Annotated in this window: 57 protein-coding genes (2 of these 57 running past the window's edge); 30 read left to right on the top strand and 27 right to left on the bottom strand. The window is 59.5% G+C overall.

Annotated features, from left to right (window positions below; genetic code table 11):
• The 15 genes from KFS80_RS24040 to KFS80_RS23970 all read left to right on the top strand — a co-directional run.
• Positions 1-165, top strand: part of the annotated coding region (locus tag KFS80_RS24040; protein WP_212546192.1) for a coat protein (this coding region is incomplete at its 5' end). The annotated region extends 652 nt beyond the left edge of the window; 165 of its 817 annotated nt are in view.
• 55 nt (positions 166-220) lie between these two features.
• Positions 221-766 (top strand): hypothetical protein, encoded by a 546-nt coding sequence (locus KFS80_RS24035; protein WP_212546191.1) that lies wholly within the window; start codon positions 221-223, stop codon positions 764-766.
• Between the two features lie 40 nt (positions 767-806).
• Positions 807-1196 (top strand): DnaT-like ssDNA-binding protein, encoded by a 390-nt coding sequence (locus tag KFS80_RS24030; protein WP_212546190.1) that lies wholly within the window; start codon positions 807-809, stop codon positions 1194-1196.
• A gap of 3 nt (positions 1197-1199) precedes the next feature.
• Positions 1200-1559, top strand: coding sequence for a hypothetical protein (locus tag KFS80_RS24025; protein ID WP_212546189.1), 360 nt, complete (start codon positions 1200-1202; stop codon positions 1557-1559).
• Positions 1559-2134: an HK97 gp10 family phage protein gene (locus KFS80_RS24020; protein WP_212546188.1), complete on the top strand. Its 576-nt coding sequence runs from the start codon at positions 1559-1561 to the stop codon at positions 2132-2134. Before KFS80_RS24025 ends, KFS80_RS24020 begins: the two co-directional genes overlap by 1 nt.
• Entirely contained in the window at positions 2131-2523 is a 393-nt protein-coding gene (locus KFS80_RS24015) for a phage tail terminator-like protein (RefSeq protein ID WP_212546187.1), read from the top strand. The genes KFS80_RS24020 and KFS80_RS24015 overlap by 4 nt, the downstream gene beginning before the upstream one ends.
• Before the next feature lie 70 nt (positions 2524-2593).
• Positions 2594-3754 (top strand): phage tail tube protein, encoded by a 1161-nt coding sequence (locus tag KFS80_RS24010; protein WP_212546186.1) that lies wholly within the window; start codon positions 2594-2596, stop codon positions 3752-3754.
• A gap of 79 nt (positions 3755-3833) precedes the next feature.
• Complete coding sequence (locus KFS80_RS24005; protein WP_212546185.1) at positions 3834-4304, top strand: hypothetical protein; 471 nt, start codon at positions 3834-3836, stop codon at positions 4302-4304.
• 17 nt (positions 4305-4321) lie between these two features.
• The gene (locus tag KFS80_RS24000) at positions 4322-4570 is read left to right on the top strand and encodes a hypothetical protein (protein ID WP_212546184.1); all 249 of its coding nucleotides are present in this window, start codon (positions 4322-4324) and stop codon (positions 4568-4570) included.
• A 59-nt stretch (positions 4571-4629) separates the two neighbouring features.
• Positions 4630-7575: a phage tail length tape measure family protein gene (locus KFS80_RS23995; protein ID WP_212546183.1), complete on the top strand. Its 2946-nt coding sequence runs from the start codon at positions 4630-4632 to the stop codon at positions 7573-7575.
• The gene (locus tag KFS80_RS23990) at positions 7572-8024 is read left to right on the top strand and encodes a hypothetical protein (protein ID WP_212546182.1); all 453 of its coding nucleotides are present in this window, start codon (positions 7572-7574) and stop codon (positions 8022-8024) included. The genes KFS80_RS23995 and KFS80_RS23990 overlap by 4 nt, the downstream gene beginning before the upstream one ends.
• Positions 8021-8503: a DUF1833 family protein gene (locus KFS80_RS23985; RefSeq protein WP_212546181.1), complete on the top strand. Its 483-nt coding sequence runs from the start codon at positions 8021-8023 to the stop codon at positions 8501-8503. The genes KFS80_RS23990 and KFS80_RS23985 overlap by 4 nt, the downstream gene beginning before the upstream one ends.
• Positions 8500-8880: a nitrite transporter gene (locus KFS80_RS23980; protein ID WP_212546180.1), complete on the top strand. Its 381-nt coding sequence runs from the start codon at positions 8500-8502 to the stop codon at positions 8878-8880. The genes KFS80_RS23985 and KFS80_RS23980 overlap by 4 nt, the downstream gene beginning before the upstream one ends.
• Positions 8877-11876, top strand: a complete 3000-nt coding sequence (locus KFS80_RS23975; RefSeq protein ID WP_212546179.1) for a host specificity factor TipJ family phage tail protein — start codon at positions 8877-8879, stop codon at positions 11874-11876. The genes KFS80_RS23980 and KFS80_RS23975 overlap by 4 nt, the downstream gene beginning before the upstream one ends.
• A gap of 61 nt (positions 11877-11937) precedes the next feature.
• Positions 11938-13797: a hypothetical protein gene (locus KFS80_RS23970; RefSeq protein ID WP_212546178.1), complete on the top strand. Its 1860-nt coding sequence runs from the start codon at positions 11938-11940 to the stop codon at positions 13795-13797.
• A 62-nt stretch (positions 13798-13859) separates the two neighbouring features.
• Here KFS80_RS23970 and KFS80_RS23965 read toward each other — a convergent pair whose 3' ends face one another.
• Both KFS80_RS23965 and KFS80_RS23960 read right to left on the bottom strand, forming a co-directional pair.
• Positions 13860-14042: a hypothetical protein gene (locus KFS80_RS23965; RefSeq protein WP_212546177.1), complete on the bottom strand. Its 183-nt coding sequence runs from the start codon at positions 14040-14042 to the stop codon at positions 13860-13862.
• A gap of 56 nt (positions 14043-14098) precedes the next feature.
• Positions 14099-15199: an acyltransferase family protein gene (locus KFS80_RS23960; protein WP_212546176.1), complete on the bottom strand. Its 1101-nt coding sequence runs from the start codon at positions 15197-15199 to the stop codon at positions 14099-14101.
• Between the two features lie 166 nt (positions 15200-15365).
• Between KFS80_RS23960 and KFS80_RS23955 the strand changes: the two genes are divergently transcribed.
• Both KFS80_RS23955 and KFS80_RS23950 read left to right on the top strand, forming a co-directional pair.
• Positions 15366-15899 carry a glycoside hydrolase family 19 protein gene (locus KFS80_RS23955; RefSeq protein ID WP_212546175.1) on the top strand — a complete coding sequence of 178 codons (534 nt, stop codon included), beginning with the start codon at positions 15366-15368 and terminating at the stop codon, positions 15897-15899.
• Positions 15896-16402 (top strand): lysis system i-spanin subunit Rz, encoded by a 507-nt coding sequence (locus tag KFS80_RS23950; protein WP_212546174.1) that lies wholly within the window; start codon positions 15896-15898, stop codon positions 16400-16402. The genes KFS80_RS23955 and KFS80_RS23950 overlap by 4 nt, the downstream gene beginning before the upstream one ends.
• Here KFS80_RS23950 and KFS80_RS23945 read toward each other — a convergent pair.
• Both KFS80_RS23945 and KFS80_RS23940 read right to left on the bottom strand, forming a co-directional pair.
• Positions 16384-16797, bottom strand: a complete 414-nt coding sequence (locus tag KFS80_RS23945) for a hypothetical protein (RefSeq protein WP_212546173.1) — start codon at positions 16795-16797, stop codon at positions 16384-16386. The genes KFS80_RS23950 and KFS80_RS23945 overlap by 19 nt on opposite strands.
• Before the next feature lie 316 nt (positions 16798-17113).
• Positions 17114-17392 (bottom strand): hypothetical protein, encoded by a 279-nt coding sequence (locus KFS80_RS23940; protein ID WP_159815543.1) that lies wholly within the window; start codon positions 17390-17392, stop codon positions 17114-17116.
• Positions 17393-17590: 198 nt separating this feature from the next.
• Between KFS80_RS23940 and KFS80_RS23935 the strand changes: the two genes are divergently transcribed.
• Positions 17591-17920, top strand: a complete 330-nt coding sequence (locus tag KFS80_RS23935) for a hypothetical protein (protein ID WP_053119016.1) — start codon at positions 17591-17593, stop codon at positions 17918-17920.
• A 57-nt stretch (positions 17921-17977) separates the two neighbouring features.
• Here KFS80_RS23935 and KFS80_RS23930 read toward each other — a convergent pair whose 3' ends face one another.
• The 4 genes from KFS80_RS23930 to KFS80_RS23915 form a co-directional block, all read right to left on the bottom strand.
• Positions 17978-18391: a VOC family protein gene (locus KFS80_RS23930; protein ID WP_053119018.1), complete on the bottom strand. Its 414-nt coding sequence runs from the start codon at positions 18389-18391 to the stop codon at positions 17978-17980.
• Positions 18392-18549: 158 nt separating this feature from the next.
• Entirely contained in the window at positions 18550-19494 is a 945-nt protein-coding gene (locus KFS80_RS23925; RefSeq protein WP_159815541.1) for an alpha/beta hydrolase, read from the bottom strand.
• Positions 19495-19603: 109 nt separating this feature from the next.
• A complete protein-coding gene (locus tag KFS80_RS23920) occupies positions 19604-20602 on the bottom strand; it encodes an NAD(P)H-quinone oxidoreductase (RefSeq protein ID WP_212546172.1) in 999 nt (332 codons plus the stop codon).
• 62 nt (positions 20603-20664) lie between these two features.
• Positions 20665-21948, bottom strand: a complete 1284-nt coding sequence (locus tag KFS80_RS23915) for a YbfB/YjiJ family MFS transporter (protein ID WP_212546171.1) — start codon at positions 21946-21948, stop codon at positions 20665-20667.
• Between the two features lie 111 nt (positions 21949-22059).
• Here KFS80_RS23915 and KFS80_RS23910 point away from each other — a divergent pair, with 111 nt between their 5' ends.
• Positions 22060-22935: a LysR family transcriptional regulator gene (locus tag KFS80_RS23910; RefSeq protein WP_212546170.1), complete on the top strand. Its 876-nt coding sequence runs from the start codon at positions 22060-22062 to the stop codon at positions 22933-22935.
• A 238-nt stretch (positions 22936-23173) separates the two neighbouring features.
• Positions 23174-23611: a hypothetical protein gene (locus KFS80_RS23905; RefSeq protein WP_159815537.1), complete on the top strand. Its 438-nt coding sequence runs from the start codon at positions 23174-23176 to the stop codon at positions 23609-23611.
• 48 nt (positions 23612-23659) lie between these two features.
• On the opposite strand, the gene KFS80_RS23900 is transcribed toward KFS80_RS23905, so the two are convergent.
• Entirely contained in the window at positions 23660-24382 is a 723-nt protein-coding gene (locus KFS80_RS23900; protein WP_212546169.1) for a pirin family protein, read from the bottom strand.
• A gap of 220 nt (positions 24383-24602) precedes the next feature.
• Between KFS80_RS23900 and KFS80_RS23895 the strand changes: the two genes are divergently transcribed.
• Both KFS80_RS23895 and KFS80_RS23890 read left to right on the top strand, forming a co-directional pair.
• Positions 24603-25553 (top strand): GlxA family transcriptional regulator, encoded by a 951-nt coding sequence (locus KFS80_RS23895; RefSeq protein WP_159815535.1) that lies wholly within the window; start codon positions 24603-24605, stop codon positions 25551-25553.
• A gap of 89 nt (positions 25554-25642) precedes the next feature.
• A complete protein-coding gene (locus tag KFS80_RS23890) occupies positions 25643-27079 on the top strand; it encodes an ATP-binding protein (RefSeq protein WP_212546168.1) in 1437 nt (478 codons plus the stop codon).
• Here the strand turns inward: KFS80_RS23890 and KFS80_RS23885 are convergent.
• A complete protein-coding gene (locus KFS80_RS23885; RefSeq protein ID WP_212546167.1) occupies positions 27044-29938 on the bottom strand; it encodes an ATP-binding protein in 2895 nt (964 codons plus the stop codon). The genes KFS80_RS23890 and KFS80_RS23885 overlap by 36 nt on opposite strands.
• Positions 29939-30157: 219 nt before the next feature.
• Positions 30158-30619, bottom strand: a complete 462-nt coding sequence (locus KFS80_RS23880; protein ID WP_159815532.1) for a helix-turn-helix domain-containing protein — start codon at positions 30617-30619, stop codon at positions 30158-30160.
• A 212-nt stretch (positions 30620-30831) separates the two neighbouring features.
• Between KFS80_RS23880 and KFS80_RS23875 the strand changes: the two genes are divergently transcribed.
• The 6 genes from KFS80_RS23875 to ycaC all read left to right on the top strand — a co-directional run bounded on the left by KFS80_RS23875 (position 30832) and on the right by ycaC (position 36516).
• Positions 30832-31755 carry a LysR family transcriptional regulator gene (locus KFS80_RS23875; RefSeq protein ID WP_212546166.1) on the top strand — a complete coding sequence of 308 codons (924 nt, stop codon included), beginning with the start codon at positions 30832-30834 and terminating at the stop codon, positions 31753-31755.
• Positions 31756-32271: 516 nt separating this feature from the next.
• Positions 32272-32631 (top strand): DUF6124 family protein, encoded by a 360-nt coding sequence (locus KFS80_RS23870; protein ID WP_212546165.1) that lies wholly within the window; start codon positions 32272-32274, stop codon positions 32629-32631.
• A 273-nt stretch (positions 32632-32904) separates the two neighbouring features.
• Entirely contained in the window at positions 32905-33321 is a 417-nt protein-coding gene (locus tag KFS80_RS23865; RefSeq protein WP_212546164.1) for a DoxX family protein, read from the top strand.
• Complete coding sequence (locus tag KFS80_RS23860) at positions 33314-33940, top strand: antibiotic biosynthesis monooxygenase (protein ID WP_212546163.1); 627 nt, start codon at positions 33314-33316, stop codon at positions 33938-33940. The genes KFS80_RS23865 and KFS80_RS23860 overlap by 8 nt, the downstream gene beginning before the upstream one ends.
• A 43-nt stretch (positions 33941-33983) precedes the next feature.
• Positions 33984-35822 (top strand): amidohydrolase, encoded by a 1839-nt coding sequence (locus tag KFS80_RS23855; RefSeq protein ID WP_212546162.1) that lies wholly within the window; start codon positions 33984-33986, stop codon positions 35820-35822.
• A gap of 70 nt (positions 35823-35892) precedes the next feature.
• Complete coding sequence (gene ycaC / locus KFS80_RS23850) at positions 35893-36516, top strand: isochorismate family cysteine hydrolase YcaC (protein ID WP_007913541.1); 624 nt, start codon at positions 35893-35895, stop codon at positions 36514-36516.
• 430 nt (positions 36517-36946) lie between these two features.
• On the opposite strand, the gene KFS80_RS23845 is transcribed toward ycaC, so the two are convergent.
• Positions 36947-38374 (bottom strand): mechanosensitive ion channel family protein, encoded by a 1428-nt coding sequence (locus tag KFS80_RS23845; RefSeq protein ID WP_212546161.1) that lies wholly within the window; start codon positions 38372-38374, stop codon positions 36947-36949.
• A 108-nt stretch (positions 38375-38482) separates the two neighbouring features.
• The gene (locus tag KFS80_RS23840) at positions 38483-39502 is read right to left on the bottom strand and encodes an alpha/beta hydrolase (RefSeq protein ID WP_159815778.1); all 1020 of its coding nucleotides are present in this window, start codon (positions 39500-39502) and stop codon (positions 38483-38485) included.
• A gap of 228 nt (positions 39503-39730) precedes the next feature.
• Here KFS80_RS23840 and KFS80_RS23835 point away from each other — a divergent pair, with 228 nt between their 5' ends.
• Positions 39731-40630, top strand: a complete 900-nt coding sequence (locus KFS80_RS23835; protein WP_212546160.1) for a LysR family transcriptional regulator — start codon at positions 39731-39733, stop codon at positions 40628-40630.
• Positions 40631-40793: 163 nt separating this feature from the next.
• Here the strand turns inward: KFS80_RS23835 and KFS80_RS23830 are convergent, their stop codons facing one another.
• Together KFS80_RS23830 and KFS80_RS23825 are read right to left on the bottom strand one after the other, a co-directional pair.
• The gene (locus KFS80_RS23830) at positions 40794-41141 is read right to left on the bottom strand and encodes a hypothetical protein (protein ID WP_212546159.1); all 348 of its coding nucleotides are present in this window, start codon (positions 41139-41141) and stop codon (positions 40794-40796) included.
• A 56-nt stretch (positions 41142-41197) separates the two neighbouring features.
• Positions 41198-41506, bottom strand: coding sequence for an addiction module antidote protein (locus KFS80_RS23825; protein ID WP_201202416.1), 309 nt, complete (start codon positions 41504-41506; stop codon positions 41198-41200).
• Positions 41507-41833: 327 nt separating this feature from the next.
• Here KFS80_RS23825 and KFS80_RS23820 point away from each other — a divergent pair, with 327 nt between their 5' ends.
• Complete coding sequence (locus KFS80_RS23820; protein ID WP_212546158.1) at positions 41834-42631, top strand: class I SAM-dependent methyltransferase; 798 nt, start codon at positions 41834-41836, stop codon at positions 42629-42631.
• Positions 42632-42758: 127 nt separating this feature from the next.
• Here KFS80_RS23820 and KFS80_RS23815 read toward each other — a convergent pair whose 3' ends face one another.
• From KFS80_RS23815 to KFS80_RS23760, 12 genes are all read right to left on the bottom strand, one after another.
• Positions 42759-43451, bottom strand: coding sequence for a GNAT family N-acetyltransferase (locus KFS80_RS23815; protein WP_212546157.1), 693 nt, complete (start codon positions 43449-43451; stop codon positions 42759-42761).
• Between the two features lie 113 nt (positions 43452-43564).
• Positions 43565-44356 (bottom strand): ChbG/HpnK family deacetylase, encoded by a 792-nt coding sequence (locus tag KFS80_RS23810; protein ID WP_212546156.1) that lies wholly within the window; start codon positions 44354-44356, stop codon positions 43565-43567.
• Positions 44328-45512, bottom strand: a complete 1185-nt coding sequence (locus KFS80_RS23805; RefSeq protein WP_212546155.1) for a GNAT family N-acetyltransferase — start codon at positions 45510-45512, stop codon at positions 44328-44330. Before KFS80_RS23805 ends, KFS80_RS23810 begins: the two co-directional genes overlap by 29 nt.
• 4 nt (positions 45513-45516) lie before the next feature.
• On the bottom strand, positions 45517-46206 hold the full coding sequence (locus KFS80_RS23800) for a GNAT family N-acetyltransferase (protein WP_212546154.1): 690 nt from the start codon (positions 46204-46206) through the stop codon (positions 45517-45519).
• A gap of 316 nt (positions 46207-46522) precedes the next feature.
• Complete coding sequence (locus KFS80_RS23795) at positions 46523-48445, bottom strand: hypothetical protein (RefSeq protein WP_212546153.1); 1923 nt, start codon at positions 48443-48445, stop codon at positions 46523-46525.
• A complete protein-coding gene (locus KFS80_RS23790) occupies positions 48442-49749 on the bottom strand; it encodes a lipopolysaccharide biosynthesis protein (RefSeq protein ID WP_053119195.1) in 1308 nt (435 codons plus the stop codon). Before KFS80_RS23790 ends, KFS80_RS23795 begins: the two co-directional genes overlap by 4 nt.
• On the bottom strand, positions 49746-50753 hold the full coding sequence (locus KFS80_RS23785) for a polysaccharide deacetylase family protein (RefSeq protein WP_212546152.1): 1008 nt from the start codon (positions 50751-50753) through the stop codon (positions 49746-49748). The genes KFS80_RS23790 and KFS80_RS23785 overlap by 4 nt, the downstream gene beginning before the upstream one ends.
• A gap of 13 nt (positions 50754-50766) precedes the next feature.
• Entirely contained in the window at positions 50767-51903 is a 1137-nt protein-coding gene (locus KFS80_RS23780; RefSeq protein ID WP_053119128.1) for a glycosyltransferase, read from the bottom strand.
• The gene (locus KFS80_RS23775; RefSeq protein WP_212546151.1) at positions 51896-52864 is read right to left on the bottom strand and encodes a glycosyltransferase; all 969 of its coding nucleotides are present in this window, start codon (positions 52862-52864) and stop codon (positions 51896-51898) included. The genes KFS80_RS23780 and KFS80_RS23775 overlap by 8 nt, the downstream gene beginning before the upstream one ends.
• On the bottom strand, positions 52861-54231 hold the full coding sequence (locus tag KFS80_RS23770; protein ID WP_212546150.1) for an O-antigen ligase family protein: 1371 nt from the start codon (positions 54229-54231) through the stop codon (positions 52861-52863). Before KFS80_RS23770 ends, KFS80_RS23775 begins: the two co-directional genes overlap by 4 nt.
• Entirely contained in the window at positions 54228-55319 is a 1092-nt protein-coding gene (locus tag KFS80_RS23765; RefSeq protein WP_212546149.1) for a glycosyltransferase family 4 protein, read from the bottom strand. Before KFS80_RS23765 ends, KFS80_RS23770 begins: the two co-directional genes overlap by 4 nt.
• Positions 55316-56400, bottom strand: the 3' portion of a protein-coding gene (locus KFS80_RS23760; protein WP_053119136.1) for a GumC family protein. It continues 508 nt past the right edge of the window; only the last 1085 of its 1593 coding nucleotides appear in the window; the start codon falls outside the window, past its right edge; its stop codon occupies positions 55316-55318. The genes KFS80_RS23765 and KFS80_RS23760 overlap by 4 nt, the downstream gene beginning before the upstream one ends.

Here is a 56400-nt window from a genome sequence, read left to right as displayed (position 1 = left end):
TTCTCTTTCACCAGCACCACCATCACCGGCACCCCGACCACCACTCGCCCGATCTCGGCGAACTGGGCGGACCTGGCGCTGGCCACCAACTGGGAGCGCAAGTTCGCTCGCAAGCAGGTGCCTATGGCGTTCATCACCTCCCTCGTTACTGCGCCAACGCCGTAACCAAGCGCGCGGCGGGTGAGTTGCCCGCCGCGCAGCACTGATCCAGGAGAAACCCATGACCGTAAAAAAAGACAACCACATCGACCCGAACATTAAAGCCCGCTGGGGCTTTTCGGGTAATGAAGGCGAGATCACTGTCGGCCCGCAGACAGTCGGCGAAACCGGTGGCGTAGACCATGCTCGATCGCGCACCGCAGAAGGTGGCGGCCGTAACAGTGGCGGTGGTGCTGAACCGTCCCGCGAGGCCCTGCAGCTCGACGCCGTAAACGCGCTGGCTGCTGGCCTTGAAGCTGGCGTGCTGAACCCTGTTGAAGGCGACGGCCCCGCGATGCGCCTGTATCAGACCCTGTCCGGCATTCAGTCGGGCATGCAGCGCTTGGTAAGCGATCGCGATGCAGCCGTGAGCAAGTCCGAAGAGCTGCAGAAGCAGGTCGATGACTTGCTGGCGCAGGCAGAGAAAAATCGCTTGGCCAATGCGACCGACCCGCTCGACGAGCTGACTGTCGTGCAGATCAAGGAGCAACTCGATGCCAAGGGCGTGACCTACAAGGTCAACGACTCTAAGCCTGAGCTGCTCGCGCTGCTGAAGGCCAACCAGTAACACCCGGGGCTTCGGCCCCACTCATTCAAGCGGAGGCCTGATGGCTACCTACATCACCGTGGCGGACGTTGACGCCATCCTCGGGGCTTCGTGGGCTCCAGATGACAAGAAAGCCCGGGCGGTGTTGCAGGCGAATGCCTATCTGACCTCGCTCAGCCTCGTCGGTGTCGACATGGACGCCATTCCCGAAGAGGTGAAGCAGGCCGGCGCCGAGCTGGCGGTTGTCGCCTCTGAGGGGAAGCTGTACCAGCAACAAACCGAGGGATCGCTTGAGGCCAAGATGGTGAAGGCGGGATCGGTGACCACCAGCAAGACGTTCGCCTCGATCGACACCAGCAAATCCACCGCGCTGCCCGATGGCGTCCAGTTCGCGCTGGGGCTGCTCGCGCCGTGGCGTGTCAACGGCTTCAGCTTCAACGTATACAGGTGACCCATGGGCCTACGTGAAGAGATCCAGGCGGATCTGGCTGAGGCCTTCGACACCGATCTGTCGGACGCCGTGAAGCCATTCAGCGGCGGCGTGACGCTGCCGGGAACGTGGGATCCGGTCAACGAAGTGGCGGGCGACCCTGTTGTCATCGCCTACATCGGCCGGGGCGTGTTCGACGCCTTCAAGATTGCACAGGTCGACGGCGTGAATATCCGCGCCACCGACCAACTGCTGATCGCGCTGACCAACGAAACAATCGGCGGGGTGCCGGACATCGGCCACAAGATCAACGATTTCGACATAATCAACGTCCAGACCGACCCGGCCGGCGCCCATTACGAAATCCAGCTGAGGAAAGTCTGATGACGAACAAGGCGGGGTGGAGCCATAGCCTCACTGACTTCGCCGACCAGATCGACGAAGACGTGACCACGCATGTTCGCGCGATCGCCATGGCCATGCTGACCGAAGTCGTTAATCGCTCACCCGTGGGCAATCCGGATCTGTGGAAGGCCAACATCGAGCTGCGATCGCAGAATACGGCACTGGCCAATGCCTACGACGCCAACGTCGACGCCCGCAACGCCACCAACACCGGCAAGAAGCAATTCAAGAAGCTGACCCAGCGCGAGAGGAAGGAAAACTTCTTTGTCGATGCCAAGGCTGCCGGCAAGGGCTACGTCGGCGGGACATTCCGCGGCAGTCACCTTGTGTCAATTGGCGCTCCAGACTTCACAGTCGTCGAGAACGTCGATCCATCCGGCCGCGAGACCATCAACAAGGGGGCGCTGACGATCAACTCGTCAGGCAATTACCCCGTGATCTATATCCAGACGAACAGCCCCTACGGCGAAATGCTCGAACTCGGGCATTCGACCCAGGCACCGGGCGGCGTCTACGACCTCGCATGGATCGGCGTATCTGAGGCCTACCGATGACCTATGAAGAAATCCGCAAGCTGATCACTGCCAGGATGGTCGCCTTCACCGGCCTTCCGCAGTCGAGCATCGATTACCCAAACACGCAGACCTTCACGCCGCCGGCGACTGGCCTCTGGTGCCGCCTGAACATCCAGCACGCATCGGCCTTCATGGCCGGCATGGCTGACAAGCCGTACACGCGCAAGCCTGGGCAGATCAGCATTCAGTGCTTCGCTCGGCTCGGAAGTGGTATGAAGGGCATCAACATTCTGTCGGATCAGCTCGAAGAGCACTTCGCCTACTGGCAATCGGGAGACCTTGAGTGCATGGAGGCGAGCCAGATCCCGGCCGGCGAGTTCGAAGGCTTCTATCAGATAAACGTAAACATCCGGTTCCGCGCCGGCTAAGTCAGTACCCGCACCAACTACAGCCCGCCATGTCGCGGGCTTTTTCATGTCCGCAATCTGGAGACTCACTATGTCGAGCGGCGCCAAAGTTACGAGCTACATCATTGCTGAGTCTACGCCTGGCGTTACTCCCAGCACCGGCACCTGGGACACGCTCCGGCTGACCGGCAACGCCATGACCCCGACCGTCAACACTGCCACCAGCGACGAGATCACCGACTCGCGCATCAGTCAGGGCTCGGTCGTGACCAGTACCGACATCGGCGGCGACCTGACGGCCGAGCTGTCCTACGGCAGCTTCGACAAACTGCTGGAAGCCGCATTTTACGGAAACTGGGCAAGCAACGTGCTGACCGTGGGCGATGTTCGCCACACCTTCAGTATCGCCAAGAACTACATGGACGTGGGCGTCTACTCGCTGTTCAAGGGCGTTCATATCCCGACCTTTGCTCTGGACATCCCGAGCGACGGCAAGGTGACTGTCACCTTCGGCACCGCCTGCCTGGACTACACGGACAGCAATGCGCCGATTGTTCTGGCTCCGGGCGCCCCGACGACCACTCCGTTTATGGCAAATGGCAACGTCGGCACGCTGCTGATCGATGGCGCCTCGATGGAGGGTCAGGCGTGCGTCTCTGGCATGACCGCATCGCTCGACAACGGCCTTCAGGCTCAGCGCTGCATCGGTACTGAAAAGCTCGGCCCGGGCGCGCAGATCGCCACCGAGGCGGCCATCACCGGCACTATCACGATGGCATGGTCGGCCACGGCCTGGGGCATCTGGAAGAACACTTTCACCCGTAAGCCGGTGGCGGTCGAATTCCCTATCACCGACAGCGTGGGCAACAAGTACACCTTCAGCTTCCCGGCGGTTGAGGTCGACGGTGAGCTACCTAGTGGCGGCAAAACTGACCTGATCGAGCTGACACTGAATTACACCGTGGCCAAGATCGCGCCGACCATTACCCGTGCTCCGTATGTGGCCCCGACCAGCGTCACCGTGGCTCCAGGCACTGCAACTGTCGCCGTAGCGGCAACTCAGCAGCTGACCGCTTCGGTGTTGCCTTCTGGCGCACCGCAGAACGTGATCTGGTCGAGCAGCGCCCCGAGCAAGGCGACCGTCAGCTCTACCGGTCTCGTCACTGGCGTGGCATCTGGCACGGCGACCATCACCGCTACCAGCAAATACGACGGCACGAAGCTGAGCACGTCGGTGATCACCGTCTCGTAACACCGATTGACCCCTTTGACTGCCCCGGCACCAACGCCAGCCGGGGCGGTCCTTTTTCGGCGTGGCGTGAGGACTTCGCATGGCTTTGCAGATGAAAAAGACAGACCAGAACACCACGGAAACCAAGTGGGTCGCCTATGACGACGACACCAAAGTGTTGCTGGCACGAATTGATAACCCTGGTTACGTCGTCGCCCTTGAGCGCGAGCGCCGCAAGCTGCGCAGTGCAGATGCCCAGTTCGAACATGGTCAGGTCGGTGTAGTGGTTGGCGAGACGACCGAAAACCAGACCCAGTGCAAGCTGTTCAGTCAGTTCATTGTCAAGGACTGGACCGGCGTCAAGGATGCGGACGGAAACCCGCTCGACTTCAGCCCTGATATCTGCGAGCAGTTGCTGAACTCGAACCTTGAGTTCTTCCTTTTCGTCCTGGCTTCCGCCGGCAATGCCGCACTTGAAGCGCAGCAGGCCTTGGCGGAGACGGTGGGAAAGTCGTTGCCCGCTTCGAGTGGGAAAAAGAGTGGGGCGGGAACACAGAAAAGCGCCGACTGATCTACGAGCGGCTGCGAATGGCGGTCCCGGATGAGCCGGAAACGGACCCGATAACCGACTATCTGCTCAACACCTTCCGCAACATTGCCCGCGGGCGCCGGTTCATCAGCTCGATGGCTGGCGCATTCCCGCTCCCGCTGGCGGCACGTGAGATATCCGACTGGCTGGAGGCTCACCCGCCGGCCATGTCGCGCCGCGAGATCGATGAAGTCGTCTACACCCTCGACGCGCTTTGCCTTGAGGCTGATGAAGAATCCAAGTCATAGCCAAGGCCTGACACCCGAAACCCGCTCCGGCGGGATTTTTTATACCTGGAGAAAAGGCAATGGCCCAAACATCCCGCCTCGTCATTGAGCTGGACAGCCGCGACGCCGAAACAAAAGCGGCGGACACGCGCAAGGCGCTGGAGGCGCTGGAGGATGCGGGCCTTGCCATTCAGCCAGCACTGAACAAAGCCGGCGCCGGAATGGAGTCGATGGGCAAGAGCGCCGACAAGGCTTCCAAGTCGGTATCAGCTGAAGCGGATGAGCTTGAGCAGTTGCTCGGGCAGATCGATCCAGTGATCCGCCGTCTCGGAGACCTGGACAAGCAGGAGCAGGCGCTTGCCAAGCATCGAAATGCAGCCGGCAGCAAGCTCGACAAGGCTACATATGACGAGTATCAGGCCAAGATCAACCAAACCCGGGCCAAGCTGACCCAGTTCGACGACTCGCTGACTCGCACCGGCAACACAGCCAAGCAGACAGCTGCAGCCCTTCGCGGCGTGCCTGCTCAATTCACTGACATCGCCGTGTCGCTCCAAGGTGGCCAGAACCCGCTGACCGTATTCCTGCAGCAGGGCGGGCAGCTCAAAGACATGTTCGGCGGGGTCGGCCCGGCGGCCAAGGCCATGGGCGGATACATCCTCGGCCTGGTCAATCCATTCACTGTGGCCGCCGCCGCGGTCGGCACGCTGGGCCTGGCCTATTACCAAGGCTCCAAAGAGGCAGATGCTTATCGCCTCGGCATCGTAACCACTGGCAACGCGGCCGGCACGTCGGCGCTAGCTCTTGCCGGCATGGCGACCACGATCAGCGCGAGCGTGGGCACCACCGGGAAGGCGGCCGAGACGCTGGCTTTGCTGGCATCGAATGGCAAGATTGCCAGTACCAGCTTCGAGCAGATCGCCTCGGCGGCCATTGGCTTCGAGCAAGTCACCGGCAAAGCGGTAGCGGATACCGTCGCCGAGTTCGCCGCATTGGCTGAGGATCCAGTCAAGACGCTGGCCACGCTCAACGATAAATACAACTTCCTGACCGCATCGGTTTATGAGCAGGTGCGTGCAGCCGAGCAGATGGGCGAGAAGGAGCAGGCCGCGGCCATCGCTCAGGATGCCTACGCCAAAGCGCTGGAGGCTCGCACCAAGACCATCAAGGAAAGCTTGGGCACCATCGAGACCGCGTGGAATGCGATCACGGGCGCAGCCAAAAGCGGCTGGGATGCCATGCTCGGCGTTGGCCGTCAGCAGTCGCTCGACGAGCAGATCGCCAACACCAAGCAGCTGCTGGAAGATCGCAAGGATAGTTTCGCGGCCAAGATGTTCCCCGGCACGCTCGGCGCTGACAGCGACTCGACTCGATTCCTGCAGACCCGGCTCAGCCTCCTGGAGAAGCAAAAGCTGCTGCTCACTGATCAGGGCAAGGCTGAGGGCGATAACGCCCGCATTCAGCGCGACGGTCAGAAAGCCTACGAGGACTTTCAGAAGGGTATCGAGGCCGGCGGAACTCGCGAGCAGAAGCTGAACAAGGCTCTGCTCGAAGATCAGAAGCGCATCAACGCGGCTCGCGCTGCCGGTTACACGATCGCCCAAGCCGACGCCGATGCATCCGAAAAGGCCATTCGCGACAAGTACAAAGAGCCAAAGACGCCGAAGGGTCCTGCGGCAAAGGCCTACACCGAAGACGCTGGTATGAAAATGCTGGATTCGGCGCGGCAGACCAATGCCGTTCTGACCCAGCAGCTCGCCTCGATCAATGGCCAAGGCATCGCCACCGAGAAGGTGGGCGCCCAGGCTCAGGCGCTGATTAAGTGGGAGCAACAGCTTGCGGATATCAAAAGCAAGCAGACGCTCACCGCCGATCAGAAGTCGCTGCTGGCCAGTCAAGACCTGATAACCGCACAGCTGAAGAAGAACGCCGGCCTTGAGTGTGAGGCTGAAATTCAGAAGGGCATCAAGCAGGCGAACGATGATCAGGTGAAGCTGCTGACCCTCACCGGCCAGCTACGCGAAGCCAATCAGCTGAAGTCCGGCCTGGACGATGCCGCGCAGATGGCGGAATACGAGCGCCAAGGCAACACGGAAGCCGCCAAGCGCCTCGAGACGATGATCAAGATTCGCGACATCAACCTTCAGTCGGCGCAGAAGCCCGGTACGGTTGAGGGTGTGAGTCAGGCGCCCGCCGCCGCCGGCTTGGATGCCTCCGTGGGTGGAGCGTTCAGCGAGATAGATCGACTGGACGCCGATGCCGCCAAGATTGACCAGTGGCGCGCTACCGAGCTTCAGAAGCAGCAGGCCTATCTGGATCTGAAGGCAATCAACGAAGAGACCTATGCCGAGCGCATAGGGAACATCGAGCAGCAGGCCACGCAAAACCGACAAAAGATCGAGGAAGCCAAAAACCAAGCATTGCTGGTGGGCGCTTCTGACTTCTTCGGCAACATGGCCAGCCTCAGCCAGTCCGGCAACAAGAAGCTTGCAGCGATCGGCAAGGCGGCGGCAATCGTTCAGGCAACTATGGACGGCTATCTGGCCGTGCAGAAAGCCCTGGCCGCATTCCCGCCTCCGTTCAACTTCGCGGCAGCTGCAGCCGTGGGCGTGGCTACCGCGGCCAACGTGGCCAACATCGCCGGCATTGGCTTTTCGGATGGTGGCTACACCGGTTCGGGTGGCGTGAATGATCCAGCCGGCACCGTCCACAAGGGCGAAGTCGTTTGGAGTCAGAAGGACATCCGGAAATTTGGCGGCGTGGCGGCAGTTGAAGCGCTGCGAAAAGGGAACGTTTCCCCGATTCAGCCAGGCGCCAAGGGTAGTGGTCCCGATTCAACTCAGATGCTTCAGGGATCGGCCCCGGTCGTAAACATTCACGAAGACGCAAGCCGGGCCGGCCAAAGCAGGTCGAGCCAGATAGACGGGAAGTGGGTCACTGACTACTTCGTCGCGAACATCCGTGAAAACGGCAAAGAGGCGAAGGCCATTCAGCAGATGCTCGGAGTAGGGAGAGCCATCCGATGATTACTTACCCTAAGGAACTCCCCTACCCGCTGAGGGATGGCTACGGGTTTTCCCCGGTCAGCGCTGTAAAGCGAACCACTATGCAGACCGGTCGGGCCAGGGTTCGCCGCAACTATGCGTCGGTTCCGACCGAGGCAAAGGTTCAGTGGATGCTCGACTCGGTTCAGGCCGAGTATTTCGAGTCATGGGTCGAGGATGCGCTGCTTTCGGGTAGTCAGTGGTTCGAGTGCGAACTGAGGACGCCGCAAGGTCTTCTTCCGTACAAGGCGCAATTCAAGGATGGATACGAAGGCCCAGTGCTGTTTGGCGTCAATAACTGGACCATTTCAGCAACGCTTGTGCTGTGGGAGCGACCGATTCTCCGTGGTGGCTGGGCCATTTATGCGCCTCAGTTCCTCTTGAATGCGGGAATGCTCGACGTAGCCATCAATCGGAACTGGCCGGAATGAGCGCCGTACTCAACAGGATCTACTCAAGCAGCGGCCCTGAGATCCTTCGGGGAACGCTGGCGGTAACTGATGGCGTCGTGAGCCACTACCTAACAAACGGCTTCGAAGACTTCGAGGCAAGGCTTGAAACGGGTCAGTTGGTGCTGTTCACCGCGTGCGGCATCTCGGTCGCACTCCCAAAACGCGGCAGTGATGGAAAGCAGGATCTGAAATTCGCGCTGTGCAACATCGACGGAAGCGTCTCTGCGTTCATTCGCAAGGCGCTAAAGGAGAAGCGAGAAATCCAGCTGATCTATCGCGAGTACATCGACACCGATCTCGAAGCTCCGGCCAAGATCCTCGGCTACAAGGTGAAAACCGGGTCTATCACCGCCACCGAGGCGCAGATCATCGCCGGCTACTTCAACCTGCTGGAAACGGCGTGGCCGCGCCTCTTCTACACCGCCAGCTTCGCCCCAGGTATTCGGTACTACCAATGATCGATCACGAAAAATACCGCGCTGGCGTGTACAGCGAGGGCGGGAGAGTGTGGCCGCGAGTCGACTGCTACGGGATTGTTTTGGAGGTCAGGCGCGACATGGGCCTGGCCGACTGGCCGGAATGGGTCAGCGCTCGGCAGGGGGACGGATCAATGGTCGAGGTTGCTGGCCAGTGGTTCCCGACGCTTCAGCCCTGCGAGCCAGAACCTGGCGCGCTCATCGCCTGCTACCGCGGCAGCCTGCTCAAGCATGTGGCCGTCGTGGTCATGGATGGCAAAGAGCTGGAGGCGCTGGAAATCAACCCGAAACACGGCGTTACCCGCCTTCCGCTTTCCCGGCTGAAACGAAGATTTGTGCGAGTGGAGTATTTCAAGTGATAAAAATCTACCCGTCTCGCCTTGAAGGTGAGCCTCTGGAGGTTCACGACGTAGACAATCCCGTCCTGCTCACTACCTGGCTGGCGAGCGAGGCCAAAGGCTTCAGCATGGAAGGTCCTCAGCCGATCTGCATCGATGTCGACGGCAAGCCGCTGCCTCTTGAGTCGTGGACATCGTTCACGGTTCATCCTGATACGGATCTGCGCATTTACCCGGAGGCTCGGGCCAGTGCCGCGGTCATTGCGGCATGGGCAGCCGTGGCGCTGGCAGCTGTCTCGATTGTGATGATCCTGACCATGCCGAAGGCGGCGAAGGCCAAGAGCAACGCCCAAGGTGATGAGCTTGATTCCGCAACAGCTACAGCCAACCAAGCAAAGCTGAACTCACCGATCCGCGAAGTGCTGGGCCGTGCGAAGGTCTTCCCTGACTACCTGACCCAGCCCGTTTCCCGGTTCGTGAACAAACGGCAGATGCACACCACGCTCTGCCTGTGCGTCGGGGTTGGCCGGCTGTCCATGGCGCCGAGCCTGATGAAGATCGGCGAAACTCCATTTGCAGCGTTCGGCTCCGATCTTAATTACACGATCTATGGCCCAGGCGAAACCTTGCCTGCCGATGCACGGTCAGAAAACTGGTTCCGCGTGAACGAGGTCGGCGGCACCGGTGCAGGCACGGCAGGCCTCGATCTGGCCAGCACGGCGCCAAGTGACTCTGCGGTCGTTGCTGACAGCATGTTTATCAGTGGCGGCGCCTTGAGCCTGATCGGAAACAGCCCGGCCTTCCCTGATCAGTGGGGGCTCGGCACGTCGATCACGCTGTCCGCGCCTGATACCTACACCATCACGAATGCCGGCAACTACAGCCGGATCGCCGGGCAGATTGCAGACCTTGCGCCCTTTGTCGGGATGAAAGTCACGCTTCGCTACGACGACGACCTGAGCCTGACCGTGGCGAGCTTTTCGCCCTATGTCCCACCGGTTCCAGGCATTGGCGGCACGGCCTCGTCTGTCACCGCCAGCGCGGCGCCGACAACGCTGAACTTCAGCACAACCTCCGTCGCCTGGTCTGTGGTCTTTCAGGGTGCTACCCGGACTATCTCGCTAAATGCCAACTACGCATCGATGGCGGCGCTGGTATCGACGGTCACTGCACAGCTTTCCGGTATCGGCCTTGTAGCGCAAGACAGCGCCGGCAAGCTGAAAATCCTTGAGCCTTCGAGCCCTTACAAGGGTGGCGCGATCTCCCTGACAAGCGCACCGGTTTCGGTTTTTGGCTCGACCCCCGTATATGTGACCGGCGCGGCATCCACTGGAGGCAATGCTGAGCGCTCGGCGTTTATCACCCTTAATTACGACAGCGGCACGCCATTCGCCGGCCTTCCAGAAGGTCAGCAGCGCCTGGCGCTGGGCTATCGAGGCCTGCGCTACACAATCCAATCTGTAAGCGGGCTGACGGCCACCATCCGGCGCCTGACCGATACCGGCGCGGTCGATGCTTCATGGGTTGGGTTCACCGATCGAACGCTTCTCGACTTCTCGTTGGCAGGAAGCGGCGGTAGCGCAAACTGGATCGGCTCCTTCATGGGTTGCCCGGAAAACGAACTGGCAACTGCGGCCGAGTACGACATCTTTTTCAGCCAAGGGCTCTGCTACTACGACAAAAAGGCGCGACTGAAAACCACCACGCAATCTGTTCAAATTCGCTGGAGGGATGCTGCGCTGGCTGGCGCATGGAACACCATCACGCACACTTACACCGATGGCACTCCCGACCAGATCGGATTCACTGAGTCCGTGACGTTCCCGTATCCATTGCGACCTGAGTTTCAAATGCGCCGCGTGACGCCGGTCGAAGGTGGCCAAGTACGTGACGCCATACAATGGTACGGGCTGCGCACCAAGCTTCCAGCGAAGTCGTCGTACCCGGGCGTCACGGCGATGACCATGGAGTTCCGGGGGGGCGATCGCCTGAGCGCCCAGTCTGAGCGGCAGATCAACTGCGTGCCTGTTCGCATCTACGATACCGGCACCACTCGCTCTATCAAGGATGCCGCGCTGTATGTGTGCGACAGCCTCGGGATTGATTCCTCGCTGATCGATATCGACTCAATCCAGAATGCCGAGAACACCTACTGGCAGCCGCGGGGCGAGCTGTACGACATGTCCCACGAAAAGCAGGCATCCGCCCGGGACGTGCTCGCAGGGATCTTCACCGCCGGCATGTCTCACCTTACCATCAGCGACGGATTGCTTGGCGTTAGGCGCGAGGGAATTCAGTCGTCTCGCGGGGCTATTACGCCCCATGAAATGACCAGCGAACTCAGCTCAGCCTTTGTCGCCCCGAGTCCGGACGACTTCGACGGCGTAGATGTCGAGTACGTCGACCAATACACCAACAAGAAGGAGGTAAGGCAGTGCCGCCTCGATGGAAGCCTTGGGCTCAAGGTGGACAAGATCCAGCTGGACGGCGTTACCGACAACACACGCGCCTGGCGCATCGGGATGCGGCAGCTGCGCAAGTATCAACTGGCTCGATGGAGCTACAGCGTAGATACCGAGCTTGACGCCTTGGTCTTTGAAGACCTGGATCACGTCACGCTCGCCGACGACATTCCGGGAACGACCAAGAGCGCACTGATCACGGACTTCTACGCCGATGGAGACAGCTACGTCCTCACCCTTACAGAGGAAATGGATTGGTCAGTTTCCAATCCGCGTGCGCTGATCCGACGCCATGACGGCACGGTGACGAGGCTGTTTGCTCCCGAGCAAATTACTTGGTTCGAGGTTCGCGTTCCTTCCTGGGCGATCGACTTCGACCTGATAACCGACCTCAGCATTGAGCCGGCCAGGTTCCTTTTCGGCCCTAGCGAGCAGGTCGGCTACCCCGCAATGATCACGGAAATCACTCCCAATCAGGACGGCACCTGCGCGGTAAGTGCGACCGAGTACTCGGAAGAGCTTTACGCCGACGACGACAACTTCCCACCGACATAGCAACAAACATTCGATCAATACGACCCGCCAATGAGCGGGTTTTTTTATGCCTGGAGAAAACATGCCATACAACACCGGAAACCCTGTCGGCCCATATGGCTCTGTCGATCCCCGCGACCTGGTAGACAATGCCGGGATTCTCGATCTACTTCTCACCGGGCCGTTCAACCAATACCTCAATCGCCTAGGGGTGCCAATCAGGTCTTGGCGCGGAATCATGCAGCAGGTCACTGACTACCTGCTTGCTCAGGGGTACGAGTCGACCTATCTGGTGTACGGCGCCGGGGTTATCGTTCAGCGCCAAACCCAACTGATTCAGCGAAGCGGCGAGTTGTACCGCGTGATGAGCGCAGCAGACATCCCGCTCACGCTGACTGGCACCTGGGCAACCGATTCGCCGAAGCTTCAGGCGGTTGGTGATGCAGCGCTTCGCCAGGCCTTGGGGATTTACAGCGGCAGTACCAAAGTCACTTATCGGGAGCGCAGCGCGCAGGATAAGTTCGACGAAACCAGAAACATCGATGACTTCCCAGGAGCGGACGACTCGGCAAGGTTTGACGCCATGATCGCCGCCACCGGAGGCCTGGTGCGGTTTGGCTCGAAAGACGTGTACAACATCGGCAATAAGAGCGTCACCGCCTACGGCACGGTGACAATCGTTGGCAAGGGGCGTCCTAACCGAACCTCCGATCTCGGAAAGCTCGTAGGCGGCACCGTAGTCACCGGAAGTATCGCGGTGCGCGCCGATACCGTGATCTGCGGCAAGTTCGGCATTGACCAAGGAATTGACCGCGGCGTGGCAGGCACTGACGGCCTGGTCATCAACTCGCCGACCGGTCTTGATGGTACGTGCTGCATCGTAGACGACGTGGCAATGCTTGGGCCTGACACTACCAACCTCAAGCACGGCATTCTTGTGCAGGGCTTTAACAGCGGCTGGATTCGCACGCCTTATACGGGGCGGCTGCAGTTCGGTGTGGTGGTCAAGTCACGAAACATCAAGATTATCAACCCAGAGGCGGATGCCATTCGCACTGCGGCGGTCTACCCAAAGGGCGATTTGCCGGCATCGGCGGGCGGTGTTGGTAGCGGCGTTTGCAGTGGGATTGAAGTCATCGGTGGTCGTCACACTGCAGCTGCAGGCAATACCGAGGCCTCCGGGGTTTACTGCCACGCGAGTACTGATGCCTGCTCTAACGTGAAGGTAATCGGCTATCACCAAACGGGCGGCGGCCAGGCGCTGAGGGTGCAGGGTAGTGGCTTAATCAGCGATCCGGCGATCAGCGATATCCAGGCGTCCGACATTTCGTCCAACCGATCGCAACGCGGCTGCTTAATGGACGGTTACGCTTACGACGTTCAGCTTAACAACCTGCGGGCAACAAACCCACTTACCGGCCAGGTCATTTCTATCGGTTCAAGCGTGCAAGGATGGCAGCTTGACGGCGTTCATGGCGTCATAACTGACGGATCTATCACCGGAACGTCAATGGCCACCCTTGCCGGCATCGGGACATGGAACAACTTCAGTCTTCGCGGTGGCAGTTCGGTATTTACCATCGACGTGGCATTTGGAAGTCTCGGGACTATTGCTTGCGGCAACATCAGTGGCAATTGCCGCAACAGTCAGGACTTGCCTCTGGTGGGTGAGAATGGATTTTCCGCAACGGGAGCCAAGAGAACGGTGGTTCCGGGGAAATCACTTAAAATGTCCGGCAGCTTTTCCGGGACGCTTTCCAGCAAGGTGTTCTGCAATATTCAACCCACCGGGAAGCAAGCGTACTTCCCGTGCGTTGGTATTGTTAGCGGCGTCCCTACAATCGTTCCGGTGCGGTTTAACGACTTCCAGTTGACAGTCGAACCTTCCGTCCCGGCCGGACTGAGCCAGCTATTCCTGGATGGGATCTCTATTCAGTTCTAAGTCGATAATTGGGAAGGCTTTTCGAGCTTAAATGCGGTGCGCCTCTTGGCGCACCGTAACAGCTATGCGTTATCGATAGCCTTGGCCATGCTTAGATACGCCTCCCATCGCTTCTGAAGGCGTTCGTCTTTGTACTCGCCGTTTGCATTTTTCGTGAATCGTATTCCTTTGAATTCACCGGAAGCAAAAGCCTCATCCTCAAAGTCTTCTCTGTGCTGTTCTTCAGTGCTTTTATCGTCACTCATCTTGTTAAGCCACGTTATAAGCATGGTCATGTAGTAAATGAACATTTGGCTGTTGTTTACCTTTTCTGTGGTGTGACTTCGGCTCTAGCCTGTGGTATAGGTCGAACTGCTGGATCTGTGATCGCCTTGCCTATCTTTATAAAAGGCTTCTCTATGACTAAATGAACGAACGTACCTGTAATTATGCAGGCGAAAATTACAAACGCAAATTGCGACAAGCTGCCCCAGCTTGAGAATTGAAGTGGGTTGTTCTTCTCGACCACTCCCATAACAACATAGTGTGAGATATATATCGAATAAGAAATATTCCCGAGAAACACCAATGGGGCGAATCGAGAGGTTTTATTTGCGGCCTGATAAATACATACACCGGCGAACAAGAACGCCGACCACATACCGAAATAGGTAATTCCGAACCCTGGCGTGCTTTGTGACGCGTACAGCCACAAGTATACGGACGAGCCAAACAACAAAGCAGCCCATCCTATTTTTTTGCTTATTAGATGCTTGTAGCGTAGGAACAGCTCAGCTATCAGCATTCCATAAATGAACTCAAAAAACATCGGCGACGATGCGTTTTTAAGGTAGGAATAGATCGGGGATGCGCCGTCAGTTTTTAGCTGTGTGTACGCGGAAAAGCTGAATTCGCCGTTAAAGTAAGTCTGTATCGCAAAACACTGTATCGACATAATGAGCGCAGCAATTAACGCTCTGTGCTTATGGTTTATTGACATTGCCAGGCAGAAGAACGAATAGAACATAATTTCATAGGTCAGCGTCCATGCGGGCCCCATCAAGTTGTAGCCAAATGCCGGTGCGTTCATTGTGTAATCAATTGGAAGCGGCGCGATGGCTCGCCCTATATCTAGCCAAGATCTGTCGGTGTATATAGTCGCAAATCCTACCAACATGCAAAAAGCAAGTGCTGGATATATCCTGAAAACCCTTCTTCCAATAAACCTTGCCGTCGTATTGGCTTCGGCTTTCTGCGTGGCAACTACAATTATGAAACCACTGATCATAAAGAAAATGTCTACACCAGATGCGGCGCCGCCAAATATTGGTGCTCTAATGCTCTCGGGTAGATATTTAGCACAGTGATGCATTACCACCATTAGAGCGGCAATTCCTCGCAAATAATGAATTCCGTAATACATCCATAAATTCCTTTATGTATTAAAAATATTTGATATGAAAGACTAAGTGTTATCAATGTCTGGTTTTTAAGGCCGAATTTTCACATTAAACGTTGTCAATGGCAATCAGAGTCGAATTTATAGAGCGCCTCGACAGTTTAGGTTTTTTGCCTTCCGGAGAAAAGTCATGCCCATCACCGCGCAGCAATTGCTGCAGATCCTTCCGAACGCCCGCACCCAAGCGGGCGTTTTTGTTCCTGCCCTCAATACAGCTATGCAGCGCTACCAGATCGTCGGCAGTAACCGAGTTGCCGCATTCATCGCTCAGGTCGGCCATGAATCCGGCCAGTTGCGGTGGGTGCGCGAGATCTGGGGGCCGACTGCGGCTCAGGCAAAGTACGAGGGCAGGGCAGACCTGGGCAACACTGTGGCGGGTGACGGCTCCAAGTATCGCGGCCGTGGCCTGATCCAGATTACTGGCCGGGCGAACTACGCGGCGTGCGGCGAAGCGCTGGGTATTGACCTGATCAATCAGCCTGAACTGTTGGAACTGCCGCAGCATGCCGCGATGTCGGCGGCGTGGTTCTGGAAGCAGAAGGGGCTGAACGACTTGGCTGATCGAGACCAGTTCAACACGATCACTCGGCGGATCAATGGCGGGCTGAACGGGCTGGCTGATCGACTGGCGCTGTGGGAAAAGGCGCAGGCGGTGCTGGCGTGACCGTGTCGTGGAGGCTGGCCGGGCTACTGGTGCTGGTTATCGCCGCCGCCGGCAGTGCGTGGCAGTTTCAGGGCTGGCGCTACGGGAAGCAGCTGGCCGAGCAGGCGCGGCAGCACGCCGACGCCATGAATCAACTGACGCAGGCTGCCGCCGCCGCGCAACAAGCTGAGCAGGACAAGCGTTTTGCGCTCGAGCAGAAGCTAGCGATCAGCGAGAAAACCCACTTCGAGAAAATGACCAATGTACAAAACGATCAGGCTCGCCTGCGCGATCGCCTTGCCACTGCTGATGTGCGCCTGTCAGTCCTCCTCAATGCGACCGACGTTGCCAAAGGCTGCGACGTGCCAGCCACCACCGGCACCGGCCGCTTGGATCATGGAACCCTACGAGCCAGACTTGACCCGGCGCATGCTCAACGAATTATCGCCATCACCGACGAAGGTGATCGCGCAGTGATCGCGTTACAGGCGTGCCAAGCCTACGTTCAGGAGTTGTCCCGCTGATGAGGGAAGGGGTCTTTGAACGGATTGTCTCCGTTAAGGATCCGTATCTGGGTAGCCAGCTCGCTGATGTGCCTGGTTTTTGCCATCAGTTCCCAATTGCTTTTGGTCTCTATGTCGGTGGCTCGCCTGCTGGCATCTGCCGCTTCTGACTTCGCGGCGATCAGTTGGGCGCGGAGTGTTTCACACTCGGACGTGGCGGCAGCGTGCATTTCGACCAACTTGAATATCCGTTCCCTCGCCTGTTGCAGCTGCATGTTCAGTTCATCGAACTCGTTTTCGTACATCCTGAGCTGATGCTGGCAGGTTTCGAGCGGCGTCGGGCAGCCGAGCCAGTCGTCGGTATTTTCGATGTCGGAGGGATCCACGGGAAACGCCTTGCTGATTACTGTTTGCATATACAGTAATCGAGGCGATGCAAGCGGGCGAGGGTGAGGCGACGAGCTGTAAGATTTTTGGGTTGGTGTTCGGTCGGCAGGACGCCGGGAAGGGCTGCGTGACTTTTGCGTGACTTGGCGTGACTCTATGTTGATCTATAGCTATTCGATTGCAGCGAGCGCCAGAGAAATCAACCGTATGCCAGAGGTTTGCTACGTTACTGCGTGCATGGGGTGCTAGGGGTCGAGTGTTCGAATCACTCCGTCCCGACCATTATTCCTGAGTAAAATCAGACAGGTAAGCCGATTAAATAAATCGGCTTTTTTGTGTCTGTCATTACGGTTTCGGCGCTTTCTTAATGTCCTCCGAGTCACTCGACGTCGCAGCATCCTTCGCCGTCTCATGGGATTGCGCGCCAGCATTCCCACCTGATGACTCCTCACCTTTTTTGCTGGCCTTTTCGTCGTTGGCTTTCGAGCTTTTCGACTGATTGACCCCCGGCATGGCGGTCGGCGGCGCAGCGGATCCCGCCGTGTTTTGTTCACTTGCCAAGACGTAAACAGGGCCGGCCACAAGCAGGCTGGCGAGCGACAGGGCGGCAATTTTCTTGTTCATGGTCTGAGCCTTCCACGCTGGGTATGTACGGCATTGGAAAGAAGGGCGCGGCAAAGGTGCATCGCGCTGGACGAGCGGTAACCCTCGCCGACCTTATTTCCAGTCTGAAAAAATCCTCAATAGGCGGCAAATTGCTGGCCCCCTGATCGGAAACATCCGGTCAAAATCGCCTTTTTTTCAAAAGGTTAGGTTGGCTATATGCGGACGATTGCCATCACCGTTGCAACGCTTTCCCTGGCTGCCTTTGCTTCGACTGTCGAGGCGAAAGAGATTAGCAAGAGTCATCAGTTTGCCTGCACCTGGGGCTCGGACATGGCTGCCGGAGCGCAGCAGTCCAAGCTGTCTGGCGTTTCTTTATATGGCGCGCGCAAGCAATTGCAGGTGCGCAAGTTTAAGCAACCGTGGATGCGCATGACCGCGATGGGGATCACCGAGCAGACCTACAACAGCAGCTCAAAGCTCAAACCGGCGGCGATCAAGCAAATTTATTACGAACAGTGCATACGCCACGAATTGGCCCAGCGTTAACGCAAAAAGCCCAACCTGAACCGGTTGGGCTTTTTCATGCCTCACACAACGTCAGTGTCACTTTTCGCTTTCGCAATTGACCATCCACGACACGCCAAAACGATCGACCAGCATGCCAAAACGCGCGGCCCAGAAGGTCGCTTCCAGTGGCATATCGACGCGACCATCCTTGGCCAATGCGTTAAACACGCGCTCGGCTTCGGCGATGCTGTCGACGTTCAATGAAATCGAGCAGCCGCTCATGCCTTGGGTCGGGCGGTCGGGCGTGGTGTCCGAGGCCATGATCATCTGATCACCGACCTTCAGGCAGGTGTGAATCACCAGATGGTGATGTTCTTTGGGCACGTGCTCGGCGGCGGGTGTTTCGCCGAAGGTCATCATCGCCTCGAGCTTTCCCTGCAAGGCTTGTTCGTAAAACGTGAACGCTTCGCGGCAGTCGCCGTTGAAGATCAGGTACGGGTTGATTCTCATGTCTCTGCTCCCGGCAGTAGCGCGGAGAGCGGCGGTTATTCGCCAGGTTCCGCGTTGGGCGGTTAAAACATAGCAGAGCGTTGGACGTCGGGAAGGGCGGAGTTTTCCAGATGTATTCGTTCTCAAAAACGTCTGGTTTAGCGCTGTCTGAATCCAGGTCAGGAATCGCCTGAGCTTTTTAACAAAGCAGGCCCGGCCATGCGGGGAGCGGGTTTGGATTGCATCAGGCTGTCCAGCGCTTTGCGATAACTTTGACCGCCGAGCGCCATGCTGTTGTTGTGCGTTGCTCCCGGCACCAACAGCAGACGCTTGGGTTGTTGCGCGGCATTGAACAGTTGCTCACTGAAACGCGGTGGCACGAAAGCGTCGGCCAAACCGTGTACCACCAACAAAGGCATATGAATGTCGGCAATCTTGTCGATCGAATCGAATTTCTGCGAGAGCAACCAGCGCACCGGTAGCGAGGTGTTGGCCACAGACGCGGCGACGTCCGCCAGTGTGGTGAAGGTCGATTCAATCACCAATCCACGAACCGGCAGCGGTGTGTGATTACGCTCGGCGTCCTGGCCAAGTTCTGCAGCCAGATCGATCGCCACTGCGCCGCCAAGAGAATGGCCGTAAATCAGGCGTTTGTTCGGATCCGGTTGCAGCAGTTTGAAGCGCTCCCAGGCGACGCGGGCATCTTCGTAAACGCTGCTTTCCGACGGCAGATCACCGTGGCTCTGGCCGAACCCGCGATAGTCGATGGCCAGCACCGAGTAACCCGCTGCGCGCAATTGCTCAATGCGGAACAACTGCCCAGTCAGGTTCCAGCGCACGCCGTGCAAATAGAGAATGGCCGGGGCATTGGCTTTTTCCGCCGGCCACCACCACGCGTGAATGTTTTGCCCGGCCTTGAAGCTCTTTGGTTGCAAGTCGAGTTCCTGCACGCTGCCGGGCAAGCCGTGATACCAGCCGGCCGTGCCCGGTTCGATGCGAAACAGCAGTTTGCGTTCGGTGTGTTCGAGCACGGCACAACTCGTTGGCACGCCGATAATCAGCGCGGCCATGCAGGCGAACGCCAGACGGCGGCGGCGCAGACGAGTCATGAAGGACTGGAACATTAAACGTTTCACCACGCAGACAAAGAACGCTTTTTACCAGAACCCTCGGTCTGCGCGTGACAATTTCGACCAGCGCCCGTGGGCAACGATTACAAAATGCTGCAACGGCTTAAATCACCCGCAACACGATCTTGCCGATATGGTCGCCGGCCTCCATGTGCGCGTGGGCCTGGGCCGCGTCGGCGAGCGGGTAGACCTTGTCGATGATCGGCAGGCAGCGCCCGGCAGCCAGTGCTGGCCAGACGTGCTCGCGCAGTTGGCTGGCGATCTCGGCTTTTTCCGCCGCAGTGCGGGCGCGCAGCAGCGAACCGGTGATCACCGCACGTTTGGCCATCATTGCTAGCAGATCGAAGTCATTGGCACGGGCGCCGCCGAGGAAGCCGAGCATCACCAACCTGCCGTCCATCGCCAGCGCGCTGACATTACCGTTGAGGTACGAGCCACCCATGATGTCGAGAATCGCATTCACGCCTTTGCCCTCGGTCTTCTCGGCGATCACCGCGGCGAAATCCTCTTCGCGATAGTTGATCGGCTGGCCGCCGAGTTTGCTGATTGCCGCGCATTTGTCAGCGCTACCGGCGGTGGCAAAGGTTTCGATGCCGAATTCGCGGCAGAGCATCAGCGCGGTGGTACCGATGCCGCTGGTGCCGCCGTGAATCAGCACGCGTTGACTACGGCTGGCGGCCCCGAGCACGAACAGATTGGCCCACACGGTGAAGAAGGTTTCCGGGATCGCTGCCGCTTGAATCCAGTCGATGCCGTCGGGAATCGGCAAGGTCTGGCCTGCTGGAACCGCGCAGTACTCGCCGTAGCCGCTGCCGTTGGTCAACGCGCAAACCCGGTCGCCCACGGCAAACTGGCTGACGCCGGCGCCCAGCGCCACGACTTCACCGGCCACTTCGAGCCCGGGAATCGGATCCATGCCTGGCTTCATCGGGTATTTGCCGGCACGTTGTAAGGCATCCGGACGATTTACGCCGGCTGCGTGTACGCGGATCAGTACTTGGCCTTCAGCGGCGACTGGCAACGGTACGCGTTTGGGTTGCAGGACTTCCGGGCCACCGGGTTCGGTGATTTGAATTTGGGTCATTTCGTTAGGCAAAGACATGCAGAGTCCTCTCAGCAAAGGTTTGTGTAAATGGGAGTGCTGCGTCGATCAATAAATTCAGGTCAATCCCCGCACCCCTGTAGGAGTGAGCCTGCTCGCGATGGCGTCGGGGCAGTCGATGCAGGGTTGCCAGACACACCGCGTTCGCGAGCAGGCTCACTCCTACATTGTTTTGTGCGTATCCAAAGGTTCATGGCTAGCTCCAGGATGAGCGCCAGCGCAATCGCACCAGCAGCAATCACAAACAGCAACGCGTGATGGCCGCCCGTGGCATTGAACAGCGCCGAATAGGCAAACCCGGCCAACGCCTGAAACGTGGCAAACGACACCGTGGCGCGGCTCCAGGCGATTTGCTGGCGATGATGATTCGGCACCAGTTCATGCACCCGAGCCAGGGCCAGCGGCACGATGCCCGGCGGGAATGAACCGAGAATCACCGCGAGCAGCGCCAGTGCCAGAAAGGAATGCGAAACCGCCAGCAGCCCCAGCGTGATCGCTTGCACGACGAGCACCAGCCGAATACTTTTACGTGCGCCGAATCGATCCGCCAGAAAGCCATAACTCACCGGCCCGACAATCGCGCCCACGCCATACATCACCCACACCAACGCGCCGACATGCGCCCCGGCACCGAGTCCACGCGCCACGTAATCCACTAGAAAAACCATCGCCGGCACCAGACCCGCCGCCATGAAGGCGTATTGAGCGAACAGCAGATAAACGCCGGGCGGAGTCGCTTGAGTCGCCGCCATATCATGTGAGACGGTCGGCTGCGGCAGATCCGCAGGCCAGCCGAACCAGCTCAGCGCCGTCAGTACCAGCGACAAAGCGCCCAGTCCCAGCCAAGTCGCCTGCAGACCCAAACTCAACAGCGGCGGCACAATCGTCCCCGAGCCGGCGATGCCCAAACCGATCCCCAGAAAAATCGCGCCACTGGCCAGCCCTTTGCGCGCGGCCGGCACATGCGGCAGCACGGTCGCAGCCACCAGCACCATGATCGCGCCACCGGCAATCCCCGACAGCAGTCGCCAGCCGAAAAACCAGCTCACTGACAGCGGATAGGCACAGGCGAAAAATGCCGCTGTCACCGCGAACATCATCAGGCGCAGCGCATTTTTGTTGCCAAGTTGCCGCGCCACAGGACGGCCGAGCAGGGCACCGATCAAATAGCCGACAAGGTTGGCGGCGCCGAGGTACACGACGTCGTTGGCAGAAAACCATTGCGCTTGAATCAGCGCAGGAATCAGCGGTGTGTAAGCAAACCGCGCCAGCCCGATGCTGACCAGGCTGGCGCAGAGTCCGGCGAAGATCGGCAGCCAGAGGCCGGTGGATGATGAAGTACGCATGAGAGCGATCTCGAGGAAGGTATATGGCGCTGAGGATATCGGCTATCGTTGCTGCATTCGCGCAGCGATTAAGCGGCGCACTGATGCGGATATGCATCATCAGGAGACAGCATGAATTGGGATGATGCGCGGGTGTTTCTTGCGGTTTGTCGCGAGTCGACGTTACGCGGCGCAGCGCGGGTGCTGGGAGTTGATCAAGCGACAGTAGGGCGACGCATCACTGCGCTGGAAAAGTCCTTGAGTGCGACGTTGTTCCTGCGCACCTCCGACGGTTACGCGTTGACGGCGGTGGGTGAGGCCGCGCTGAAGAACGTGGAGAAAATGGAGCACTCGGCGCTGGAGCTTGAGCGACAGATTCAGGGGCTCGACGATCGCCTGACCGGCAATGTGCGCGTCAGCACTACCGATTCGCTGGCCATCGATTTTCTGATTCCGGCCATTGCCCGCCTGCACGAGTTGCACCCTGACGTACGCGTGCAACTGGACGCGTCCACGCAGATTCTCAGCCTGGCCAAGCGCGAGGCGGACATCGCCGTGCGCAACACGCGGCCGGACAATCCGGATCTGATCGCCCGGCGAATTGCCCGATGGCCGGTGGGTCTGTTCGCTTCGCAAGCGTACGTCGATGCCAAGGGCATTCCGCAACCGGGCTCGGCGTTCGAGGGGCATGATCTGGTGGTCTATCAGCCGTATTTGCAGGGCAACAAAGACCTGACGCTGGTCTCTGAACCGATGACTCGCGGGCGGATTGTTGCCGGGCTGGGTTCCAGCTTATTGGTGCGCCGGGCAATGGCGGCCGGTCTCGGTGTAGGAGAAATTCCCGTGTACATGGGCGAGCGCGATGGTCTGGTCAGGCTCTGGCCCGAACGTACTCGACCGTTACCGTACGACGTGTGGCTGGTGACCCACGCGGATCTGCGCCATACCGCGCGGGTGAGGGCGGTGATCGAGCAGATTGTCGGTGTGTTTGCAGCTGAGAATGACTAGATGCAAGGGCTACGTCTTCTGACGAAACGGCCTACAAAACAGGCAGAATCGGCTGGCTTGTCAGCCGACTGGGCGAGTTCTATCGTTACGACAGCTCGGTGAGAGGCCAAAGGCTCGCACTGATGTGGAGTACCAGGGACGGTATCGGTAGACCCAGGAAGGTGTCGAATTGAAAACTACGGAACTCAGTCAAAACTTAATCAGTGACCTGTCGAGACAAGGTCGGAATACCCAAACCATGAGTGCAATCAGTCGCGAAGAATTCAATGCAAAGATAGAAACCATAGAAGCCAGAATGGATGCTCGGCTTGAGGGTGTGTCGGCGAGATTCGATGCCTTTCTTTCGGCCCAGGCCGAGCGGGACAATACTCGATTGGAGCGGGATCAGACTCAAGCAGAGCGCGATAAACGCTATGATTTGATGTGGGCCGGAGTGCAAAAAATCGCCGAAGAGTCGAAAGAAGCCATCAAACAGGCCTCGACTGTGAAGGCTAATTACTGGGCAGCGACTGCCGTACATTTTTTCGGAGTGATCACCATCGTCGTGGCCGCGCACTTCGCCAATCAAGCCGCCGTGCTGACTACCCTGCAGACTACGCTCGCAGCAATTCAACTTGGCAAAGACATCAGCGTGCAAAAGCCGGCCTCGTTGCAAATACCGGCACCACCCCAATAAAAAACGGCCTTCAAAAGAAGGCCGTTTCTGTTGGCGTTGAAATACTGCTTATGGCATCTGCGGCAATTCCTGCGGGCGCAAGTCAAACACCAGCACCTCGGCGTCTACGCCATTGCTCAAGGTCAGTGCCTGTTCCTCACGAACCCGCATGCCATCGCCTTCCTGCAATTGCACGCCATTGAGTTCAACGCTGCCCCGTGCCACATGCACGTAAGCATAACGGTCAGCGGCCAGTTTCAGTGTGGCGCTTTCCTTGCCATCGAACAGGCCGGCATACACTCGCGCATCCTGGCGCACTTTCAGCGATCCATCTTTGCCGTCCGGCGAGATGATCAATTGCAGGCGACCGCGTTTTTTCTCGGCGCTGAAGTGCTCCTGCTGATAACGCGGTTTGGCGCCACTGACTTCCGGCACAATCCAGATTTGCAGGAAGTGCACAGGCTTGGTCGCCGAGTGGTTGAACTCGCTGTGCGCCACGCCGCTGCCGGCGCTCATCAGTTGCACATCGCCGGGGCGGATGACCGAACCGGTGCCCAAGGTGTCTTTGTGTTCCAGCGCGCCTTCCAGCACGTAGGAAAAAATCTCCATGTCGCGGTGCGGGTGTTGGCCGAAACCCTTACCGGCAGCAACGCGGTCATCGTTGATCACCAGCAGGTCAGAGAAACCCTGTTCACGCGGGTCGCGGTAGCTGGCGAAGGAAAAGGTGTGGAACGACTTCAACCAGCCATGATTGGCGAGGCCACGATCGGAGGCTTTGCGAAGAGTCAGCATGATGAAATCTCCTTACGGGACGTTAATTCGTCCGAGTGAGAAGAAGGTTACTGGTAATTGCCGAGTGCAATAAGTAGATGAAAATTGAAAGACTGTCCTGATCAGGTTGACAGTTTTGCGCGGTGGTTCACGCATTTTTTCCGACGTCTGCGCTGCAGTTGGCCATAATGCCTCGCGTATCCGGTGCGTCTTTCTTTCTTTGAACTCAGTGAAAACTTCCATGAAAACCGTGGCAATGGTGCTGTTCCCCGACTTTCTTCTGCTGGACATGGCCGGGCCGCTGGAAGTTTTTTCGGTCGCCAACCGCTTTTTGAAGGCTGAAGCACATTACCAATTGACCACTCTGGGTACCGAGCCCGGCCCCCTGCGCGCTTCAAATGGCGTGTTGGTACACGCCGACCGCCATATTGAGCAGACAGACGAGTACTACGACTTACTGTTGGTGCCGGGCGGCCCCGGTGCCTACAACGACAAGTCTCCGCCGTTGCTCAATTGGTTGAAGGGCGCGGTCAGTCGGGCCGAGCGTTACGGGTCAATCTGTACCGGTGCATTTGTGCTGGGACACGCCGGGTTGCTCGACGGCTATCGCGTGACCACCCACTGGAATTACACCGAACGTCTGATCAAGGGATTTCCCAAGGCAGACGTCGCGACCGATCAGATTTTCGTCGAGGATCGCAACCTGATCACTTCGGGCGGGGTCACCGCGGGCATCGATCTGGCGTTGGCCGTAGTCGCTCAAGACCACGGCAAGACGCTCGCGCAGAATGTCGCCAAAGTGTTGCTGGTCGTCATGAAACGCCAAGGTGGTCAGGCGCAGTTCAGCCCATTGATGGCAGCGGTTGCGCCGCAGGAAACGCCGATTACCCGCGTGCAGAATTACGTCCTTGAACACCTCGACGAGGCTTTCACCATCGAGCGCATGGCAGGACTGGCGAACATGAGTGCGCGGCATTTCGCGCGCCTGTTCAGCCGTGACGTCGACATGACGCCGATGGAGTTTCTGCAAAGTGCGCGCATCGATTGCGCCCGTAATTTGCTTGAAACCAGCGACTTGCCGCTGAAAACCGTGGCTTACAAAAGTGGTTTCGGCAGCGTCCGCCATATGCGTTTTCTGTTTGCAGAAAAGCTCGGTCTGACCCCCGCGCAGTACCGCGAACAGTTCAGCTAGAGCGGTTCTGTCCGTTTCGCGCACCCGGAAGTCCGTGTTGCGCCCCGCGTGGCAGTTGTACCGTCACTTGAGGCTGCCAAGATGATGGCATGAACAGCCCCATCGATTTGACCTCGGCGTCAGTGCTGCATTTTGGCCCTTACGCGTTCCACTTGCGCCAGCGGCTGATCCTGGAAGGGGATCGGCAATTGCGCATGGGCGGGCGCGCGCTGGACATTCTGCAAGTGCTGGTCGAGCGCGCCGGTCGAGTGGTCAAGAAGGAGCACTTGATTGCGCTGGTCTGGCCGACGTCGGTGGTCGAAGAGATCAATTTGCGCGTGCACATTGCCGCGCTGCGCCGGGCGCTGGGTGACGGTGAAAATGGCCAGCGCTACATCGTCAATGTGCCGCAATGCGGTTACAGCTTCGTCGCCCCGGTGCAGGGCGACAATGCCGCGCAAGTGGTGTTCGAAACCCTGCAAGCGCCCCAGCACAATCTGCCTGCACGCCTGACGCCGGTGACCGGCCGCGATTCGTTAGTCGGTTCGATGGTGCGGCAACTGCCACTGTGCCGGTTGATGAGCGTGACGGGCCCGGCCGGGGTCGGGAAGTCCACGGTCGCTTTGCGCGCGGCCGAGTTGTTGCTGCAGCACTTTCGCGATGGCGTGTGGCGTGTGGATCTGGCGCTTGTCGACGATGGCACGGCGCTGTTTGATCACGTTTTGCAAACGCTAAATACCGATCTCGCCACGTTGGCCAGTCGTCACACGCTGTTGCTGTTCGACAACTGCGAGCATCTGCGCGACGCCTGCAAGACTCTGGTGGAGAAACTGCTGAATGCGGCGCCGCGCTTGTCGATCCTCGTGACCAGCCGCGAAGCGCTGCAAGCCGATCTGGAAATCGTGCAGCACCTGCCACCGCTGAGCCTTCCCCCGTCGAGCGTGCTGGACAGTGTCGAAGAAACCATGGGTTATTCGGCGGTGCAGCTGTTTGTCAGCCGCGCCCGCGCACGTCAGCAGGGATTTTGCCTGCGGCTTCAGGATCTGGAAGTCGTGCGCGATATTTGTCGGCGCCTCGACGGTTTGCCGTTGGCGATAGAACTGGCGGCAGCGCAAATTGATGCGCTGGCGCTGGTGGGATTGCAGGCGCAGTTAGGCAATTGTCTGCAGTTGCAGGGCCGGCGTACTGCTGAGCCAAGGCATCAGACCCTGCAAGCCGCGCTGGACTGGAGCTATCAGCGCTTGAGCGAACAACAGCAGCGGGTGCTGCAACGTTTGTCTGTGTTCAAAGTGGCTTTTACGCTTGAGGCGGCGCTGGCGGTGCTCGCCGAGGCACACGGGCAGTTGATCATTGATCAACTGGTGCAGAAGTCATTACTAACGGTAAAGCGCGGGGAGGGGGCGTTGTACTATCGAATGCTCAACACCACTCGTTTGTACGCGCGGGCAAAACTCATCAGCGGTGATTTTGAACATCGCCATCTACATTTTCTGCGGCGGTCATCCCGGGTTTCAGGCTTGCGTTTGATTGCGCAACTTGTCGAGTAGCTGGCGCACTTTGCGCAAGTCCGGGGTGGCGTAGCCTTCGGTAAAGCGCTGATGGATCGGGGTCAGCAGATCAAGGGCTTCGTGGTAGCGCGATTGTTGCTGCCAGAGCTGGGCCAGTGACGTGGCGCTGCGTAGCTCCCAGGCTAGTGCGCCTTGGGATTGGGCGATGGACAGGGCCTGGAGCAAGAGATGTTCTGCTTCTTGGGATTTTGTGGTGATCGGGCTAATGCCTTCGCGAGCAAGCCCGCTCCCACAGGGATCTATGCCTGACACAAATCCAATGTGGGAGCGGGCTTGCCCGCGAAGAGGCCAGTCCAGACACCGCAAATCTTCAGCCAAAAGCTGCTCTGCCCGAGCCCGCAATATCTCCGCCGTGCTCCAACCCGCCGCACCACTGCGCGCCCGCTCCAGCAACGCGTCATCCACAAAACCACTGTCCAGCGTCACCATGATTTCCCGGATCAACCCGCCACCCTCCGCCCGCACAACCGTCGGCGTCTCAGCATCAATCACCTGCGCGTAATGCTGCCCCCACGTATGAAACAGCAGCACCGAATGCTTCTGCGATTGCTCCAGCAGCAGACGCAGCAAAGCCCGCGCGTTCTGTTGGTCACCGTTGTAATGCGCGATCAGACAAGTGGCCAGCGCCAGGGTGTAGCAAATCGAGGTGCCGTGATTGATCTGCACCGCGATGTCCAGCGCCTGCCGCGCCGTATTCCACGCCTGTTCGGGAAAACCCTGCAACCACAACACGCGGGCGAGTACGGTCAGCGAAGCGACGCTCTGGTCATATTGCACGCCGAAACCGTGGGTAAAGCGATTGAGGTGACCGCTCTGCGCCATGCGCTGAATCACTTGTTCGGCGTGGACGCGCGCCTGCGTCTGGTCGCCGGCGTAGTGCAGCGCCAGCACGCGCAAACGGTGAGTACTTAATGTCAAAAGCGGATCGCCGTGCAGGCCGAGGCGATCGAATTGTTCGCTCTGCTCAAGGGCCATTTGGTAATGCCCACAACTGAGATTGACCGCCATGTGCCCCGACACCGCCCGCAGTTGCCCGGCGACATCGCCATGCTGATGGGCCAGTGCAGTGGCACTGGCGAAAGCCTCAATGGTTTCCGGGGTGCCGCCCCAAGTGTGATAACAGGCGCTGCCGAGTGCGAGATTCAAAGCAATTTGCAGACGCGGACACGGCGTTTCGGCATCCTCCAGCAAAGCCAGCGCCTGACGTACGTAACCGCCGTATTCCTTGAGCAGCGACAGTTCCTGCCATAACGGCGCGGAAGCGGCGGCCAATCGAATCGCCAGCTCATCCGGGCCGTCACCGTTCAGGCTCCAGTCCAGCGCCGCGCGCAAATCTTCCAGACCTCGCGCATAGCGCTCGATCCACAGCGTGGTCGGCGTGTGTTCCCAAGCGCTCTGCGCCTGATGCATCAGCGCCAGACAGCGCTCCGCGTGGCGCTTGCGGGTCTGTCCAAGCTCGCCCGACATATAGAGTTTTTCCAGGGCATAACGGCGGGTGGTGTCGAGCAAACGGTAGAACACCTCTTCATCGCCGACTTCAACGTTCAGCAGTGATTTGGCGACCAGTTGCGTGATCGAGCCAAACACTTCACCGGGCGTGAGGTGCTGGCCACCAATGACTGCCGCAGCGGACTCTAGCGTGAAGCCGCCGCGAAACACCCCCAGCCGGCGCAAGCAGGTTTGCTCACAAGCGGTGAGCAAATTGAAACTCCAGTCCAGCGTGGCCCGCAGTGTGACGTGACGATCCTGATTGTCCGGCGCCACGGGCGGCAAACGCCCCTGCAACTGCTTCGACAAACCGCTCAATCCCAATTCGCCGATCTGCGCTGCCGCCAACTCCAGCGCCAGCGGAATACCGTCGAGGCGTCGGCAGATTTCAATCGCCAGCGGCAGTTCGGCGTCGCTGATTTCAAAGTTTTCGCAAGCGGCCATGGCCCGTTCGACGAACAGTTGCAGGGCTGCAAAACTCAATGCCTGCGCGCGGTTGAGGACGATGTCCGGCGGGCAGTCGAGGGATTCCAGCCGCTGCACATACTCGCCCTCGGCGCGCAGGCTTTCGCGACTGGTCGCCAGAATGTGCACCTGCGGCGCGCCGCGCAAAATGCTCTCGCTGAGCAGGGCGACGGCGTCGATCAAGTGCTCGCAATTGTCGATCACCAGCAGCATCTGCCGATCGCGCAGGGCGTTGATCAGACTGGTCTGCGGATCGTGATCGTTGAGCAACGTGTCGAGGAGGGCGGCGAGGTGCGAGTAGATCATTCGCGGGTCGGACAGCGGTGCCAGATCGAGCAAGCGAATGCCGTCTCGATAATGCCCGATCAATTGCTCGGCAACGCGCAGGGCAACCGTGGTTTTGCCGATTCCGCCGGGGCCGACCAAGGTGATGCAGCGCTGACGCGGCAATTGCGTCATCAGGCTGTCGACCAGCATTTGGCGGCCGATCATCCGTGTGCGCCGCAGCGGCAGGTTATGTCGCCCAACGTGCGTGCCAGCGGGTTGTTGATCGATGTTCTGTTGCAGAATCGGTGCGACAAAGCTGTAACCCCGCTGCGCCACGGTGACGATGTAGCGCTGACCGGCCTGACCATCGCCGAGTGCTTTGCGCAAGGCGGCCATGTGCACGCGCAAATTGATGTCTTCGACAACGCTGTCCGGCCACACTCCGGCCATCAACGCCTGCTTGCTCACCACTTCGCCGGCGTGCGCCAGCAAAATCAGGAGAATGTCCATGGCCCGGCGACCCAGACGCAACGGTTGCTCACCCTCAAGCACCAGCCGTTGTGCCGGGTAAATCCGATAAGGGCCGAAACCGATGGCCTGATTTGACGGAAGACTCAACCACTCACTCCTGCGGTGCTGCAGCGGACAGGACGAAACAGCACTGGGCGAGCGCGCAGGGCGTCTGTTTCGCGGTGTCCGGGCATAATCCTCAGGTTTGAGCATCGGTGCAACGGCTGGTGTGAGTGGTGGGTTCAAAACAAGTCTGGCGTGGAATCGGTTTTACCCTGTGGCGAGGGAGCTTGCTCCCGTTGGGGCGCGAAGCGGCCCCTTTTTTGATCAGCAAACATTGGGACTGCTGCGCACTCCAGCGGGAGCAAGCTCCCTCGCCACAAGGCTCTTTGGTTCACGCATGACCTGGCAGCGCCAGGCGAACGGATTGATCCCTTCGCTGCGAGTAAAAATATGGCAGAAGTGCGCTTGATCGCAGAAACCGCATTCCAGGCTTATTTGCGTCAGGCTCAGGTCGGTGTGCTGGATCAACAGTTTGGCGCGGGCGAGGCGTTGGCTGCGTATCCAGTCTTGTGGCGACACGCCGGTGCTGCACTTGAAGGCTCGCGAAAAATGACTGCGCGACAACGAGCACGCCTGCGCCAGTTCGGTGACTTCCAGACTTTCGCCGAGACGGTCGAGGATCAGTTGCTTGACCCGCCGCACCCGTTGCGGGCTGAGGCCACCGGTGCGTGGCACGACGGGTTCGCAGGCAGGGGCGAGGGCGACGGTTTGCAGAGAATGAGCCATGGCCAGGATCCGTGTCGATGGGGAACGCACACTTGGCGCTTTCCCTCAGGTCAAAAAACAACGCTGCGCAGGCCACCGATTGTTGTGCGCGGGCTGACGGCTGACGAGTTAATCGTTGTTAATTCGCTTAACAGACCCGCGCTGGATGGGCTGTTGATCGAGTAAAGTGCGTAGCACTTGCGTCTGGCTGGTCATACAAGGAAATCGAGCCCATGAACCGTAACGATCTGCGCCGCGTCGACATGAATCTGCTGGTGATTTTCGAAGCCTTGATGTTCGAAAAGAACCTGACCCGCGTGGCCGAAAAACTGTTCATGGGCCAACCCGCCGTCAGCGCCGCGTTAGGCCGTTTGCGCGATCTGTTCGATGATCCGTTGCTGCTGCGCAACGGTCGCGCCATGGAGCCGACGGCGCGCGCGCTCGATATTCTCAAAGAGCTGCAACCGGCCATGGACGTGATCTCCGGCGCTGTCAGCCGCGCCAAGGAATTCGAGCCAGCAAGCAGTTGCGATGTGTTCCGGATCGGCTTGTCGGACGACGCGGAATTCGGCCTGTTCCCGCCATTGTTGCGTCAGCTTCAGGAAGAGGCACCGGGCATCGTCGTCGTAGTGCGCCGCGCCAACTACCTGCTGATGCCGGCGCTGCTGGCGTCCGGCGAGATCTCCGTCGGTGTCAGTTACACCACCGACCTGCCGGCCAACGCCAAACGCAAAAAACTCCGCGACATCCCCTGCAAAGTCCTGCGCGGCGACGGTCGCCCAGGCCCGCTGACGCTCGACGAATACTGCGAACGCCCGCACGCGATGGTCTCGTTCTCCGGCGACTTGAGCGGCAACATCGATCTCGACCTGGCCAAACTCGGCCGCAGCCGCCGCGTCGTGCTCGGCGTGCCTCAGTTCAGTGGTTTACGCGCGTTGCTGGCCGGCACTGAAATGATCGCCACCGTGCCCGATTATGCGGCGTGTGCATTGGTTGAAGGCTGTGCGTTGCGTGCCGAAGACCCGCCGTTTCCGATTGATGCGGCGCAGTTGTCGATGGCGTGGAGCGGGGTGCATGACAACGATCCGGCGGAGAAGTGGTTGCGGTCGCGGATCAGTCAGTTCATGGCGGCGCCGCTGGATATCCCAACGGTCTGACTCCTTTCGCCGATCTCACAAACAACAAAAATCCCCTGTGGGAGCGTGCTTGCTCGCGAAAGCGGTGTGTCATTCAAAGTATTTTTCGACTGGCCCGACGCCTTCGCGAGCAAGCCCGCTCCCACATTGGTGCTGTGTGATGCTTGAGTTTTTGGTGTTTTAAACACCGCTGTTTAAGCAACACCAGCAGACACTCTTTCAGGCTACACAACCTTGCGCCTTTGCCTACAGCTAAGACAGAATCCGCCGGCTTGTGCGCTTGTGGCCCGGTCTCTATCGTTTGGCGGTCGCTGAAATATTCAGCGATCGGGTTTAGCGACTCGGATCAAAAAAGTGCATCAACGCTCCATGCTTCGTTGCGGGCTATCGTCTGCACCTCGCTATGGCGGCTGTATGCGGGAGACCTTCGGGTCTACCGGGTTGCCTTTTTTCCGGTTCGCTAACCTGCATACGGTCGCCACCCATCCTGTTTAGCGACTGGACGTGGTGATCCCTGCGCTAAAAAGGAGATTCACCATGTTCAAAGTCACCCCCAATCCACCAGACATCGACCCTACATCCCCCTACGCATCCATCGATTCCAGAAAACTCCACCAAGCCGCCGACCGCGCCCTCGACCATTACCTTTGCCCACCCGGCTCTACGCCGCCTCCACGTAAAACCCGTGGGATGTACGCCGTCACCGCCGACACCAAAAACGAAGATCTACTGACCGACGCCAGCGAAACCCTCGCCTCAGCCAAAACCATTGCCCAAGACGTCGCCCACCTCTTGCCCGCAGCGCAGCGCCGGGCGTTGTTGGGAATTGCGCAGTTGATCATGCTCGGCGAGCTCGCGGTGAATCGGGTGCTGGATAACCTCAATCCACCTGCCTGAACATGATCGTTCCCACGCTCTGCGTGGGAATGCCTCAACGGACGCTCCGCGTTCGGCCCTGGAAGGGACGCGGAGCGTCCCGGGCTGCATTCCCACGCAGAGCGTGGGAACGATCAATCGACTGGCCCGACGCCTTCGCGAGCAAGCCCGCTCCCACAGGGTTTTGCGGTGTGCTGAATATCCCGGCACGCTGGTGAACTGAGCACACCCGTTCAATTTTTCCCTTCCCGGCATCGGCATTATTCAGGTCGATGAAGTTTCCAGGATGGGGTCATGAACGCTTTGCAACGCGATGAACGGGCGCGCGACGCCGGTTTGCTGTTTCTGCGGGTCAGCGGCGGGTTGTTTTTGCTGTGGGTACACGGCTTGCCCAAGCTGCTGGATTTCAGCGCGCAATTGCAGCTGATCGAAGATCCGTTCCACCTCGGTTCGCACCTCACCCTGATGCTGGCGATCTTCGCCGAAGTCGTCTGTCCGCTACTGATCGTCGCCGGGGTACTGGCGCGATTGGCCTGCGTGCCTATTCTCTTTGTTCTGCTGGTGGCGTTGTTGGTCGTGCATCCGCAATGGAGTGTGGCCGAGGGGCAGTTCGGCTGGTTGCTGTTGATCCTGTTTGCCACTGTGTTTATCGCCGGGCCGGGACGGCTGGCGCTTAATGTCCGATTGCCCGGAGTGCTGCGTTATGTCTGAAGTCCTGAGTCCAAAAGCACCGGGGTCTGATGAGACCGTGACGTTGATCGTCAAGCACCGGGTCAAGGCCGGGTTTGAGGCGGCGTATGAAGCCTGGCTGCGCAATATCGTGCGGGTCGCGGGCCAGCGGGAAGGGCACTTGGGGGTTGATGTGGTGCGCGGGAAACGTGCCGGTCTCGACTTCTACACCTGCGTGCTGCGCTTTTGCTCCACCGACGCGATGCAATCGTGGCTGGAATCGCCGCAGCGTCAGGCGCTGGTCGATGAAGCTGCGCCGATGCTTGCCGATGGCGACCAGACCGAAGTCGCGCCGGTCAACGAGTTCTGGTTCTCGCCGCTGGCCGAAGCCGCTTCGCCACCGCCGCGCTGGAAACAAGCAGTGATCACGCTGCTGGTGATTCTGCCGCACACCTTGCTGGTGCCGCTGATCTGGGGGCCGCTGCTCAGATTGCATCCGCTGCTTTCCAACTACGTGGTCGCCACGTTTCTGATCACTCTGACCATCGTCGTGTCGGTGGTGTACGTGTTCATGCCGCGCGTGACGCGCTTGTTCGCGCCGTGGCTCGAAGCCAGTCAGGCCCATGAACACCTCGATTCCCAAGAAACCTCGCCACGCTGAGCGCGCGGGGTTTGCTTCTTTTTACTTTGCTTGAGGAACTGCGATGAGCGCCGATCTGATTCTGTTCAATGGCCAATTTCATACCGTAGACCGCACCAAACCGCTGGCCAGTGCCGTGGCGATTACCGACGGCCGTTTCGTGGTCGTCGGCAACGACAACCAGGCCATGGCCCTGCGCGGGCCGAACACGCAAGTGGTCGATATGCACGGCCGCTGCGTGATCCCCGGACTCAACGACTCGCACTTGCACCTGATCCGTGGCGGTTTGAACTACAACCTCGAACTGCGCTGGGAAGGCGTGCCGTCGCTGGCCGATGCGCTGCGCATGCTCAAGGATCAGGCTGACCGCACGCCGACCCCGCAATGGGTGCGCGTGGTCGGTGGCTGGAACGAATTCCAGTTCGCCGAAAAACGCATGCCGACCCTTGAAGAAATCAACCAGGCCGCACCGGACACCCCGGTGTTCATCCTGCATTTGTACGACCGCGCGCTGCTCAACCGCGCCGCGCTGCGCGTGGCCGGTTACACCCGCGACACGCCGAACCCGCCGGGTGGTGAGATCGTTCGCGACAGCAATGGCAACCCGACCGGAATGCTGGTCGCGCGGCCGAACGCGATGATTCTCTATTCGACGCTGGCCAAAGGGCCGAAGCTGCCGCTGGAATATCAGGTCAATTCGACCCGCCAGTTCATGCGCGAACTCAATCGCCTCGGCCTGACCAGCGCGATCGATGCTGGCGGCGGTTTTCAGAACTACCCGGACGATTATCAAGTGATCGAGCAACTGGCCAAAGACGACCAGTTGACCGTGCGCATCGCCTACAACCTGTTCACGCAGAAACCGAAAGAAGAACTGAGCGATTTCCAGAACTGGACTGGCAGCGTCAAGTTGCATCAGGGCGACGACTACCTGCGCCACAACGGCGCCGGCGAGATGCTGGTGTTCTCCGCAGCGGACTTCGAAGACTTCCTCGAGCCGCGCCCGGATCTGCCGCAGACCATGGAAGAAGAGTTGGAACCGGTGGTGCGCCACCTGGTTGAACAGCGCTGGCCGTTCCGTTTGCACGCGACGTACAACGAATCGATCAGCCGCATGCTCGACGTGTTCGAGAAGGTCAATCGCGACATTCCTTTCAACGGTTTGCCATGGTTCTTCGACCACGCTGAGACCATCACCCCGCAGAACATCGAGCGGGTGAAAGCGCTGGGCGGCGGCATTGCGATTCAGGATCGCATGGCGTTTCAGGGCGAATATTTCGTCGACCGTTATGGCAAGCAAGCCGCCGAAACGACCCCGCCGATCAAACGCATGCTCGCCGAAGGTGTCCCGGTCGGCGCGGGTACCGATGCGACGCGGGTTTCCAGCTACAACCCGTGGACGTCGCTGTACTGGATGGTCAGCGGCCGCACCGTCGGCGGGCTGGCGCTGTACGAAGAAGGTCTGCCGCGCACCACCGCGCTGGAACTGTTCACCCACGGCAGCGCCTGGTTCTCCTCGGAGCAGGGCAAGAAAGGCCAGATCAAGGTCGGGCAACTGGCGGATCTGGCGGCGTTGAGTGCGGACTTTTTCCATGTCGAGGAAGAAGCGATCAAGTGGATCGAGTCGGTACTGACCGTGGTCGGCGGCAAGATTGTTTACGCCGCTGGTGACTTTGAAGACCTCGGGCCGCGCTCGATTCCGGTGCTGCCGGACTGGTCGCCGGTGGTCAAAGTCCCAGGCCACTGGCGGCCGAACTCGCCGTTGCAGGCGCAGGTTCACCAGTGCAGCGGCCCTTGCGCGGTGCACACCCACAGCCATGAAAAGGCGCGGATGTCGAACGCACCGGTCAGCGACTTCGCCGGTTTCTGGGGCGCGTTTGGCTGTTCCTGCTTCGCCTTCTGATTTCCCCTAAGGCGCCGGCCGTCCGGTCGGCGCTCAACGCTTCATCCATCCGTCCATCAGGAGTTTTCCCATGAGCGTTCCTTACACACGTCTGAACAAAGATGATGCGGTTGTACTGCTGGTCGATCACCAGACCGGCCTGATCTCGCTGGTCCAGGATTTCACCCCTAACGAATTCAAGAACAACGTGCTGGCGCTGGGCGACATCGCCAAGTTCTTCAAACTGCCGACCATCCTCACCACCAGTTTCGACGCCGGCCCGAACGGCCCGATCGTGCCTGAACTGCGCGAGCAGTTTCCGGATGCGCCGTTCATTCAGCGTCCGGGGCAGATCAATGCGTGGGACAACGAAGACTTCGTTAAAGCGATCAAAGCGACCGGTCGCAAGCAACTGATCATCGCGGGTGTGGTGACGGATGTATGCGTGGCGTTCCCGACCTTGTCGGCCATTGCTGAAGGGTACGAAGTGTTTGTGGTGACTGACTCGTCGGGCACCTTCAACACCACCGTGCAGCAGGCGGCGTGGGCGCGGATGTCGGCGGCGGGTGCCCACCTGTTGAACTGGTTCTCAGTGGCGTGCGAGCTGCAGGGTGACTGGCGCAACGATATGGAAGGTTTGGCGCACTTGCTGTCGGAGCGTCTGCCGAACTATCGCAATTTGATTAACAGCTATACCAAGTTCACCGCCAAGTAATTGGGTGTGAGCTGGAAGAGCCCCTCACCCGAGCCCTCTCCCGGAGGGAGAGGGGACTGACCGAGGGGATCTTGCGATGTACGCCGACCTGCAATACCGAGCCGAACTTCAATTTTGAAAAGCTTGAAGATCGGCTCCCTTTCCCCTCTCCCGGAGGGAGAGGGGACTGACCGAGGGGTTCTTGCGAGGTACGCCGACGTGCAATACCGAGTCGAACTTCAATTTTGAAGCCCACCTTGATCGGCTCCCTTTCCCCTCTCCCAGAGGGAGAGGGGACTGACCGAGGGGTTCTTGCGAGGTACGCCGACCTGCAATACCGAGTCGAACTTCAATTTTGAAAAGCTTGAAGATCGGCTCCCTTTCCCCCTCGCCCCCTTGGGGGAGAGGGCTGGGGTGAGGGGGTAGGCTCTTGATCTTAAAAATCTACGCCTCAACGCTTTTGAAGCCACCCCAAAAACCCGCCTTTCCGCACCGCCACCGGTTTAGCCATCAACGCGAGGCGACTGTTCTGTTGACGTACCGCCTGCAATTTATTCAACGCTCGACCCACCTCCGTGCGCTGTTCCATGCACTGACGAGTGAGGTTCTTGTCGAGACGATAAATGATGCTCGACGTCAGCGCGGTAAACGTAGCCTGCGACGGCGTATCAGCCAGAATACTCTGCTCACCCATGACCTCACTCGGGCCCATGCGCCCGGCTTCAGCCTGCTCATTACCATCCGGCACCGTCGCACTGACCACGCCCGTGGCAATCACGAACAGACTGTCCGGCACTTCATCCAGCCCCAGCACCACCTGGCCTGCTGTGTACTGCTGAGCGACCATCGATTCGGCGAGGCGATCACGTTCTTCGCTGCTCAGCGAACGGAAGATTTTCACTTCATCAAGCAGCGCACGTGCGCGGGTCGACGGTTCGATCACGCCGTCCGGATGCCGCGAAATCCCTGCAGCTTCGAGATGCCGGTGGGCGAGGTCGAACAGTTGATTGCGCACTTCGCCTTTCTTGCTCAACTCAGCGATGAAACCGCTGGCGACGTATTCCGACATGGTTTCGCCGGCCTCTTTCAGCACGGCTTTTGGCGCCGGACTCAGCAACAGCGAGCTGCTGCCTTGCAGCGTACGATCCAGTGCATCGAGCACCCGACGTGGGCGAATGTGATTGGGCACCTGAATGCTGATCGACACGCCGTGCATGTTGTTCGGGCGGCTGAGGTTGACGATCTTCGCCTTCGCCGCCACCGAGTTGGGCACTACGGCCATGGTGCCGGCGCTGGTCAGCAGATGCGTGGCACGCCAGTCGATGTCGAAGACCTTGCCTTCGACGCCGTCGATCATCACCAGATCATCGACCTGATAAGGCTTGGTGGTGTTGAGGACGATCCCGGAAAACACGTCGGCCAAGGTACTTTGCAGCGCCAGACCGACGACGATAGCGACCACACCGGAGGTCGCCAGCAAGCCTTTGACCGGCAGTTCCAGCACGTAACCGGCGGCGGCAACGATGGCCACGAGAAACACCAGCGCACCGATGACATCCTGCAGCAATCGACCGCTGTGGCCGATGCGGCGCATCAGCGCCAGGCCGATCACTTCCGTCAAAACTCGTGCGGCGTACAACCACCAGAGAATCCCCAACGCCGTTGCACCCAATTGCGCGACGCGGTCATCGGCGAACAGCGGGGCTTGCAGCGGGCTGACACCGGCATTGATCACCAGTGCGGAGAAGGCCAGAAACAGCGCCAGCCGCACAGCCACTCTTGGCGCACGATGGGTGAACGGCGTGAAGTGCCAGAGCACCGCGTCGAGCAGCAGCAGGGCGGCGCTAAGAGACAGCAGGTGGGTGTAGAAGAATGTCATGACCGAAGCTCCGCGGTGCTTGCCAGTAAAAAGATCGCCGCCTGCGGCAGCTCCTACAGAAAATTGCATTCCAATGTAGGAGCTGCCGCAGGCTGCGATCTTTTGTTTTTAAGGATTCAGATGAGTCTTCAACTCAGCCGCCGCCTGACGCACCGCCGCTTTCACCTCAGGAATCTGGCTCAGCGGGTTGAGCAAACCAAAGTCATGAATCATCCCGTTGTAACGCACCGAGGTCACCGCCACGCCGGCCGCATCGAGGTGCCGCGCATAGCCTTCACCTTCGTCACGCAACACGTCGAATTCGGCGGTCTGCACCAGTGCAGCAGGCAAGCCTTTGAGCTGTTCGGCGCTGGCGTTCAGCGGCGAAGCATGGATCTGCGCGCGCTCGGCCGGGTTGGTGGTGTAGTTGTCCCAGAACCACTGCATCATGCCTTTGGTGAGGAAATGGCCCTCGGCAAATTGCTGGTACGAACCGTCGTCAAACTGCGCGTTGGTCACCGGCCACATCAACAACTGGAAGCGCAGTGCCGGGGTTTTCTGTTCCTTGGCCATCAACGCCACAACCGCCGCCATGTTGCCGCCGACACTGTTGCCGGCCACCGCCAGACGCTTGCCGTCGACACCGATGTCCTTGCCGTGCTCAGCCACCCATTTCGTCGCGGCGTAAGCCTGGTTGATCGCGGTCGGGTACTGCGCTTCCGGCGACGGCGTGTAATCGACGTACACCGCGACAGCGCCAGAGCCCACCACCAAGTCACGAATCAAGCGCTGGTGCGTCGGGTAATCGCCGAGCACCCAGCCGCCACCGTGGAAGAACATGAACACCGGCAACTCACCTTTGACCTTGGCCGGACGCACCACTTTCAGGTTGATCGTCTGGCCATCGACCTTGATCGCCTTGTCGCTGACTTCAACACCGGACAAGTCCACCTTCACCGAAGCCTGCGCTCCGGTCAGCACCGCACGGGCATCCTTCGGGCTGAGTTGCTCAAGGGGTTTGCCACCGCCAGCGGCGAGGGCGTTGAGGAAGGCCTGGGTGTTGTGTTCGACACCGGAGGTCTCGGCGGCGAACGCGTTGCCGATGGACAGGGCGAGGAGGGAAGCGGCGAGGGTCTGTTTAATGTTCATGTTCAATTCCATTTTCGAATGTGTGATGTAGGAGCTGCCGCAGGCTGCGATCTTTTGATCCTGTTTTTGCCTTTTACCCGCGTCACCGCAGATCAAGATCAAAAGATCGCAGCCTGCGGCAGCTCCTACGTGTTCAGGGTTATTTTCAAACCGTGAGCACAGATTAATGAGCTGCTCGAAAGTGAAAAAGCGGCTATAAAGCGTTTAACTGTCCACCAGAGAGTGACAATGAACCCGTTCGAAGACATGCGTATTTTTTGCCAGGTCATGGACTCCGGCAGCTTCACCGCCGCGGCCGATCAGTTGGGCTTGTCCAAGCAGTTCGTCAGCCGGCGTTTGATGCAGTTGGAAGAACGCCTCGGCGTGCGATTGTTGAATCGCTCGACCCGGCGCCTCGACGTCACTCCGTTGGGCCAGAGCTACTACGAATCGGCCTTGCGCCTGCTGGGCGAAGTCGAACAGGTCGAGCAGGGCATCGCCGGGCAGACCGCCGAGCCGCGCGGAACGATTCGCGTGAGCGCGCCGCTGTCGTTTGCCGTCGCGCACCTCGGTTGTCTGCTGCCGATGTTTTTGCAGCGCTATCGCGAGGTCACGGTAGAGGTGGATCTGAGTGATCGGCCGGTTGATTTGCTGGGCGAGGGTTATGACCTGGCGCTGCGCATTGGTGTGCTGGAAGACTCAACGTTGATCGCCCGGCGCATCGCGTCGATCGAACGGGTGTATTGCGCGAGTCCGGCTTACCTGGCTGAGCGCGGGACGCCGTTGAAACCGGAAGAACTGCTCAACCACGATTGCCTGCCTTACGGCCACGGGCGCTCGGTGCAATGGCGGTTTAACGCGGGGCAGGGCAAGCCGCTGCTGGTCAACGTCACCGGGCGCATGCGCGTGAACAACGGCGAGTTGCTCAGGGATGCGGCGGTGCAGGGAATGGGGATTACGTATTTGCCGACTTTTATTGTCGGCGCAGCGCTGAAGGATGGCCGGCTGGTGCCGGTGCTGGATGATCTGCGTCCGGAGCCGCTGACGTTGTCGGCGGTGTACCCGCAGCATCGTCAGGCCTCGCGCCCGGTGCAGGCGTTGGTCGAGTTTTTGCGCGAACGCCTGAACCAGAACAACGTCGCCCTCTAAACCTTACAGTGGTTTTTTCAAACCCTGCAAAACCCAGTGGGAGCGGGCTTGCTCGCGAAAGCGTCGTGTCAGTTAACCCATCATTGGCTGACCCAACGCCTTCGCGAGCAAGCCCGCTCCCACAGGGTTCTTCGGTGTCTGAAAAATATTCGTGCAACCCGAATCAACGCTGCTGCCGACTCAAACACTCCAGCAAACAACCGGGATCCAGCACTTCATCATTCACATAAATCCCGCGCTCGGCATCGTACGTGCGAATAAACACCCGCACCGTCGCATCCGCCACCGTCGGCAGTTGCGAATCGTAGAACTCATGGTCACCCGGGATCACCACAAAATCCTGCGGCGCCGCCTCTTCATACGATCGCGGCGGCGTCGCATTCAGTGAATACGGGGCAGGGTGGGCAAAGGGCTGGTTAGGCCCGTAGTACACAAAATTGCTGTCCAGCGCCTGCGCCTGAGTGGCAGCAAGCAGACAACCCATCAACAACAGCCGTTCGAGCATCAGCATGGCGGCACCTGCGAGTGCGGTATTCCCCAAGGCTATTAACTATAGCTGGCCTGCATTCAAGCGACTGGGTGATTGATCGCATGCCCTGGCTGTGCGTAAAGATCAATGCCGAGGGCATGCATAACTTTCAAAACCGTGTCGAAGCGCGGTTTTGCACCCGGCGCGAACGCCTTGTACAGACTCTCGCGACCCATGCCTGACGTTTTGGCTATCTGCGTCATTCCGCGTGCCTTAAGCACATAGCCGATTGCACGAAGAAACTCTTCGTTATCCCCGTCTGCGAGTACCTGAGACAGGTATTCGCTGATGGCTTCGTCACTGTCCAGCAGTGCTGCCATGTCGAAATTCGTCAAAGTCTGGCTCATGGTTAAACCTCCTTAGCCATTTTTTGTGCGCGGCGGATGTCTGCGCTTCGTGAGGATATCCATGTGAGCCGAGTTGAATAGTCAGCCGTGTCCGCTATCTGTTTTGATAATTCGCCGACACTTGTAGGCATAAACACTCAGATATGTAGGAGCTGCCGCAGGCTGCGATCTTTTGATCTTTAAAAGCAGGATCAAAAGATCGTCCGAACGCGGCCCGAGCCTGCGGCAGCTCCTACACGGTGTGGCTTACAAGTTTGCAACAATCGCGATTGGCGGGGTGATTTAGACTCGGTTTCGCTCAATTACGAGCATCGTCCGGAGTGCGCCATGGAAGTGCCTAATAACAAAACCGCCATCGAGAGCAATCGACAGGCGTGGAACGATTCCGCCCGCCATCATGAGGATTCGCCTGACTGGCAGGACTTGCTCAGCGAAGTTGCGCAGGCGGATTTCTCTTGTCTTGATGAGACCTTGAGCGGGTTGCTTGAGGTCGATGGTAAGGATGTGATTCAGCTGTGCTGCAACAATGGCCGCGAGAGTCTGTCGCTGTTTGCCCACGGTGCGCGGAGTGTGGTCGGTGTCGATCAGTCGGCGGCGTTTCTCGAACAGGCGCGTGAGCTGAACCGCCGTTCACCACACAACGCCGAGTTCATCGAGACCGATATCCATCATTTGCCGGCGTCCTTGCACAACCGTTTTGACTTGGCGCTGATCACCATTGGCGTGTTCGGCTGGATGCCGGACATTGGCGAGTTTTTCCGTCATGTCGTCTCGACGCTGAAACCGGGAGGGAAACTGGTGATCTATGAAACCCATCCGTTTCTGGAAATGGTTGATCCGGATGCGGAGGATCCGTATCAGCTCGCCAGTTCGTACTTCCGCACCGAGCCATTTGTGCAGGAGGAGCCGATTGTGTATGTCGGCAAGGTTGAGCAGCAGGCGGCGAAGTCGTATTGGTTTGTGCATACGTTGGGGGCGATTTTCAGCGGCGCCATCGGGGCAGGGCTGAACATTGCGCACTTCAGGGAATACCCGCATTCGAATCGGGAAGAGGTGTATGACCAGTACCTGAATCGCGAGGCGCAGATGCCGATGTGCTTTACCCTGGTCGCCATCAAGACCTGATAATAATCTGCGCGGCTACCGGCCTCATCGCGAGCAGGCTCACTCCTACAGGGGAATGCATTTCAAATGTAGGAGTGAGCCTGCTCGCGATGACGACATCAGTGCCGATACAAATTCCGGAACTGAATCAAGCCTGCGCCGCCGCACTCACCACCGGCCGCCCCGGTTTGCGCAGCGGTTCAAGCCGCGAACCCTCATACCGCGTCTCACGGAAAAACTTCCAGCGTCCGAACAGGCAATACACGTGCATCACGCGCCCCTGCTCGTGATAGCCCATGCGAATGTGCAGCTTCAGCGCCGGAATATTGTGCGTCTCACAGACGTCCACCACTTTGTTGCAACCCTGCGCCGCCATCGCTTCCCACAGCGCCACCTGCACGTCCACCGACAGGCTGCTGCCGAAATACGCGCGGATCATCTCACCGCCAAACTCAAAGAATTCACCCTGCTTCACCGGGAAGGTGCAGCCGTAATAATGACGGTCGTGATAGTCGCGAATGCTGCCCCAGATAAACCCGACCGCATGCCCCTCCGCATCGAGGTACATATGCCCGGTGTGACCCTCGGCGGCGAGCTCCGCCATGGTCTCCACGCGGTCACCAAAATGCTTGCTGAACGCGATCGCATTCTCCGGCGTAATGTCGACTTTGCTCAGGCCCTCGTACGGACGCAGCTTGTGCGGCGGCACCGGAGTGACCAGGTCGCGCTCCATCCACAACAGTTCCCAATGGAAAAACACGTAACGTTTCCACAACGTGCCGAAGGTGCGGCCCAAGCCTTTTTGGCGGATGCGTTCTTGTAGTTTTTTGATAAAGCTCATGATGCCCTCCGTGGCCGAAGCCCGGTGTTGTGGATGTCGCTTTTGTGGGTATAGATCACCCTTGCCAGTTCATTTCAAAGTGCCATCTTCGAAAGTGTTGCAAGGTATGTAACTCAATCGAGTGCGGCGGTACCGCGTAGAAAATCCTTGTTCAGATCGGCATAGGAAACCCGTGGAACGCCCGTCAAACTCTGCTCTAGCACGCGGCTCAGGGACTCGTCAGGGTTGAGATAAGCATCACCAAAATCGCTGCCAAGTTGCGTCGGGTGCGCGACGATTTCCAGCACGCCGTCGGTCGGCGAAATGTCATTGCGCAGGTCGATCGGCGTGCACACATAGTCAGCCGTCACACCCGCCAGACTCTGCAAGCGCCAATTGAGCAAACCCTTGAACACGCGCTTGGGCAGATTGAGGTTTTGCCCCAGATTGCGCGCCAGTCGAATCGGCACACCTTGATGCGCGGCAAACCGCGCGACGATCTCGCCGATCGGCCAGATGTTGTGCACGTGCTGGTGCGAATCGATATGACTCGGCCGCACACCGTGATCGACGCAACGCTGCCACTGCGCTTGCAATTCTTCACGCACCGCCTCGCGGTCTTCGCGACTGAGCCACAACCGACGGCGCGGCAGACTCAGGTCGAACACGCCATGGTCGTCGCAGAAGGTACGGCGCTTGAGAATTGCCTGACTCAACGGTCGCCCGTAAGTCAGGTTGAAGTGCAATCCAACCCGGCCTTGCAGCGTCGGATGCCGGGCCATCGCGCACGCCGCTTCGAACGCCGGCATGTTGGCCATGGCCGTGGCAGAACTGATGACCCCGGCCTGAAAGGCAGCGAAGATCACCGCGTTTTCGTTCGGGCTGAGGCCGAAATCGTCAGCGTTGACTATGACTTGGCGTGGCATGTTCGCCCTCCGTGGTGATCGCGACAGGTTTCAAAACAGGTTTCGCTTGCTCGGCACGCCGCGCCCGCCAGGCTTGTACGCGCGGCTTGAGTCGATGCCACAGGCGCAAGCCCAGGCCGAGGACAAGACCACTCGGCCGCCAGGAATAAAAACTCCAGCGCCAGTGCTCCAGTTGTCCGGTCATGCGTTCGTGCAGTTGATGGCTGGAGTTTTCCAGGCTGACCCGCGAGGCATCGATCCAGTGCCAGTGATCGTCGAGCCCCCAGCGAATCCATTCCTCCAGCAGCACCCGGCCACTGCCCAGATCGGCGTACTGCGGCAGGAAGGCGAGGTTGTAATCGTAGAGCCGGCCTTGTTCCAGCAGGCCGAGGCGATAGCTGATGCAGCGCCCGTTCAACTCCAGCGTGACCACCCGAACCAGGCCTTGGCCGGCGAGGGCGATGAACGCGCGTTCGATCAATTGGCGACTGGGTTCGCTGGCAAAAATACCTACGCCTTCGTCACCTTTCCAGCTCACCGCTTCGACTTCGCTGATGGCCTGCAACAACGGGCCCATGCTCATCGCGTCGGGAATAATTCTGCGCACTTCAGCGCCACACGCGGCGATCCGCTTGCGCGCCCGTCGCAGTTTGTAGCGCGGATCACCGGAGACTTCCTGATGATCGGCCTCGCTGATCAGGTGCACCGGCACTCGACAACTCAGCCGTCGTTCACCGGTGGAGCTGTGCGCCATCCATTCGGTGAGCGCACTTTCTTCACCGGCAGGTTCGGACAATTCATTGAGTTGCAGCAGCGCGTGGGGCACACGTTGGCGAATCATATTCAGCGCCTGACGCATGTCCTCAGCGCCCAGCAGCGACAACAACGCCAAGCGATCTGCCAGCGGATAACCCAAGTGATGCAGCACCCGAAACGGCACGCCGGCAAAGCGTTCGCGACTCGCCACCAGCGGCAGGCACAGACGCAATTCGTCCGCTTCCCAACCCAGCAGGATGTGCAGACGCTCATCCGTGCCAAGGGCCTGCTCGGCCGCGCACAACCAACCGAGGTTGTTGAACGGCGTGTGATCCGTCACCCGCAGACGCAGCGCTTCATACGCTGCTTCGGGGAAATCGGCGGCGCACAGTGAAGTGCGCCATTCAAATCGCGTCACCATAGGCTCAGGCCGCCGTTGCTGTTACGGGTGGACGGGACGGTTTGCGCAGTGCGTCCAGACGCGAGCCGCTGTAGCGGGTTTCGCGGTAGAAGCGCCAGCGACTGAACACGGTGTAAACATTCATGATCCGTCCCTGTTCGGTATAGCCCATGCGCAGGTGCAGCTTGAGCGCCGGGATATTGTGAAATTCGCAGACGTCGACGACCTTGTCGCAACCCTGTGCAGTCATGGCTTTCCACAGCTCCAGTTGCAGATCCACCGACAGCTCGGTGCCCCAATATTTGCGGGTCAACTCGCCGCCAAACTCGAAGAACTCGCCGGGTTTCACCGGGAACAGACAGCCGAAGTAATGCCGGTCGAAATAGTCCCGCGAACTGCCCCAGATGAACGCCACGGCAGCGCCTTGATCGTCGAGGTGCATGTGCCCGGTGTGGCCTTCGTTGGCCAGTTCAGCCATGGTGCCGACGCGGTCACCGAAGTTGCGGGCGAAGGCGCTGGCGTTGTCTGGCGTGATCTTCACTACCTGCAATGGCGGGTAGGGTTTGAGGTTGTGCGGCGGCACCGGGCTGACCAGATCACGCTCCATCCACAGCAGTTCCTGATGGGAAAAAACGTAGTGTTTCCAGGCTTTCGCCAAAGTGGCGCGCAGGCCTTTTTGTTTGATGTGCTCGCTGAGTTTGCTGACGATGCCCATGGTGTGTGCTCCTGAACCCTGGCACGGCGAACCCTGTGGGGTGAGGCTTTTGTGGTGAGGCTCCTGAGGTAATGGGGTTCTGTGGTGATGAGCTTTTGTGGTGAGGGGATTTATCCCCGATCGGCTGCGTAGCAGTCGTCGCTTCTCTAACCTGAAAAGCTGGGGCCGCTTCGCAGCCCATCGGGGATAAATCCCCTCGCCACAAAAACTGTTCAACACAACTTCCATCACCACAAATTCCCTTCATCAAAAAAAAGCTCCATCACCACAGTTTTCAGGTTCACCTGGCCTTTCTCATGAATGTTCGGAATTGGCTTCATGACGCGATCCAGCTCAGTGCAAACAGGGTCTGGCCTGGCAGATCAAAGCTGACGCGTCCATCGCGGCAGGTGAACGGTGCGTCGCGGCTGCGGTTGTCGGTGCCGAAGTAGCGCAGGGCGCCGTTGTGCAGCGGGCACTTGGCGCCGCTCAGTTCCATGCGCTGCAGGCGTGTGCCTTTGTTCACCCCGAGCAAGCCACGCTGATCGTCGCCGGCCATCGCCAGCACATCGACTTCAAACGAATCGTTCTCCAGCCACAACACCTGATGCAGCCAATGCTGGGCGATAAACTGCTGCGCCAGGCCGACCGGTTTCAACTCGAAACGTTGTTCATCCGCCGAGACCCGCAGCATGCCCTTGGGGTACTGCGGCTCATCGGCAGCCTGGAACCAGTTGAGCATGCTCAACAAGCCGTCCTGCGAGGCGTTGATCACCACCGACGCCCACCACAGCGAAGCGTAGTGGGTTTCCTGATCGTAGGGGCTGAGGCTGGAGCCGCTGGACATATTGGTCTGATCGAGCAGCAAGGCCTTGCGCGGCTGACCTTTGCTGTCGAGGCCGACCAGGTCGGCGGCGCGGCGCACGCTGTCGCGATAAACGCGCGTGGCGAGCAGGTCGCGAATCATCCATTCGTGCCACGCCAGCGCATCGACCTGATCGCCTGATTCGCTAAGCAAGCGCCGCGCCCAGTCGATCCCGCGTTTATCCGCCGCGTTGTCGGCGAACGGCCCGTTGACCAGTCGCGAACTGGCCGGCATGGCAATGCGCACACCAGCCTTGGCATTCGCTGGATCGCTGCGCACCTGCCGAGCCATGCTGGCGAAAATCGCCTGATACTGCGCGTAGCTCGAATAGTTGAGGTTCGGCTCATCGGCAAACCCAATGTAGTGCGTACCTTTGCCGCCCAGCTCACGCGTCCCGGCCAGCCACGCATCGAGGCCGCTGTTGCTCTGCACATCGGCGCGCAGATCGGCCTGACGCTGACTGCCGGCCAGCAAGGTGATGTCCTGCTTGATGCCGAAACGCTCCTGATACACCTGACGGAACGCGTCTTCGAAATGCGGATTCTTCGCCATCACATCAACAAAGCTGTAATAACTCGCTGCCGTCGGTTTCAGCGCATCCAGCGCCGCGTGACTGGCGGGCGGCGGCATCACGTAGGGCAGGGCGATGCCCAGATCCGGCGTGCGCCCGAGGACTTTGTCGTGCAGGGTCAAACGGGTGTGCCCGGCGTCTTCGCGCAGCGGCTTCAGTTGCTGCGGATTCTGCGCAAACAGGTTGGCCGTGCCATCCAGCCAGAACGCTGCTTTGCCGCTGCCCTGCAAACGCAGGCGCCAGACCTGTTCGCGCTCGCTGACAGGCAGGGCGACCTGATCGAATTGCCAATAGGCGCGATAGGGTTTCAGTGCCAACGTCAGTTGTTGATCATCGCCAACGCGCTGCGCCTGCAAACCGCTGACGCCGCCATGAAACTTGCCGGCCAGCACCGCGTGCTCGCCCGCTGCGACTTTGAAATACAACTCGTCGCCATTGTGCGTATCAGCGCTGAAATGCACTTTCGCTGGGGCGAACAACGCCACCGTGCGCTCGTCATGTTCGACGCGATAATTGCGGAAGCTGTAGCCGGGAATTTCCAGTCGATAACTCGCCGCGCCGGGCAACAACGGCCAGCTCTGACTGCCACGGGTTTCACTGGCCTTGATGAACCGATCACCCTGTAACTTGCCTTGGCCATCGAGCAAATACACATGTTCTTCATTGGCCTCAGCCTGCCACGCCGGTGTCCAGCGCACGGTTACCGTGTCCGGACGATCCGCTTGCAGATACAGGCTGCCGTCGCGAATCTCGCCCCAGCGCATCGGCGCCGCAAAGGCGTCCAGCGACAGGCCGAGACCGATCAGCAGGGCCAGGCCTTTCATGCGGTTTTCCGCCGTTGCAGCATCAGCCACATCGGTGTGACGTCGCGCGGCAGGATGATCAGGGTTTGCCAGAATGGCACGCCGCTCAAGCGGCAATAAAGCACCAGCATCGCCACCGTCACTGCCAGATAGGCAATCGACGAAGCCGCCGCCGCGCCGACAATGCCGTACGCCGGAATCATCACCAGGTTCAGCGCCAGGTTCAGCAGCGCGCCCAAACCCATCAGCATCGATACCGTGCCGGGGCGATTTTTACCGAGCAAGTCCAGGCGCAAAATGCTTGCGTAGCACAGGCCCAACAGCCCCGGCAGCAACGCCAGCAGCGCCGGGTAGGCCGGTTGGTACACCGCACCAAACAGCGTGACGATCAGCCATTCGCCAATCACCGCCATGGTCAGGCACGCGCCGAGCATCACCGTCGCGGTCAGGCGCAGGGCCAGCGGCGTGACCTTGTCCATGCCTTCGTCCTGTTGCAGCAGGCGTTTCATCAGCGGCGTGGTTACCGCTTCCGGGACGATCAGCAGCAGTTCGGCGGCGGCGCTGGCCATTGCGTAATGACCGAGGGCGGTGCTGCCGAGCAGGGCGCCGATAAACAGATAATCCGAGCGCAATATCACTTGCTGAAACAGCAGATCCGGATGACTGCGCGCGCTGTAGCGCAGCAGTTCTTTCTGGCTGGCGCGATCCCATTGCAGCTGTAACGGCTGTGCGCGTTTGAGCCAGACCCAACCGGCCAGCACCACCAGACTGATCCCGGCCAGCCAACTGATCAGCGCGGCTTCGAGGGCGGCGCTTTTCCACATCCAGAACAGTGCGAGAAACAGCAACAGCGGCGCCAGCGATTCGACCAGACGCAAGGCATTGAACGCGACCACGCCACCCGAGGCGTTGTGCAGCGTCAGCAGGCCGCTTTTCAACACGGTGAGCGGCACCGCCAGCAGCAACAGCCAGGCGAGCAAACCGAGTTGCATCGTCACATCCAGTTCACTGCCAAACTCACGCACCAGCGCCACCACCAGCAAGGTCAGCAGCGCCGCCAGCAAGCAACCGAACACCAACACCTGACTCAGCAACAACCCCATCGGCCGCTGCTTGGCAGCCTGAAAACCCACCGCCGAATTGAGCCCGCCACTGGTGGCGGCGCTGATCAAGTCGGGCAGGGTGCTGAGCAGCGCAAACAAGCCGCGCTCACTTGGCCCGAGAATCCGCGCCAGCAGCACGTTGCGCAGCAAACGCAGGGCGATCATCGCCAGTTTGGTGCCCATGCTCAGCGCCAGATGTTTGAGGTAGGTGCCTCGGCTCATGGTCGCGCCCCGCGAAAAATCCGCCACGACAACAATTCCGGATTGCGCGCGGTGCGCTGACTGACGCCGAAACGCGGCAGGTTCAACGGTTCGCCTTCGCCTTCGCCGCGATAGATACCGGTGCCGGTGCCGAGCGCGAACGGATAATCGTGATTGGCGATCTGCTCGCGCACGCGTTCATCGTTGTCGCCGTTGGGGTAGCAATACACCGGCAGTGGCCGGTTGCAGCCTTTGTACAAGGCATCGCGGCTGCGGCTGATTTCTTCGTTCAGGCGCTGATCATCAAGGCCGGTGAGGATGGCGTGACTGGCGCCGTGCGGGCCGAAACGCACCAGTCCCGAAGCTTCCAGCGCGCGGACTTGATGCCAGTCCAGCGCTTGCGGTTGCGATTCCGTTGGGCATTCGTCGGTGAGCTTTTCCAGCTCCTTCGGGTCAAGCGACTTCAGCCCTTGCAGGTAATGCAGCAACGCCAGGCTGCGGCGGTCGACATCGATGTCATCGAGCATCACCGGCAAGGGGTGATGCATCATTTGCAAGCACTCGATCAAATGCATCCGCGCCTTTTCGCCGTGGCTGCCCCACAGGGTTTCGCCGAGGCTTTCCCACCAGAAACGCTGACGGCTGCCAATGAAATCGGTGGAGAGGAAAATGCTCGCCGGTACCTGGTGTTTTTGCAGGAGCGGGAAGGCGTTGACCGCGTTGTCGCGCCAGCCATCATCAAAGGTCAGCGCTACGCGCGGGCGCTCGCTGCGCAGCGAATTGGGCTGAAGGATTTCCATCAACGGCACGCAATCGAAATGTTTGCGCAACCACACCAGCAAATGCTCGAAGGCCTTGGGCCCGACGCACAGTTCATTGCGGTGCGGCAGGTTGGCCGCGCGGTCGTTGGCCAGCACCCGGTGCAGCATCAGAATCACCCCGGCGCCGTGCAACTGGTTGCGGCCCATCGACGAGTTGAGATAGAGCCAGCCACTGGTGCGTTTTAGCAGTTGTTTGATCGCCATGGCTTCAGTCCTTTTAACGGTTCTGTTCGGGATTCCACTGGGCATACCGCTGACCGCGCAGGAACTGCCACAGGCCGAGACTCATCCCGGCGAGGGTGACCAGCAGAAACGCAGCGAGGCGGAAGGGTTTTGGCAAACGGTGTTGTGAATCCAGCAGCCCGGCAATCGCGATGGTGTAGCCGATCAGTTGCGCGATCAGGGCGAGGCGGTAGAAACCGTGTTCTTGCCACAGCCAGAAGTTGCTCAGCAGCAGCGGCAGCAACAGGATCGGCGCCAGTCGGCGGATCAGTTTGTGGCTGATCAATGCGATCGAGTACAGGCCATATTTCAGCGGATTGAGCAGCTCGCGACGTTGCGCGAGGCTTTGCAAACCGCCGACGGTGACGCGCTGACGGCGCCGGAATTGTTTGTCTGCTTCATCGACACCGTGGTCGATCACTTGCGCTTCCGGCACATAGACGATGCGTTTGTGCGCCACCGGTGCGCAGGTGCTGATAAAGAAATCGTCGTTAACCTCGGCCGGCACGTTCTGGAACAACTCGCGGCGCAGGGCGAGCAGGGCGCCGTCGGCGGAGACCATGCAACCGGTGCGGTTCTCGACCCGGCGCAACCAGCCTTCGTAATGCCGATAGAGACTGTCGCCGACGCTCAAGCCGCCGCCGGTGACCGGGATGACCATGTGCCCGGCACAGCCGCCAACCTGCGGATCATTCAACGGTGCGAGCAGGTAGCCGAGGGTTTCGCGGGACCATTGGTTATCGGCGTCGGTGAACACCAGAATGTCGCCAGTGCTCAGGGCTACGCCGGCATTCAGCGTCGCCGCTTTGCCCTGACGCGGCAGGTCGAGGACGGTGATGCGCGGGTCAACGACTTTGTGCGCGCAAGCCACGGTGTCATCGGTCGAACCGTCGCTGGCCAGAATGATTTGCAGGTTTGCTGGCTGATAATCCTGCGCCAGCAACGTGCGTAATTTGTGCTCGATATGCCGTGCTTCGTTGTGCGCCGCAATCACGATGCTGACATTCAGCGGCGGCGCCGGGGTGTGCCGCCAGGCCGGAAACAGCGGCGCGACCAGCGTCAGCAGCAGCGGGTAGCCGACGTAGGCGTAGACCGGCAGCAACAGGCACATCCAGAAAATGAATTCAGCCACGGGCAGGCCTCCTGGCGTTCCAATGACACAGACTCAAAATGAACGCGGCGCCGGCCAGATGCAGGCGCACCCAGTGCAGGCCCCACAGTTGCAGGGTCAGGCCGATATCGTGGTGTTTGGCGCTCTGGCGCAGGCTCAGCACCAACCCCGGCAGACTGGTGATCGCCACCATGATCGCCGCGTGATGCGGAAAGCCATCAAGCAGCGCCGAAATCGCCAGAAAATCCAGCAACCATACGAACAGCGATAGCATCGGAAAACGCAGCAAGCGCAGGCTGAAACCGTGGGTACGCAGCAGTTGCAGATGACTGCCCTGACGCCACAATTCCTTGCCCATCCACTCGCGCCAATTCATCTCGTAACCCCAGTGCAAGGCGACGCTGTTGTTGATCGAGAGCAGGCGCGCGCCCTGTTCATGCAAGCGCAAAGTGAACTCCTTGTCCTCGCCGGTGCGCAGGGTTTCGTTGAAGCCACCGACCTTGTCGAACCAGCGCCGGCGCATCAGCAGGTTGGCACTGGGTAACCAGTCGACAACATGCGAGGTCTGCGACGACACGCGCAAGGTGCGCCGTTGCCACGCGGTGGCGTACCACGGCGCTTCGGCGGGGGTGTGCAGATCCAGCGCAAATACGTCGGCCTGACCGCTGGCCTCGATGTCGAATAAAGGTTTGAGCCAGTTCTCCGGCATTTCGATGTCGGCATCGATAAACGCCAGCCATTCACCGCTAGCAATGGCGGTACCGCGATTGCGCAACGCGCCGATCAACAACCCCGGCAATATCAACACCGTCGCGCCGAATTGCCGGGCGATGTGCGGGCCTTCATCGGTGGAGCCGTTATCGACCACGATCAGTTCGCACTCGATATCAGCCGCGTGCGCGGCTTTTTGCGCCGCGAGCAGCGTGCGGCCAATGTGCCGGGCTTCGTTGAACATCGGAATGACGATGCTGATTCGGCTCATGCTCTGGCCTCCGTGGTCAGCGCTGCTTGCTCGGCTTTCAGACGCAGGACACTGGTCAGCGCGAGCATGATCCACACGTATTTCTGGTTCGGTGCGCTGAGGAACATCAGGAACAGCGTCAGCGACAGAAAACTCACACCGAGATGGGTCATCAGATCCGCCTGATACGCATCGCGGCGCAGCATCCACGCCGCCCGCGCGCGAATCAGGTTGTACAGACCGAGGGCAAGCATGCCGACAAACAACAGCCCGGCAGGCACCCCGAGTTCACTGAAAATCTCCAGATAGGTGTTGTGTGCGCGACGGTACAAGTCGCCGATTTTGCGGTTGGCGGAAAACGCCTTGGCGTAACCGGTGGTCGCGTAATGCAGCGGGAAGGTGCCGGGGCCGGAGCCGAGCAGTGGGTTCTCGCGGATCATTTGGCTGCCAACGACGATGTACGAAGCGCGGCGGCCGAGGGATTCGTCCTGCGCCTTGGAACCGGCGCTGAGAATACTCAAGGACTGGATGCGCGCCATGTAACCGGCCGGCATCGCGTAGATCGCCAGCGGCAGCACGATGGCCGCACCGAGCATGGCAAAACCCAGATGCCGTGGACGAATCCGCGTCAGTTGCGAGCGGTAATGCCAGCAGCCGATCAACAAGCTCAGCGCCAACACCACCAGCCCCGAGCGCGATTCGGTTTTGGTCATGCCGCCCAGCAACAGCAGGCAGCAACCGCCCCAGAACAATCGGTGCAGGGTATTCGGGCTACGTATCACCAGCAGCAAACCCATCGGCACCGCGAAGGCAATCAGCATGGCGAAAGCGTTGGGGTCTTCGAGCAAGCCCGCCGCGCGGCCCTGATCCTGGAATTTGGCCGAGAACATCGCCATCGCGCAGGTGGTGCTGACGGCAAGGGTGACGAGGCGGGCGAACAGGTCGAGATTAAGGTCGCGACCAATCAACAGGGTAATGACAAACAGAATCAGGCCGACGCTGAGTTCACGCAGATGCCCTAGTGACATGCCCAGATCATCGGTGTTGAGCATGCTCAAAAAGTACAGAACCATGAACCAGATCAGGTAGCGCCAGATATTGCTGCGCAGGCGCTCCGAAGGAATTTGATGCAGCGCCAGTTGCAGCATCAGGATCACCGCCAGCCCGGCACCGAGCAATTTACTCCCGGAAAACGAACTGTCCTTGAAGAAACCTTCGAACGGCACCAGTGCAGCGATACCGAGCAGGCCCCAGGTCGGCTTGCGGTACAGCACCGCAAAACCGACCAGGCCAAGCACCACTCCCGGCGCCAGAAACGGATAAGGGCTGGCCAGCAAAGCGATGCAGACCAGACCGAGCAAACTGACGATCGAGAGCGGGAAAATCATGCGCGTGCCTCCCGTGCCGTGCGGATGTACAGCTGCGACCAGCGTTCGGCCAGGGCCTTGAGGTCGTAGCGATCCTGTTGCGTGCGTTTTGCGTTGTCGCGCAGTTGCCGGGCCAGTTTCGGCTCGCTCAGCAAGGTCTCGAGCTGACGGCTGAGGTCGGCGCAATCGGCCGGCGTGGCAAGCAGGCCGTTGTGCCGATGTTCCAGCACATCGGGAATCCCGCCGACGCCGAACGCCACCACCGGCACCCCGGCCTGCATGGCTTCGAGCAAAATCATCGGGGTGCCTTCGGTGCGCGAGCTGATCACCAGCGCATCGAGTTGCTGCCACCACGGTTGCATCGCCGTCTGATAACCCGGCAAACGAATGCGTTGCTGCAACCCGGCGTTGTCGATCCGCGCCTGCAACGCCTCGCGTTCCGGGCCATCGCCGAGCATCACTGCGTCCAGTTGCGGATGCTGGTGACACAGCGGAATCAGCGCGTCGAGAAACATATCCGGGCCTTTCTCGCTGCTCAACCGGCCAACGTAACCGGCCAGCCAGCGTTGCCGATCGGCATCCGGCACCATCGCCGCAGCCGCCGGCAAACCGTTGGGAATGACCTGCAATTTATCCGCGCGCACACTGGCCTCACGGTGCAGCGTGGCGATGCTTTCCGCCACGCAGACGACTCGATCCACCGACGCGGTGCGGCACAGTTGCAGGCTGAGCCAGGTGTAAAACTTCTGCTTGCGGCTGCGCGGTGTGAAACCGTGTTGGGTGATCACCAACGGCAGGCGCAACAGCGTCGCGCCAACCCAACCGAACAACAGCCCTTTGAAATTGTGCGTATTGAGCAACGGTTTTTCAGCGCGACGCTGACGCAAGTGCTGCAGCAATTCCGCTAGTCCGGCACAACCGCGGCAGTCCACCCCAGCCTCGCGAAAGCGCGCGATCAGGTCTGCTGGCGCGTCGAGGAACAGCACCTGATGCTGCCCCGGCGTCGCCAGACAATGATCCAGCAACATGCGCTCGGCCCCATAGAAACCGCCGCTGCTGAGCAAATGAATGATCGGCAGCGCGGTATTCGGGGCGGATGCGCTGCTCAATTGCGCACCCAGTGCAGGAAGCTTGGCACGGTCCAGTTCTTGTGCGGATTGCTCGGCAGCACGTTCTGGTCGTTGATCACCAACAGCACCGGAATGCCCAGCTCGTGGCTGATTTGCGCCGGGTGTTTGAAGCGGTGATCGAAGAACTCACGCACGTAGACGAAGGCAATCGCCAACAGCAACCCGGTGAGCATGCCGAATGGAATGATCAGGCCCGGTTTCGGGAACGCCGCTTCGGTCGGTTCGAACGGCGGGCTGAGCACCCGGGCGTTGGACAGGTCGTCGCTGAGCGAACGGGTGGTGCTGCTTTCGGCGAACCTCTGGGCGTAGGTCGAGAACGCGGCGTGCAGCGCATCGATCTCGGTGTCCATCTGCCGCAGCTTGCTCTGAGTCTGCTGCAACTCGTGGATGCGGTTCTTGAACTGGGCGATGCGCGCGGTTTTCTGATCGATCACCTGCTTGACCACCGCCAGATCGTTGGTGCGTTCCTGAATGCGGTTGCTCACCACTTTGAGGAACTGGCTACGGGTGCGGGCGATTTGCTCGCGGGTCAGCAGCATCGGCTCGCTGCCAGGCTGGAACACCGCCAGATCATTCATGTAGCGGCTGACCTGAGTGGTCAGTTGCTCGCCCATCTGTTTGATCTCCCGATCTTCGAACGCCACGTTGTCGACGGTGGTGGTGAAGGTGTAGGGGAAGGTGTAGTCGTTGAGCTTGTTAGTGCTCGCGGCCGCCAGTGCGGTTTTCAGGTACTCGAGCCAGCGCTGGCTCTGCAGCAGGCGATCCTGATACAGGTTCAGCGCTTGTTCTTCGGTGTTGATCGCGTTGAGGCGGAAGGTGATTTCTTCCTTCGGATCCGACGCGCCGACGCTTTCCAGCAAGGCCTGACGGTTACCTTCCAGGCCATCGAGACGCACTTGGTAGAGCTGCTTTTTCGACTCATAAAACGACTGCGGCAAGTCGATCGATTGCAGCGCCTGACGGCTGACCAGGTAGTTCTGCAAGAGGGCGGCGACAAACGTTGTGCCCTGGTGCGGATCGGGGAAGCTGTAGATGATCGAGATCACGTTTGAGCCCGGCA

This window comes from Pseudomonas rustica (assembly GCF_018336155.1).
GTDB lineage: Bacteria > Pseudomonadota > Gammaproteobacteria > Pseudomonadales > Pseudomonadaceae > Aquipseudomonas > Aquipseudomonas rustica.
The sequence above is the reverse complement of the archived record's forward strand: the minus strand, read 5'-3'. Positions and strand labels throughout refer to the sequence as shown.

Coding starts and splice junctions, on each gene's coding strand:
- ycaC (WP_007913541.1), top strand. CDS start 35,893: ATGAGCGTTCCTTACACACGTCTGAACAAAGATGATGCGGTTGTACTG.
- KFS80_RS24015 (WP_212546187.1), top strand. CDS start 2,131: ATGACCTATGAAGAAATCCGCAAGCTGATCACTGCCAGGATGGTCGCC.
- KFS80_RS23905 (WP_159815537.1), top strand. CDS start 23,174: ATGAGTGCAATCAGTCGCGAAGAATTCAATGCAAAGATAGAAACCATA.
- KFS80_RS23870 (WP_212546165.1), top strand. CDS start 32,272: ATGTTCAAAGTCACCCCCAATCCACCAGACATCGACCCTACATCCCCC.
- KFS80_RS23815 (WP_212546157.1), bottom strand. CDS start 43,451: ATGAGCTTTATCAAAAAACTACAAGAACGCATCCGCCAAAAAGGCTTG.
- KFS80_RS23800 (WP_212546154.1), bottom strand. CDS start 46,206: ATGGGCATCGTCAGCAAACTCAGCGAGCACATCAAACAAAAAGGCCTG.
- KFS80_RS23830 (WP_212546159.1), bottom strand. CDS start 41,141: ATGCTGATGCTCGAACGGCTGTTGTTGATGGGTTGTCTGCTTGCTGCC.
- KFS80_RS23945 (WP_212546173.1), bottom strand. CDS start 16,797: ATGCAAACAGTAATCAGCAAGGCGTTTCCCGTGGATCCCTCCGACATC.
- KFS80_RS24010 (WP_212546186.1), top strand. CDS start 2,594: ATGTCGAGCGGCGCCAAAGTTACGAGCTACATCATTGCTGAGTCTACG.
- KFS80_RS23825 (WP_201202416.1), bottom strand. CDS start 41,506: ATGAGCCAGACTTTGACGAATTTCGACATGGCAGCACTGCTGGACAGT.
- KFS80_RS24035 (WP_212546191.1), top strand. CDS start 221: ATGACCGTAAAAAAAGACAACCACATCGACCCGAACATTAAAGCCCGC.
- KFS80_RS24030 (WP_212546190.1), top strand. CDS start 807: ATGGCTACCTACATCACCGTGGCGGACGTTGACGCCATCCTCGGGGCT.
- KFS80_RS23790 (WP_053119195.1), bottom strand. CDS start 49,749: ATGAGCCGAGGCACCTACCTCAAACATCTGGCGCTGAGCATGGGCACC.
- KFS80_RS23970 (WP_212546178.1), top strand. CDS start 11,938: ATGCCATACAACACCGGAAACCCTGTCGGCCCATATGGCTCTGTCGAT.
- KFS80_RS23840 (WP_159815778.1), bottom strand. CDS start 39,502: ATGAACATTAAACAGACCCTCGCCGCTTCCCTCCTCGCCCTGTCCATC.
- KFS80_RS23920 (WP_212546172.1), bottom strand. CDS start 20,602: ATGTCTTTGCCTAACGAAATGACCCAAATTCAAATCACCGAACCCGGT.
- KFS80_RS23860 (WP_212546163.1), top strand. CDS start 33,314: ATGTCTGAAGTCCTGAGTCCAAAAGCACCGGGGTCTGATGAGACCGTG.
- KFS80_RS23895 (WP_159815535.1), top strand. CDS start 24,603: ATGAAAACCGTGGCAATGGTGCTGTTCCCCGACTTTCTTCTGCTGGAC.
- KFS80_RS23960 (WP_212546176.1), bottom strand. CDS start 15,199: ATGTATTACGGAATTCATTATTTGCGAGGAATTGCCGCTCTAATGGTG.
- KFS80_RS23980 (WP_212546180.1), top strand. CDS start 8,500: ATGATCGATCACGAAAAATACCGCGCTGGCGTGTACAGCGAGGGCGGG.
- KFS80_RS23925 (WP_159815541.1), bottom strand. CDS start 19,494: ATGTTCCAGTCCTTCATGACTCGTCTGCGCCGCCGCCGTCTGGCGTTC.
- KFS80_RS23935 (WP_053119016.1), top strand. CDS start 17,591: ATGCGGACGATTGCCATCACCGTTGCAACGCTTTCCCTGGCTGCCTTT.
- KFS80_RS24005 (WP_212546185.1), top strand. CDS start 3,834: ATGGCTTTGCAGATGAAAAAGACAGACCAGAACACCACGGAAACCAAG.
- KFS80_RS23845 (WP_212546161.1), bottom strand. CDS start 38,374: ATGACATTCTTCTACACCCACCTGCTGTCTCTTAGCGCCGCCCTGCTG.
- KFS80_RS23965 (WP_212546177.1), bottom strand. CDS start 14,042: ATGAGTGACGATAAAAGCACTGAAGAACAGCACAGAGAAGACTTTGAG.
- KFS80_RS23955 (WP_212546175.1), top strand. CDS start 15,366: ATGCCCATCACCGCGCAGCAATTGCTGCAGATCCTTCCGAACGCCCGC.
- KFS80_RS23810 (WP_212546156.1), bottom strand. CDS start 44,356: ATGCCACGCCAAGTCATAGTCAACGCTGACGATTTCGGCCTCAGCCCG.
- KFS80_RS23865 (WP_212546164.1), top strand. CDS start 32,905: ATGAACGCTTTGCAACGCGATGAACGGGCGCGCGACGCCGGTTTGCTG.
- KFS80_RS23795 (WP_212546153.1), bottom strand. CDS start 48,445: ATGAAAGGCCTGGCCCTGCTGATCGGTCTCGGCCTGTCGCTGGACGCC.
- KFS80_RS23915 (WP_212546171.1), bottom strand. CDS start 21,948: ATGCGTACTTCATCATCCACCGGCCTCTGGCTGCCGATCTTCGCCGGA.
- KFS80_RS23910 (WP_212546170.1), top strand. CDS start 22,060: ATGAATTGGGATGATGCGCGGGTGTTTCTTGCGGTTTGTCGCGAGTCG.
- KFS80_RS24025 (WP_212546189.1), top strand. CDS start 1,200: ATGGGCCTACGTGAAGAGATCCAGGCGGATCTGGCTGAGGCCTTCGAC.
- KFS80_RS23990 (WP_212546182.1), top strand. CDS start 7,572: ATGATTACTTACCCTAAGGAACTCCCCTACCCGCTGAGGGATGGCTAC.
- KFS80_RS23875 (WP_212546166.1), top strand. CDS start 30,832: ATGAACCGTAACGATCTGCGCCGCGTCGACATGAATCTGCTGGTGATT.
- KFS80_RS23900 (WP_212546169.1), bottom strand. CDS start 24,382: ATGCTGACTCTTCGCAAAGCCTCCGATCGTGGCCTCGCCAATCATGGC.
- KFS80_RS23930 (WP_053119018.1), bottom strand. CDS start 18,391: ATGAGAATCAACCCGTACCTGATCTTCAACGGCGACTGCCGCGAAGCG.
- KFS80_RS23805 (WP_212546155.1), bottom strand. CDS start 45,512: ATGGTGACGCGATTTGAATGGCGCACTTCACTGTGCGCCGCCGATTTC.
- KFS80_RS24020 (WP_212546188.1), top strand. CDS start 1,559: ATGACGAACAAGGCGGGGTGGAGCCATAGCCTCACTGACTTCGCCGAC.
- KFS80_RS24000 (WP_212546184.1), top strand. CDS start 4,322: ATGGCGGTCCCGGATGAGCCGGAAACGGACCCGATAACCGACTATCTG.
- KFS80_RS23820 (WP_212546158.1), top strand. CDS start 41,834: ATGGAAGTGCCTAATAACAAAACCGCCATCGAGAGCAATCGACAGGCG.
- KFS80_RS23855 (WP_212546162.1), top strand. CDS start 33,984: ATGAGCGCCGATCTGATTCTGTTCAATGGCCAATTTCATACCGTAGAC.
- KFS80_RS23835 (WP_212546160.1), top strand. CDS start 39,731: ATGAACCCGTTCGAAGACATGCGTATTTTTTGCCAGGTCATGGACTCC.
- KFS80_RS23985 (WP_212546181.1), top strand. CDS start 8,021: ATGAGCGCCGTACTCAACAGGATCTACTCAAGCAGCGGCCCTGAGATC.
- KFS80_RS23880 (WP_159815532.1), bottom strand. CDS start 30,619: ATGGCTCATTCTCTGCAAACCGTCGCCCTCGCCCCTGCCTGCGAACCC.
- KFS80_RS23775 (WP_212546151.1), bottom strand. CDS start 52,864: ATGAGCCGAATCAGCATCGTCATTCCGATGTTCAACGAAGCCCGGCAC.
- KFS80_RS23890 (WP_212546168.1), top strand. CDS start 25,643: ATGAACAGCCCCATCGATTTGACCTCGGCGTCAGTGCTGCATTTTGGC.
- KFS80_RS23995 (WP_212546183.1), top strand. CDS start 4,630: ATGGCCCAAACATCCCGCCTCGTCATTGAGCTGGACAGCCGCGACGCC.
- KFS80_RS23940 (WP_159815543.1), bottom strand. CDS start 17,392: ATGAACAAGAAAATTGCCGCCCTGTCGCTCGCCAGCCTGCTTGTGGCC.
- KFS80_RS23785 (WP_212546152.1), bottom strand. CDS start 50,753: ATGGCGATCAAACAACTGCTAAAACGCACCAGTGGCTGGCTCTATCTC.
- KFS80_RS23770 (WP_212546150.1), bottom strand. CDS start 54,231: ATGATTTTCCCGCTCTCGATCGTCAGTTTGCTCGGTCTGGTCTGCATC.